This window comes from Salipiger bermudensis, from assembly GCF_019801965.1.
Taxonomy (GTDB): domain Bacteria; phylum Pseudomonadota; class Alphaproteobacteria; order Rhodobacterales; family Rhodobacteraceae; genus Salipiger; species Salipiger bermudensis_A.
Genome location: NZ_JAHVIA010000006.1, coordinates 1 through 57,671, shown reverse-complemented (window position 1 = coordinate 57,671; position 57,671 = coordinate 1). Strand labels below are relative to the sequence as shown.

Here is a 57,671-nt window from a genome sequence, read left to right as displayed (position 1 = left end):
TTGCCGCGGCGCTGCATCTGCACGCGCAGGATCCCGAGGCGACGATGCTCGTGGCGCCGGCCGACCACGAAATCCCTGACGCCGATGCCTTCCGCGCGGCGGTTGAAACCGGCATGGCCGCCGCCGAGAAAGGCAAGCTCGTGCTGTTCGGGATCCGCCCCGACCGGCCGGAAACCGGCTATGGCTATCTCGAGCTCGATGGCGCCGAAGGCGACACCGTCGCGCTGAAGCGCTTCGTCGAAAAGCCGGATGCCGCGACCGCCGCGCAGATGCTCGAGAGCGGCAACTATCTCTGGAATGCCGGAATCTTCCTGTTCCGCGTGAAGGATATTCTCGCCGCCTTCGATACTTACGCGAGCCAGCTCGTTGCTCCGGTGACGGCTGCGGTCAACGACGCGGAGTCGGATCTGGGCTTCCTGCGGCTCTCGCCCGAGCCGTGGTCGAAGGCAGAGGACATCTCGATCGATTACGCGGTCATGGAAAAGGCTGCCGACCTTGCGGTCGTGCCCTACGATGCCGGCTGGTCCGATCTCGGTGGCTGGGACGCGATCTGGCGCGAGGCTGGGCCGGACGAGAGCGGCAACGTGACCCACGGCACCGCGACGGCGATCGACTGCAAGGACTCGCTTCTGCGCTCCGATAGCGAGACCGTGGAAGTGGTCGGCATCGGGCTCGACGACATGATCGCCGTGGCGATGAACGACGCTGTTCTGGTGGCGCCCAAGGATCGGGCGCAGGACGTCAAGCTCGCGGTCAACGCCCTGAAGAAGAAGGGCGCCAAGCAGGCGGTCGAATTCCCGAAGGATCGGCGCCCCTGGGGATGGTTCGAGAGCCTTGTCGTCGGCTCGCGTTTCCAGGTGAAGCGCATCGTCGTGCATCCCGGGGCGTCGCTGTCGCTGCAGAGCCATTTCCACCGCTCCGAACACTGGATCGTGGTCGAGGGCACCGCGAAGGTCACCTGCGACGACACCGTCAAGCTGGTGACCGAGAACGAGTCGATCTACATCCCGCTCGGCGCCGTTCACCGGATGGAGAACCCGGGCAAGGTGCCGATGGTGCTGATCGAGGTTCAGACCGGGTCCTATGTCGGTGAAGACGACATCGTGCGCTACGAGGATGTCTATTCCCGCGGCCAGGGGGCGAAGGGCTGAGCGCCCTTCCTTCCCGCGCAACTGACTGAAGGACCAAGGAAAATGGCACCGAAATTCGGCACCAGCGGCCTGCGTGGTCTGGTGACAGAGCTGACGCCCGAGCTGGTCGCGGACCATGTCCGCGCTTTCATCGCGGCCTGTGACATCGGCAATGGCCTCTGCCTCGGGCGCGATCTGCGCCCGTCGAGCCCGCGCATCGCCGCCGACATCGCGGCGGCGGCGCGCGCCGAGGGCATCCGCGTCATCGATTGCGGCGAGCTGCCGACGCCGGCGTTGGCGCTGGCGGCGCAGGAGGTCGGCGCCGGGGCCATCATGGTGACCGGCAGCCACATCCCCGCCGATCGCAACGGGCTCAAGTTCTACTCCCGCACCGGCGAGATCACCAAGACCGACGAGGTCGCGATCAACTGCGCGCTCGGGCGTGAACCGGGCACGGCCGAAAGCGAGATGGCTGAGGACGAGGACGCCGCCGCGCGCTTCGTCGAGCGCTATATCAGCGCCTGCGGGGCGAGCGCCCTTCAGGGGCGGAAGATCGGGCTCTACGCGCATTCGGCCGTCGGGCGCGACGATCTCGCCGCGATCCTTCGGGGGCTCGGCGCCGACGTGGTCGAATATGGCCGCTCCGAGACCTTCATCCCCGTCGACACCGAGGCCGTCGATCCCGACACCCGCGCGCAGATCGCGGCCTGGGTGACGGCAGATGGGCTCGACGCGCTGGTCTCCACCGATGGTGACAGCGACAGGCCACTGCTGGCCGACGAGACCGGCACCATCGTGCCCGGCGACGTCATGGGCCAGATCACCGCCGAGATGCTCGGTGCCGAGACGGTGGTCACGCCGATCTCGTCGAATTCCGGCGTGCAGAAGAAGAGCTTCGGCGCGGTGCGCCTGACCCGCATCGGCTCGCCCTTCGTGATCGCCGGCATGGAAGAGGCCGGCGGCGAGGTGGTGGGCTACGAGGCCAATGGCGGCTTCCTGCTCGGTTTCGAGGCACAGGGGCCGGCGGGCGCGCTCGCGCCGCTGCCGACCCGCGATTGCATGCTGCCGCTGATCATGACGCTGATCGCCGCGGGCGACGGCTCGGTTTCGGCGCGGGTGGCAAAGGAGCCGCCCGTGGTCACCATGGCCGACCGTCTGCAGGAGGTTCCGCAGGAGCGCTCGCAGCCCTTCGTGGCGCAGCTCGCCGACGGCGCCGAGGCGCGGGCGGCGTTTCTCTCCAAACTCGGCGGATCGGAGGCTGCGACGGATCTGACCGACGGCGTCCGGATGACGCTTGAAGATGGCCGCATCGTGCATGTCCGCCCCTCCGGCAATGCGCCCGAGCTGCGGCTCTATGTCGAGGCCAGCGACAAGGCCGGGGCAGAGGCGCTGATGGGCGCGGGGCTCGCCGCATTGCGCGCGGCGGTCGCCTGAGCGTCGGAACAGCGTCGCGCGCTCTGCCCGTAGAGCCAACACGGGCAGAGCGTCGGCACTCCGGAGGGCAAGAGACCCGAAAGCTTGCCATTCTGCGCAAGAAACGGGCTTTGCGCCGCGCGGGGCCGCGCATTTGAACAGCACCTGACAGATTGCCGACCGGTGGCCGCTGCACGCGGAACCAAAGCGCTTCGCAGCGGTTTTCGGAATGGATCATCCGAAGGCCAGAATGGTCCGGCCACCTGCGTCGCCAAGCACTGAGAGTTCTGTCTTGCGGTATCGTCATCCTGACACGGTCCTGTCCCGCGCATGCGCCGCGCCCCGGCGGTGCTTTCGCTCTTCCGCACGATCACGCCCGCATAGGCTTCGATCCGCGTACCGCGCCGGCGGTCCCGGCGCCGCTGCCGAGACCCGGCAGGCCGCGATCCGATGAGCGATACACCGCGCTGGGGCGCGCATCCGATCGGCGAGGGCCGGTGGCGTTTCGGGCTCTGGGCCCCGACGGCAGAACAGGTGTCTGTACAGCTCGGGCAACAGGATATTCCCCTGCGCTCGGATTCCCGCGGGTTCTGGAGCGGCCAGGCGCTGGCGCAAGATGGCATGACCTACCGTTTCCGGGTCGACGGCGCCGAGATCCCGGACCCGGCATCGCGTGCCCAGCCCGAAGGTGTCGACGGCCCGTCCCGCCTCGTCGATCCGTCGCGCTATCGCTGGCAGGGCAGCTGGGCCGGACGCCCGCTCGAAGAGGCGGTGATCTTCGAGCTGCATGTCGGTGCCTTCACCCCCGAAGGCACCTTCGCGGCGGCCGCCCGCCGTCTCCCTGATCTCTCGGAGCTTGGCGTCACCGCGATCCAGCTCATGCCCCTGTCGCAGTTCTCCGGCCAGCGGGGCTGGGGCTATGACGGTGTCTTGATCCGCGCGCCCCATGCCGCCTACGGTACGCCCGACGATCTGCGCGATTTTGTGGCCCGGGCACAAAGCCTTGGAATGATGGTATTTCTCGATCTGGTTATGAACCATTTCGGCCCGTTCGGAAACCTGATCCCGAGCTACGCGCCCGACTTCTTCAACCAGCGCCCGACCCCTTGGGGCGACGGCATCGCCTTCGAGCGCCCCGAGGTTGCCGCGTTCTTCCGCGATGCGGCGCTTGGCTGGCTGCAGGACTACCGGCTCGACGGCTTCCGCTTCGATGCGGTGCACGAGATCCGCGACGGTCAGGATCAGCGCTTCATGCGTACTCTTGCCGCCGAGCTGCGCGCGCTCGAGCTTGGCCGCCCGATCCACCTGATCTGCGAGGATGAGCGCAACCTGCCCGACCTGCGCGAAGCCGGGTTCGATGCCGAGTGGAACGACGATTGGCACAATGCGATGCATGTCGCCGTGACCGGCGAGACCCACGGCTATTACAGCCGCTTCGCCGCCGATCCGTTTGCCGATGTCGCCCATGCCCTGAGCCACGGCCAGGTCGATGAGGGTCAGCCCCACGCCGAGGGGCCGCGCGGCGCGCCGGCGGCGCATCTGCCCTGGACCGCCTTCATCAACGCCAACCAGACCCATGACCAGATCGGCAACCGCGCGCTTGGCGAGCGGCTGATCGCGCTGATCGGCGAAGAGCCCGCGCGGGTGCTGCACGCGGCGCTGCTGCTCATGCCCTTCCTGCCGATGCTCTTCATGGGCGAGGAGGAGGGCAGCGATGCGCCCTTCCTGTTCTTCTGCGATCCGCCCGACGAGGCCGGTCGCGCTGCGGTGCGCGAGGGGCGCAGCGCCGAGCTGACCCGCATCGGCTATGATCTCTCCGGCATGCCCGACCCGACGGGCGAGGCGGCACTTGCGGTCTCTCGTCCCTATCCCTCAGCCGATGCCGCCCGCGCCGAAGGCTGGCGCGCGCTGACCCGCGAGCTCATTGCCCTGCGCCGCCGCAAGATCGTGCCACTGCTCAAATCCGGCAAGACCGGGCTCGGAGAGGTCCGGCGCCACGGCCCCAAGGCCTACGCGGTGAGCTGGCCCTTCGCGGCCGGCGAGATCCGCATGCTGCTGTCGCTCGGCGCGCCGGCCGCCGGTGCCGCCTCGCTCGCAGCGCCGGATGTCAGCCTCAACGATCCGACCCGCGATCCCTTTGCCATCGAAGTGGAGATCACCTCGTGAGACCTCTCATCGCGACCTACCGCCTGCAGCTCCGGCAAGGCGTCGATTTCGACCGGGCCATCGCGCTGCTGCCCTACATCGCGGGGCTCGGGGTCAGCCATGTCTACCTCTCGCCGATCTTCACCGCCGAGAGTGGGTCGACCCACGGCTATGACGTCGCCGATCCGGCCGAGATCGACCCGGTGCTGGGTGGCCGCGCGGGGTATGAGCGCTTCGCCCGGGTTGCGCATCGGCACCAGCTCGGCATCATCCTCGACCTGGTGCCAAACCACACGGTTCTCAGCGTCGAGAACCCGTGGCTTCTCGATGCGCTGACCCACGGCGCCGACAGCCGCTTCGCGCGCTATTTCGATATCGACTGGCAGCAGGGGCTGATCCTGCCGATCCTGCCGGAACCGCTCGACGAGATGCTCGCGGCCGGGTCCTTCGAGATCGACCCCGAGGCCGCTCGCGTGAGCTGGGAGGGCGGCTGGCTGCCGCTGGCGCCGGGCACAGCGGAGGCGGGCGAGGTCGCCGCGATCTTCGATCGCCAGCACTGGCACCTGCGCCACTGGGTGCGCGAGCGGCGGAGGCTCTCGCACCGGCGCTTCTTCAACATCACCAGCCTGATCGGCATGCGCGTCGAGGAGCGCGCGGTGTTCGACGCCATGATGGCGCTGCCGCTCGAGCTCGTGCGCGAGGGGCTCGCGGATGGGCTGCGCATCGATCATATCGACGGGCTCGCCGACCCGGCGGGTTACCTCGGCTGGCTGCGAGACGAGCTCGGGACCGATGTGCCGGTCTGGGTCGAGAAGATCCTGACCGGCGACGAGGCGATGCCGGCCTGGCCGATCGAGGGCACCACGGGCTACGAGGCCAATGACCGGATCACCCGGCTCTTGCTCGATGAAGACGGCATGGAGCGGCTCGACGGCATGTGGCGGGGCGCAACCGGCACGCATCACGATTACGAGGAAGCCTGCTGCGCGGCGCGGCACCAGATCCTGTCGGAGGATCTGGCCGCGGAACTCGGCGAGATGACCCGCCGTGGCGTCACGGCGCTCGAAGAGGCCGGTCGGCCCTCGGATCCCGACACCGTGCGCGAGGCCCTGCGCGCCATGCTCGTCGCCTTCCCGCGCTACCGCAGCTATATCGATGCGGACGGCCCGAGCGGCGAAGACGCGGCATTGCTCGACACCATGGTTTGCGACGCCGCCGCCGGTCTTTCCGACCGTACCGTGCTCGATCACCTTCACGCGGTGCTGCTCGAGCCGGCGGGCCCGGAGGGCAGGGGGCTGGTGCGGCGTTTCCAGCAGGTCACCGGCGCGGTCGTGGCGAAGGCGCAGGAAGATACGGCCTTTTATCGCCAGACCCGGTGTCTCGCCGAGGCCGAGGTCGGCTCCGAGCCGGATGCGCCGCCGCTGTCGCCGGAGGCGTTCGAGGCGTGGAGCGCCGAGCGGCTGACGCAGTGGCCCGACGCCATGACGCTGGGCTCGAGCCATGACACAAAGCGCGCCGAGGATGCGCGGGCGCGGCTGATCGCGCTCACCCATCTGCCGGACAGTGCCGCGGCGCTCTGGCAGCAGGCCGAGGCGCTCGATGCGCCGCACCCGCCGGATGACTCGTCACGCTGGTATATCCTGCAATCGGCGCTGGCCCTCTGGGAGCCGCAGCGCGACGATCTCGAGGAGCGGCTGTCCGCGCATCTGCAGAAGGCGCTGCGCGAGGCGAAGGAGCTCACAGACTGGCACGTGCCCGACGAGGAGGCGGAAGCGCAGGCGGCGGCGTTTGCGACGGCGCTTCTGGCCGATTGGCGCCGGGCCGAACCCGCCGCGCTGCGCGATCTAGTGGCGCTAGGCGAGCGGCTGTCGCTGGTCCAGCTGGCACTGCGCTGCATGGTGCCGGGCGTGCCCGACATCTACCAGGGCAGCGAGACGGGGACCTTCGCGCTCACCGATCCCGACAACCGTGCGCCGCTCGATCCCGCAGCGCCGGTGAGCGCCTTCGGGGCGCGCAAGATGGCGCTGCTCGACGATCTGCTGACGCTGCGCCGGCAGCACCGCGATGTCTTCGCGCGCGGCGAGTGCCGGATCGAGCGGGATGGGTCGGCGCTGCGCCTGGTGCGCAGCCTCTCTGGACGCGAGGTGGCGCTGCGCTTCACCACCGATGCGGCGACCCTGCCGAAGCTCGAGGCGCCTCGGATCTGAGGCCGGGTCGGGGCGCGGGCTGAGCGCCCCGACCGGCGCGCTCAGGCGCCGAAGATCATGCCGCCGTTGACGTGGATGGTCTGGCCGGTGATGAACGAGCCGTCACGCGAGGCGAGGAAGACATAGGCTGGCCCGAGCTCGCGCGGCTGTCCGACGCGCCCGATCGGTGCTGCCATGTTCTTCAGGATGTCCTCGTCGAAATCCTCGAACACCGACTGGATGTCGGTGGCCACCGGCCCCGGGGCGACCTCGTTGACGCGGATGCCGCGGTCCATCACCTGCTTGGCCAGCGACCGGGTGAAGGTGGTGATGGCGCCCTTGGTGGCGGAATAGGGCAGCAGCGCGTCATTGCCGACAAAGGCGTTGATCGAGGTGGTGTTCACGATCGCGCCGCCCTCCTGCATATGCGCCAGCGCGGCGCGCGAGAGGAAGAAGATGCCGCCCATGTTGACGTCGAAATGCGCCCGCCAGTCCTCGTCGCTGACCTCGTCGAGCGAGTGGTAGGGCTTCTGGAAACCGGCATTGTTGACCAGCACGTCGATGCCGCCCCAAGCCTCGACGAGCCGCGCCACCGCCGCGTCGCAGTCGGCGCTGGTGCCGGTGTCGCACTGGATCACCAGCGCCTCGGTCCCTTCGGCTTCGATCCCCTTGCGGGTCTCTTCCGCCTTGTCCTCGGCGGAGTGGTAGAGGATCGCGACCCTGGCGCCCTCGCGCGCCATGTGAAGCGCCACGGCGCGGCCGATGCCGCTGTCGCCGCCGGAGATCAGGACGCGCTTGCCGACGAGCTTGCCGGCGCCGGTATAGCCGTCATCGATGTATTCCGGTTCGGGCAGGTGGGAGATGTTTCCGTCTTTCATGGGATCGTCCTTTCGCGGGAGGATCGTGGGAAGATCAGGTGTTGATCGCGGCCACGGCGCCACCGTCGGCGCGCCAGGCCGAGCCGTTGGTGAAGCTGGCACGGTCGGAGCAGAGCAGGGCGGCCACGGCGGCAACCTCGTCGGCCTGTCCGCGGCGCTTGAGCGAGAGATAGGGGCGCTCTTCGTCGAGGAAGCTCTCCACCGCCTCGTTCATCGAGACGCCAAGCGCCTCGGCGCGCTTTTCCATCATGCCGTCGGTCATCGGGCTCTCAATGAAGGCCGGCATCACCGCGTTGACCAGGACGCCCTTCGGCCCGTAGGGCAGCGACAGCGCCTTGGTGTAGCTCAGCAGAGCCGCCTTCGAGGCGTTGTAGACCGCCTCGTCGGGATAGGGCTGCACGGCATTCTCGGAAACCGTGAAGACCACACGCCCCCAGCCCTTGGAGACCATGCCCGGCACCAGGGCCTTGGTCATCCGCACCGCAGACATGAAATTGGTGTTCCAGCACTCGAACCAGTCGTCATAGGCCATCTCGAGCGGATCGCCCTTGGCGCCGGTGATCCCGGCCATGTGCACGAGGATGTCGGCACTGCCGTGATCCGCGATCCGCGAGGCAAGCGCGGCCACCTCGCCGTCCTTGGTGAGATCGGCGGCGGAATGACCGACCACCGCATCCCCGAGCGCGTCGGCCGCCTGCGCGACCGCCTCCTCGGAGGTATCCGTCAGGAAGAGCCGCGCCCCGTCTTCGGCAAGCACCTTGGCGGTGGCCATGCCGATCCCGCCGGCTGCGCCGCTGATCACGGCCAACCGTCCATCAATGTTGAGTTTCATAGCAAGACCTCTTTGTTAGAGGTGCAACCGGCGACAGCCCAAAGGGTTCCGCAAAGACCCCCGCGCAGGGAGGTGCCGGGCGCGATGAGGCGCGGAACTGGTCACTCAATGAGCAGAGGGCGCCGATCCGCGCGCGGGCCGCGCCGGGAGACGCCGGACCCGGCGCGCAAGGGCGCCGCTCGGGGCGCGCGGGTCAGCCAGGAGGGGGCGCCTTGAGCCGTTGCACCTCGGCCACCATCTCGCGGAAGGCGTGCAGCGTCGCGATCTGGCCGTCGCTGAGCTTGGTGCGATCGAGATCGGCCTGCGTGATCAGCACCTCAAGCGCCTCCGACATCCACCCGATCTGGCGCCCGTAGCTGCCGACATCGTCGAGGATCCTGCGCTCTAGCTCCTCGACCGAGGTCGATGTTGATAATGCCGACCTGGCCCTGGTTCTGGAACCAGCCCGACCACATCTGGAAGAGCTGGCTCACCGCGCCCCCGAAGGGCGCCACAATTCGCATTGCCGTCGCATCTTTACTGGCCATCGCATCTCTCCTGCACTGCACCTGTCGCAGCGCAGCATCGGCAGGAAAACCAGTCCAGCGATCCGGCTGTCAGCGGCGGCGCCGTGCCATGCGCCGCCTCTCCTGCAAGCTGTATGACCGCGAGGTGCTCACGCCTCGATCTGGGAGATCATCCGCTCGAGCCGCTCCATCGCAAGCACGCCGTCGCCGATATCGGGCACGTCGCGGCTCTCGCCGCGCAGCACGGCCGCCACGTCCGACAGGAGCGCGGCGTAGCCCTTGTGATCCTCGTTGGCGGCGGCGGTGAAGTTGGGCGTCCAGCTCAGCGTGTCGCAGGCCGGGTCGAGCACCGCGCCGGGATCGTCGGCCTTGAACGGCGGGTCGCGGTAGAGCGCCACATTGATGATGTTGTCGACATGCAGCCGGGCGTGATCGCCCATGATGCGGATCTCCTCCATTGGGGTGCCGCGCGATTGCACCGTGCCCATGACGATATTGCCGATCTTGCCCTGCTCGGTGGTGAAGTTGAGATGCAGCAGCAGCTTGCCCGGCTGCGGCGAGACCGAGCGCACCTGCATGTCGCCGAAATCCTCGCCCGTGAACCACGGGATCAGGTCCATGTAATGCACGCAGTGATGCAGGTAGAAGCCGGTATAGTCGGGCTCGCCCTCGAAATAGGTCGGCGCGGTCATGTAGGCGCCGGTGACGCCCAGCACATCGCCGAACGTGCCGCCTTTGAGCACGTTCATCGCCATGCGGTTGCCGGTGGAATAGCGCTTCATGAAGCCGACCATCACCGGCTTGCCGGCCTTTTCCGACGCCTTGGCGATCTCGAGCGCACCGGCGGCGGTGGCGGCGGGCGGTTTCTCCATGAACACCGGCAGACCCGCCTCGAGCGCCGCCAGCGTTGCCATGCGGTGCAGCTCTGGGCCCACTGCCATGCCGATGGCGTCGAGCCCCGGCGTCTTGATCATCTCGCGGAAATCATCGTGCAGCGCGGTGACGCCGTATTCCGCCGCCGTTTTCTTCAGCGCCTCTCCGTCGCGGTCGCAAAGTGCGGCGATGCGGATGTCGTTGCGCCCGAGCTGCGGCAGCAGCATCTGGCGTGCGTGGCGGCCGCAGCCGATCCAGCCGATATTGATCATTGGTCAACCTCCGCGAGCGTGAGGGCGTTTCGGATGACACCGAGCCCGGCCATGAGCTTTTCGCTCTCGTCCTCGCGCGGCGCGCGCCAATGGGCGATGGGCAGCGCAACGCGGTCGTCGGCGCGGCGGAACGGCTCGAGCGAGATCGGCCCGGTGTAGCCCACCTGCGCCAGCGCGCGCATCACCGCCGTCCAGTCGATATGGCCGGTGCCGGGATGGCCGCGATGGTTCTCGTTGGCCTGGAAATGCACGATCCGGTCGCCCGCCATGCGTATGGCATCGGGGATCGAACGCTCCTCCATGTTCATGTGGAAGGTGTCGAGCATCAGCTTGAAGGCCGGGTTGTCGACCGCGTCGACAACCTCGCAGGCCTGCCTTGTGGTCGAGAGGATATCGGTCTCGAACCGGTTCAGCGCCTCGACCGCAAAGGTCACGCCGGCGGCCTCGGCCTGCGGCGCGATTGTCTGGAAGGCCGAAATCGTGCGCTCGGCCCGGGCGGCGATCTCGTCGTCGCTGCGCGGCACCGGCGGGCGCCCGGCGAACACCATGGGCTCGCCATAGAGCGGCCCGCCGACGATGCCACCACCGAGCTCGGCGGCGACGTCGATGCAGAGCTTGAGGTAGTCCATGCCGCCCTGCCGGTTGGCCGCGTCATCGGAGGCGATCGAGCGCTGCTGGTTCACGCGGGCGGCCAGCACGGTGAAGATGCCGGCGTCCTCTGCAGCCTTTTTCACGTCGGCAATGCTGAGGTCGTCCTCTGGTTCGGGCACCAGAAGCTCGACGAAGTCGAAGCCGAGATCGGCGGCCTTCTGGAAATAGTGCAGATCCTTGCCGGCGAAGGGCCGGATGAACTGCATGGAGATGATGCCGATGGGGTTTTTCACGGGTGTTGTCCTTTCCGTCAGCCCTTGACCGCGCCTTGCGTGAGGCCGGAGATCAGGCGTTTCTGCACCAGCAGGAAGAGCACGGTGGCGGGGAGCGCGCCGACGATGCCGCCGGCGGTGAGCAGGCCCCACTGCACCTCGTACTCGCCGATCAGCGTCTGCACGGCGACGGTGATGGTGCGCACGTTGCGGCCGCCGAGCGTGAGGGCGTAGAGATACTCGTTCCAGGAGGTGATGAAGATGTAGATGCCGGTGGCGATGATGCCGGGCAGGCAGAGCGGGAGCACCACCCGGCGCAGCGCCTGCATCCGCGTGCAGCCGTCGGTCATCGCCGCCTCGTCGAGCGAGCGCGGGATGCCGTTCATGTAGCTGACCATCATCCAGATCGAGAACGGGATCGCCACGGTCGAGTTGGCGATGATCAGCGCGATATGGGTGTCGAGCAGCCCCAGCACCCGCATCAGCACGAAGAGCGGCAGGATCAGCAGCACCAGCGGGAACATGTTGATGAGCAGGAATTGCAGCATCAGGATCCGCTTGCCCTTGAAGTTGAAGCGCGAGAACGAATAGGCCGCCGTGACGCTGAGCGAGAGGCCCACGATCACCGTGCCGCCGGCGACGATGAAGCTGTCGAGCAGGTTCTCGGCGAAGCCCACGGTGCGGAACAGGCGGGTGTAGTTCTCGATGGTGGCGTTGAGCAGCGACGGCCCTTCGGTGAAGAGCGTGCTCTCGTCGCTGATCGAGGTGATGAACATCCACAGGTAAGGCCCGAGCGTGAAGACCAGGATCGCCGCCATCGGCAGGTCGACCGTGAGGATGCGCTTGGCGGTGGAGGGCTTGTGCAGGGCCATCAGGACACCGCCTTTCCGGTGCGCTTGAGGTAGAAGACCACGACCACCATCAAGAGCAGGGTGAAGAGCACGGCGATGGCCGAGCCGTAGCCGAAATCGAGATTGGTCCGGGCCTTGATGAAGGCGTAGAGCGGCAGCGTGTGGGTGGCATAGCCGGGGCCGCCGCCGGTCATCACGAAGATGACGTCGAAGCTGTTGGCGACCCAGATCATCCGCAGCAGCACGGCGGTCATCATCACGCCGGAGATGCCGGGCAGGGTGATGTGCCAGAACTGCCGCCAGGCCGAGGCGCCGTCGATCGAGGCGGCCTCGTAGTAGCTCTGCGGGATCGACTGCAGGCCTGCGAGGATCATCACCGCGAAGAACGGGAAGCCCTGCCAGGTCAGCGTGAGGATGATCGAGGCCAGGGCCGTGTCGGGATCGGCGAGCCACGGGATCGCCTGCTGGATCAGCCCCATGCGCAGCAGGAACTCGTTGGCGATGCCGTAATTGCTGTCATAGATCCAAACCCACATCAGCGCGATCACCACCGAAGGCAGCGCCCACGGGATGATGATCAGCGCCCGGGCAACGGGGCGCCACGGGAAGTCCTGGTTGAGCAGCAGCGCGGTCACCAGCCCCAGCAGAAGCTGCGCCGGGATCGTGGTGCACATCCAGACGATGGTGTGCTTGAGCGAGATCCAGAACACCTCGTCATTGAGCGCCGCCTTGAAGTTGTCGAGCCCCACCCAGGTAAAATCGTTGGGGCGGAAGAGGACGTATTCGTGCAGGCTCATCCACGCGGTCTGCAGCATCGGGAAGAACACGATGGCAAGGGTGACGAGCACCGCCGGGGTGAGCATCGCGTAGGGCAGCACCTGGCGGCCCAGCGAGGCGCGTTGCTTAGGTGTCTCGGAGACATGGGTCATGGTCGCGTCCGTCATGGGGCACGGGGCTTTCGGCTTGGGGAGCAGGGGTCTCCGGGCGCCGCCTTGGGGCGCCCGGATCGGGGAGAGCGCGCTTACTCGGCGAAGAGCTCTTCGATCTTGGCGTTCATCTCGGCCGGCTCGATATCGCCGGTCAGAACGCGCTGCATGTTGGTGGGCCAGGCGGTGTTGACGAAGTCTGCCGTGGCCGAGCTGTTGGGCAGCATCTCGGCGAAGGGCAGGCTGTCGACCGTGGCCTGAACGAAGCGCTGCGGGTGCAGCGTCCAGCTCTCGCTGTCGGCCTTCACCACGGGCAGCTGGCCGGTGGCCTCGTTGAACATGGTGTTGTTGCCTTCCGACGACAGGAAGGTGATCCACTTCCACGCTGCTTCCGGATCTTCCGCCGAGGACAGCACCGCGGTGCTCTCGTCGCCGAAGGCCGTCCAGTGGCCGCCGCCGCATTCCGGCACCGGCGCCGCCGAGACGTTGTCGCCAAGCGCCTCGACCATGCCGTTGGCCGAGCCGATATGGTGGATGGTCATCGCGGTCTTGCCGGCCTTGAAGGCGCCGATGATCTCCTGGAAGCCGTCATTGGGGGCCGAGGGCGGGAAGACGCCGTCTTGCTGGAACAGGTCGGCGACGAACTGCGTGCCGGCAACGCCCGCCTCGGAGGTGAGCCCCTCGGTGAGGCTCACGCCCTCGGCGCCGAGCGTGAAGGTCGCCCAATGGTCATGGCCGCCCTTGGCGCCGCGGAAGCCGAAGCCGTAGACATCGGTCTGGCCGTCGCCATCGGTGTCGCGGGTCAGCGCCTTGGCGGTCTCGCGGAATTCCTCGCAGGTGGTCGGCACCGAGAGGCCCAGCTCCTCGAACATGTCGGGGCGGTAGTAGAGATACAGCACCACGTATTGCACCGGCAGGTAGTATTGCTTGCCATCCGGGCCCTTGGTGAGCTCGATCAGGTTGTCCTGCAGGCCGTCGGCGCCGTCCCAGCTGGCGAGCCAGTCATCGATCGGCTGCAGCGCGCCCATCTCGACAAGGCGGGGCTGGGCGAACATCTTTACCATCGCCGCGTCGGGCGCGTTGCCGCCGATCACCGCGGTGTAGAGCTGGTCGTAATAGCTGTTCCACGGGATGTTCTCGGCCTCGACAGTAATGCCGGGATTGGCCTCCTCGAAGGCCGCGACAAGCGCATCCATCGGGTTGTCGGCATTGTCGAAGTGGTACCAGAAGCGCACCGTGCTGTCGGCGCTGGCCATGCCCGCGCAGAGCGCCAGCGTCGAGGCGATCCCTGTCAATGTCTTGAATGTCATAACTTCCTCCCTGTGTGTCCGCCCCTACGGAGCGGTAATCTCGCGAAAGACCTCGCCTGCCCGCGTGAACGCGTCACGCGCCTCCGGCAGGGCGGAGCCCATCTGCATGAAGCCGTGCACGACGCCTTTCACGAGGTCGTAGGCGTCGGCGCGGCCAAGCGCGCGGAGCCGTGCGACCAGCGCCTCGGTGTCCGAGAGCAGCGGGTCGAGCTCGGCGGCATTCAGGTAGAGCGGCGGCAGCGTGCGCAGCTGCGCATCGCTGGCGGCAAGCGGCGCCACGGTGGGCGCGCCGCGCTCGGATGCGGGCGCGTACCAGTCCCAGTAGCGCATCATCTTGGCGCGGGTGAGCCCGGGGCCCTCGGCATTGCGGATGTAGCTCTCGCTCTCGAAATCCGCGCCGTAGACGCCGTAGAACAGCAGCGCGGAGGCCGGCAATTCGCTGCCCTCGTCGATCAGCCGCAGCATCGCCGCGAGCGCGAGGTTGGCGCCGGCGCTGTCGCCGCCGATGCTCCAGCGGCGGCTCGGGTCGCGGGCCTGCCAAGCGCGCAGGATGTCGTCGAGCCCGGCGGGATAACCTTGCTCCGGGGCGAGGCGGTAATCCACCGTGAGCACCGGGCAGGCGCAGGCTTCGGCAATGCGCCGCGCCGCGCCCTCATGGGTCATCGGCGAGCAGAGCGCCCAGCCTCCGCCATGCACGTGCAGGATCGCCTCGGTGCCGGTGTCGTTCGCGGGCACCACCCAGCGCGCCGGCATGCCGGCATGGATCACCGTGCGCGCCTCGGCCATCTCGGGCAGCTGGGCGTTCCAGCGCAAATTGGTCAACTCGGCCAGCGCGCGGGCGTGCTGCGGCGCCATCAGGGTCGGATCGGCAAGCCCGGCATCCTCCTGCGCCAGCCGCTCGAGCACGGCGCGCATGGTGGGGGACGGAGCACTCATTCCGGCGCCCCGGTGTCGCTGAGATCTGGGCCGAAATCGACGATTGTGGAGATGTGATGCGAGAGCAGCTCGCGCAGCGCCGCGACATCGCGCGCGGCCAGCGCGTCGAGGATCGGCACGTGGCGCTCGGCGGTGGCCTCCAACTCCCGGTTGGGCTGGGCGTTGAGGATCTTGAAGCGGTGGTTGTGGATCAGGCAGCGAGTCAGGATCGGCGCCACCAGCGGCAGCTCGGCAGCCTCGAAGAGGCGGCGGTGGAACGCGCGGTCGAACACCGAGAGCCGGTACTCGTCGCCATCCCGCGCGGCATTGCGCATGGTGTTGAGCAGGTCGTGCAGCTCCTGCTCGAGCACCGAGTCGGCGCGCGCCACCACGCGGTCGAGATAGGTGCATTCGACCTCGCGGCGCACATGCAGCAGCGCGCGGGCGTCATCGGCGTGGCAGGGGGCGACGGTGGTGCCACGGTTGGGCAGGCGGTTGACCAGCCCCTCCTCGTTGAGCCGCATCAGGGCCTCGCGCACCGTGCCCTGGCTGCAGCCGAAGCGCTGCGCGAGGTCCATCTCTGTCAGCGCCTGCTCGGGTTTGAGGGTTCCCAGCACGATCTCCTTCTCCAGCGCCTCGAAGAGCGCATGGCTGCGCTTGCTCGTGCGGCGCGGCGTGACATCGCTCACGGTCATGCTGGTGAAACTCTCCACGGCCATTCTGTGCCGGTCCTCCTCCCGTCGGGCGGTGCCTGGCGGCTTTGCCCTTGTCGTTCATTATCAATATCGATAACATCACTAATATCGATAATGCAACCCCACATTTCCGGGGCCGCAGGTCAGGGAGGACCACATGGCAGAGATCCAGCTGGAGGGCATCATCAAGAACTACGGCGCGCATCGCGCGATCCATGGTGTTGATTTGCATGTGAAAGATGGCGAGTTCGTCGCCTTTGTCGGCCCCTCGGGCTGCGGCAAGTCAACGATGCTGCGGATGATCGCCGGGCTCGAGGAGATCTCGGGCGGAACGCTGAGAATCGGCGGTCGCGTGGTCAACGAGGTCGAGCCCAAGGGCCGGGATGTGGCGATGGTGTTTCAGGATTACGCGCTCTACCCGCACATGACGATCCGCGAGAACATCGGCTTTGGTCTCAAGATGCGAGGCTGGAAGGCGGCCGACATCGGCCCAAAGGTCGAGGAGGCGGCGCGCATCCTGCAGATCGGCGACTATCTCGAGCGCAAGCCGGGCCAGCTCTCGGGCGGCCAGCGCCAGCGCGTCGCCATGGGGCGCGCCATCGTGCGGGAGCCGTCGGTGTTCCTCTTCGACGAGCCGCTGTCGAATCTCGACGCCAAGCTGCGGGTCGAGATGCGCACCCAGATCAAGCGGCTGCACGCGATGCTTGGCACCACGACGGTCTATGTCACCCACGACCAGACCGAGGCGATGACGCTGGCCGACAAGGTGGTGGTGCTGAAGGCCGGTCACATCGTGCAGGAGGGCCCGCCGATGGAGCTCTACGAGCGCCCGAACTGCCGCTTCGTCGGCGAGTTCATCGGCTCGCCGCAGATGAACATCTTCTCCGGTGTGCTCGATCGCAGCGCTGGTGCGCCGCGGCTGCAGACCGGCAACGAGACGCTGGAGCTCGGCGAGGTGGCGGCGCATGACGGCGCGAGGCTCGATGTCGGCATCCGTCCCGAACATCTGACATGGGCCGAAGGCGGGACGGAGCGGCTCTCGCCGGTGGTCGAAGTCTACGAGCCGCTGGGCTCCGACACGATGGCGATCTGCCGCTTCGGCGGTCAGGAGATGACCGCGCGGCTGGCGCCGACCATAGCGCTGCGTCGCGACGCGGCCATTCCGCTGGGCTACGACACCGCCGATCTGCATTATTTCGATGCAGAGAACGGCGCGCGGCTCGCCGCCGCTTGACACAGAGGGGTGCGGCGGCCGGGGCGCTCCCCGGACGCCCCACTTCGCTCAGTAGGCGCTTCGGGTCATCCGGTCCATCACGCGCCGGCCGAAGAGGCTCGCCGTCAGGTCGCACATCAGCTTCGCGGTCTTGCCACGTTCGTCGAGGAACGGGTTCAGCTCCACCAGGTCGAGCGAGGTCACCAGCTCGCTGTCGCAGAGCGTCTCCATGATCAGATGGGCCTCTCGGAACGTCGCCCCGCCGGGCACGGTGGTGCCGACCGCCGGCGCGATGGCAGGGTCGAGGAAATCGACGTCGAAGGAGACGTGCAGCATGGCGTCCGCCGCCCGCACCCGGGCCAGGAAGCGCCGCAGGGGCTCGAGCACGCCGGTCTCGTCGATGGCGCGCATGTCATGCACCTCGACGCCAAGCTCGCGGATGCGAAGCTGCTCGGCGGCGTCGACGGAGCGAATGCCCATCATGCAGATCTGCTTGGGGTCGACGCGGCCCGGCAGGGCGGGGTAGCTGTCGCAGCCCGGCTGGCCGGTGAAATAGGCCACCGGCGTGCCGTGAAGGTTGCCGCTCTCGCTGGTCTCGAGCGTGTGCAGATCAGGATGCGCGTCGAGCCAGAGCACGAACAGCGGCCGGCCCGCCTCCTGCGCCCGGCGCGCCATCGCCGGCACGGTTCCGGCCGCCATCGAGTGATCGCCGCCCATGAAGATCGGCAGATCGCAGGCCGCGCCCGCCTCGAGGGCAGCGGCCTGCAGCGCCGCGATCCAGGCCGATGTCTCGGCGAGGTGATGCAGCGCCGGATTGGCATGGGGCTGCGGCTGCTGCGCCGCGATGGTGACATCGCCCCGGTCCGAGACCTGCCAGCCCAGCCCGGTCAGCGCTTCGGCAAGGCCGGCGGTGCGCAGGCTGGCCGGGCCCATGATGCAGCCACGCTGCGAGGCGCCGGTTTCGATGGGGGCCCCGAGCAGGGCGCAGGTTCCGGGCATGTCGATCATCCTTTCCGCGAGCGATCCGGTGTTGGCGTCTTGTGTCACGTCCTGTCGGATGGTTCGACGCCAATGATGTGGGTAATCGTGGTGCCTCGGGCCGAAATGGAAAGCAAAACCTGCAAATTGACCGCCGCGCCGTGGCGGTGCCCGCTTGCGTCGCACCGGATCGGGCGCTGCCAAGATCCGGGCCTGCAGGGCATGGCGCGTCATCCCGGATTGGCCTCCGTAATGAGCGCTGCGCGCGGATGTTTGTGCGCGGCCGCCGAGAGGGAAGAGCCGGGCGCTGCCCCACCCAGCCTTCTGCCTCGTGTCAGAGAGCGCCGGGGGGCTGGCCCGAGAGGAAGCGGGTGTCTTCATCCCGCGTTGGCGCCTCGCTGAAATCGGCCTCGTCCGGGATCCGGCCGAAGGCGATCTTGGCGCCGACATAACCGCCGGGGATCTCGTCCTGAACGCCGAGGGAGAGTGCCTTGGCGCCGTGCAGCCGGCGCAGGCTGTCCATCACGTCGCTGACCTTCTCCCAGGTCTTGCGCGTCGCCTCGTCAGCCCCATCGTCGAGGCTGCCGGCAAACAGATCCCCGGTCAGCTCGCTGTCGGAGGCCAGCCCCTGCAGGGTCACGCTGACGGCGTGCGGCGAGAATTTCAGACCACGGCGGGCCTCGGCCAGAGCCTTGGACAGCGCCCGGGTGAAGGTGCGATCGTCGCGCGCCGCAGCGAAGCTCTCGCGCCATGTCCATTGCGCCTCGTCGGACCCGCGCCCGCTTCGGAAGCCCAGGCTAAGCTCGGTGGCGCGCAGCCCGTCGCGGCGCAACCTGCGCGCGGCGCTCAGCAGCAATTGCCGCGCGCAGGCCTCGACTTGTTGCGGCGCTCGGCCATCGCGCGGGAGGACGCGCCCGTGGCCATACATGCTTTTCTTGGTGTCTGGCCGCTCGGCATGGACGCCGTGGAATTCACTCCAGAACCGTTCACCCTCGACATTGCCCCAGATCCGCCGCGCCTGCTTCGGCGCGAGCCGCCACAGGCCCTCGATGTCGTGCACGCCGGCCGCCGCGAGCCGCGCGCCGATGCCCTTGGAGATGCCGGGAAGATCGCGCAGCTCGAGCTTCGAGAGGGCGGCGGGCAGATCCTGCGCAGCGATCAGGGCAAAGCCGTCGGGCTTGTTCATCTCGGCGCCGACCTTCGCCAGAAGCTCGGTCGGGGCCATCCCGATGGAACAGGTGAGCGCCGGGCTGAACGCCTGCGCGAGAGCCGCCTTGATGCGGTCGGACAGCGCCTTGCCCTCGCGCGCCTCGCTGGGCGACAGGTGGCAGGCCACCTCATCGATCGAGCGCACATTGGCGACCGGGAGGATCGAGCCGACCACGTCGAGGATGCGCTTGTGCAGCCGCACGTAGGCGTCGTGTCGTGCGATCACGAAGATCATGTCGGGGAGGATGCGGCGCGCCGCCTGGATCGAGGCGCCGGTCTTCACGCCGCGCGCCTTGGCCTCGCGGCTGACGGCGATGCAGCTGGAATGCGGCGAGTCGAGCGGCACGACCCCGAGCGGGCGCCCGCGCAGTTCGGCGTTGAAATGCTGCTCTGCCGAGGCGAAGAAACTGTCGAAATCCAGATACAGACGCTCGATCTTGGGCATGCTTCCCTGATCTTCGATCTCCGGCATCCGGCCAGCTCTCCATGATGTTTCCAGCAGGCAATTGGTGCGATGTATGTCGTGCTTTCGCGGCCGCTCTTCAATCCCCGACAGCAGGATGACGGCCCTACAGACACTTGGCAAACCGGAAGGGCAGGGGCCAGTCGGCCCCTGCCCATGTCTCAGCTCTAAGAAGGCATCAGCCCGGCAGGGTGATGGCCTTCGCATTGACGAATTCGGACATCCCAAAGCCGCCGTGCTCGCGCCCGTAGCCACTGTCCTTCACGCCGCCGAACGGCATCTCCGGCGTGGCGAGATTGAAGTGGTTGATGAACACCATGCCGGTGTCGAAGTGCTGCTTCGCCAGCTCGGTCGCCCGCGCCTCGTCGCGGCTGAAGATGCCGCCGCCGAGGCCGAACCGGCTGTCATTGGCGATGCGCATGGCGTCTTCGTCATCCTTGGCGCGGATCACCGAGGCGACCGGCCCGAAGAGTTCTTCGTCATAGGCGGGCTGCCCGGGCTCGACCTCCGTCAGAACGGTGGCGGGATAGTAGTAGCCCTTGCCCTCGGGCATCTCGCCGCCAACGGCGATCTTCGCGCCCTTGGCGACGGATTTCTCCACCTGCTCGTGCAGCGTCTCGCGCAGATCCTTGCGCGCCATCGGACCGAGGTCGGTCTCTTCCTTGGTGGGGTCGCCGAGCGAGACGTCGCCCATCGCTTTCACGTAGCCATCGACGAAGGCGTCGTAGACCTTGTCCACGATGACGAAGCGCTTGGCGTTCACGCAGGTCTGGCCGTTGTTGTAGATCCGGCCCGCGACGCAGGTCTTCACGGCGAGTTCGATGTCGGCGTCCTCGAGCACGAGATAGGCATCGTTGGAGCCGAGCTCCATCACCGTCTTCTTCAGGTGCTCACCGGCTTTGGCGGCGATGATGCTGCCCGACTTGGCGCTGCCGGTCATGGTGACGCCGCGCACCAGCTCGTGGCCCATCAGCGTATCCGATTGGTCGTGATCGATCAGCATGACGGTGAAGAGGTTCTTCGGCAGGCCCGCCTCTTCGAAGATGTCGCGCAGCTTCAGGCCCGAACCGGTGCAGATCTCGGCATGCTTCAGCAGCACGCCGTTGCCGGCCATGAGATTGGCGATGGCATAGCGCACCGCCTGGTAGGCCGGGAAGTTCCACGGCTGGATGCCGTAGATCACGCCGATCGGCGACTTGGTGATGAGGCCCTTGCGCCCGTCCTGCAGGCTGCGCTCCTCGTCGGCCAGCACCTTCGGCCCGGCCTCTGCCGTCCAGTCGCAGATCGCGGCGCAGAGATCGATCTCATCGCGGCTGTCCTGCAGGCGCTTGCCCATCTCCCGCGTCATCAGCGCGGCAAACTCCTCCTTGCGGTCCCGCAGCTTGGCGCCGATGGCCCGCAGGACCTCACCACGTTCCTCGTGCGATTTGAGCCGCCAGTCGCCGAACGCCGCGTGGCAGGCCTCGAGCGCCGAGACCATCTCCTCGTCGGTCATCAGCGGGTAGGTCTCGAGCACCTCCTCGGTGGCCGGGTTCGTCGTGGTCATGACGCGGTCGGGGGTGTGGGTGTCCTTCATGTCGTATCCTTTCGAATTTGACGATTGCCACCCAACGTCCACCGACGGGGCCCGTTCCTTGGCGCAGGTCACGACCCCTTGATACCGCGCGTGAGCTCTGGGCGGTGCTGTGATGCCATGAGCGCTGCGCGACGGCCCTGCTCTGGCTCTGGCACGGCGCCTGACTGAGCCATGCTGCATTGTCGGTTCGGGCGGCACGGGCAAGGCGACGCCCCTCCGGTAGAGGGGCGCCGACGGCTGTGCTCAGCTTAGAAGCGCGAGGACCTTCTCGGCCGCATGCCTGTCCAGCACCACCTACGCCGCCGCGCGTAAGTGTTGAGGGTCGGCCCCGGGAGGCGGCTGCGCACGATGCCACGGGCGCGCAGGTCATCCTCCCAGGCGGCACCTGTTCTGGTGAAGGGGCTTCGCACGTAGGTCATGCATACTTATACCCGCGGGCGCCGCGGTGTCGTGCGTGGAAGATGGGCTTGGGCAGCGAATGCCGCGGCTGAGCTTTCGAGCCGAGATCGCGCCGGGATGGTCGCGCCCTCTCCGCATGCTAGGTATGCGCCAAAGCCCGCGGTCAGGCGGGTCGCAAGGATTGAAGACGAAAGGTGATCCGATGAAACAGGTGGCAATCAAGGCGCCCGGCGGGCTCGACAATCTGGTGCTGAGCGACGTTGCCGACCCGGCGGCCCCCGGCCCTGGCGACATCACCGTGCGCCTGCATGCCAGCTCGCTCAACTACCATGATTACCGGGTCTGCGCCGTCGAGGGCGCGCTGCCCGACGGGCGCATTCCGATGGCCGACGGCGCGGGCGTCGTCGAGGCCGTGGGCGAAGGCGTCACGGAGTTCGCGGCGGGCGACCATGTGGTCTCGGGCTTCTTCCCGGATTGGCAGACCGGCGACGAGCGCCCCTGCGATTTCTCCACCACGCCCGGCGATGGCCGCGACGGCTATGCCCGCGAGCGGGTCAAGCTGCCGGCGCACTGGTTCACCCACGCGCCCGAGGGCTGGTCGCACGAGGAGGCGGCGACGATCACCACTGCGGGTCTGACCGCGTGGCGGGCGCTGGTGGTCGATGCCGGCATCAAGGCGGGCGACGTGGTGGCGGTTCTGGGCACCGGCGGCGTCTCGATCTACGCGCTGCAGCTGGCCAAGGCGATGGGCGCCACGGTGATCGCCACCTCGTCGTCGGATGCCAAGCTCGACCGGCTGCGCGAGCTCGGGGCTGATCATGTCATCAATTACCGGACCACGCCGGAATGGGGCGAGGAGATGCGCCGCCTGACCGGCGGGCGCGGGGTCGATATCATCGTCGAGGTCGGCGGCCCGGCGACGCTGGCGCAATCGATCGTCGCCGGCCGTCCCGGGGCCCATATCGCGCTGATCGGCGTGCTGACCGGCCGCTCGGGCGAGATCCCGACGGCGCTTCTGATGGCGCGGCAGCAGCGTCTGCAGGGGTTGATCGTCGGCTCGCGCGAACACCAGCAGGATTTCGTGAAGGCGCTCGAGGCGCTGAAACTGCGCCCGGTGATCGACCGCAGCTTCCCGCTGGAGGCGCTGTCCGACGCCTTCCGCTATCAGGAAAGCGGCGCCCATTTCGGCAAGATCTGCGTCAGCTTCTGAGGCGGCTTCAGCCCGCTCAAATATGCACCCGGGCGGCTTGCCGCTCAGGCGATGCTCGCCACCGCGCGGGCGATGAGATCGACATTGTCCTCGAGCAGGTCGCGCATGGTCTGTCGGTGCAGGATCTGCGCCCGGATGCCGAGATCCTCGATCGGTAGCCCGGCGCTCGCCCCGGTGCGGTAGGCGCGGCGCATCGAGATATTGAGATCGAAGCCCGAGGGCAGGGGCGCGGGGCCCGGGATCCCGAGAAAGCGGGTGTAGTTCACCAGCACCGACCAGGGCCAGACATTGGCCCCGCCGGCGCCGGTGCTGAAATCGATGCCGATCACCGGGCCGATCTCGTTGTCGGCGAAATCGGCGGCGAAGAAATCGGTGGTCGAATAGCACAGCGCGTCGATGACGATGGCCACCTTGCCGGGGAAGCGGTAGGGCGGCACGTTGTCGTAATAGGGCGCGATGGGGAAGGCCTGCGCCCAGACGTTCGAGGTCGCGCTTTGCAGCTCCAGCGAGCGGCGCCATTCCTGGAAGGCCGGGGCGGCGGCAAGGCCGAGCGTGGTGGGCGTGGCACGGAAGGCGATGGGCGCGGGGGTCAGGGGCTTCGCGGTCAGCATGCGGATCAGGCCTTGCCCGGCGGGGATCTGGCCGCCAGGATTGCCGCGCAGGTCGATCACCAACCGGTCCTGCGGCAGGTTTTCGAGAATGCCGGCGAGCTTCTTTAGGAAGGCGCCGGGGTCTTGCACCTCGAAGCTGAAGATCCGCAGATAGCCGCTGCGCCCGCTCGGGCTATGCACCACCCCGTAGCGCAGGATGCCGTCGGTGGTCAGCGCCTCGCGCTCTTTCTCTGGCGGCTTCTGCGCGATCGAGCGGAACTTGTTCGACAGCAGCGTCTGCTCGTCGAGCCCGACACTGAGCGCCGTGGCGGGCACCTCGCCCGCCTTCACCCCGCCATGGCTCTGCGCCCCGGCAGCGGTCGAGTAGAAGCGCCACGGCGTGGTGACGGCGCGGGCGGTGCCATCGGGCTCGATGTAATTGATCGTCACCCAGTCCTCACCCGGCATCAGCACGTAGGCCAGTGGCCGGATCGTCAGGTTGGCCATCGCCAGCCGCATTGCCGCGGCCCAGTTCGAGCCCTGCGTGTCGCGCGCCAGCGCGTTGACATGCAGGTGGATCGGCGTGCCGTTCCAGTGGGTGACGGTGGCGCCGACCGGGATCTCGTCGTAGCCGAAGAGCTGCTTGGTGACGACGTAATGCGGCCGGTCCTCGCAATAGACCCGTTCGATCACGAAGGGCACGTAGGCCACCAGCGCCGACCAGGGCGGTGGCATCCGCAGGGTGGTGTGGCGGTCCTTCAGGCCGTTGATGATGCGGAGCAGGCGTCGGGTGAAATTCGCCTGCCTGTTGGCCTTGAGCGCACGCAGCTGTGCGATCGGGTCGATGCCGAAGGCCGACATCTTCTGCGGCAGGTGGGTGTAGAGCTCGCGCATGCCGATCTCGAGCTGGTCGCATAGCGCCTCGCGGGCCTCGGCGGGAACGCCGGGCAGGCGGCCGCGAAGGGAGGACAGCAGCGGGCTCTGGGTGTAGGAAACCATGGTCGTCTTCTCCTTCGTGGCAGGCGGTGTCAGAGCGGGCGGCCGATCATGAACTCCCCGATCGAGCCTTCGGTCGCGTAGTCATGCCCGGTCATCCGGGCGAAGCGGTCGGCATTGCCGAGCCCCAGCCCGCAGCCGCCGAGCCCCATCGCCGTCGCGACGAGATACATGGTCTGGTAGATCGCACCGACATTCTTGAGCTGCGCCGCGTAGCACATGGCCGAGTACTTCCAGTTGAAGCCGCCGAAGCGGCTGGCGATGGTGAAGAGGATCTGTGGCCGACCCAGCCCTGCAGTGGCGCTCACCGCCTCCTCGACCAGCATGGCCATGTCGGCATCGGGCGGGCTGATCGGGCAGAGCGCGTGGGCCTTGGGGTCGTAGTGGTAGAAGCCGCGCGGCAGGTCGGCGCAGGCCTCGACGGTGACGTAGAGCTCCTGCTCATAGAGGCCGCCGCCGTTGGGATAGGGGCGCGAGGTGATCTCGTGCTCGCCGGTCTTGACGTGCGAGCGCACCCGCATGGTGCGGTAGAGGAACTCGCCGAGCTCCCACGCGGTGATCGGGGCGGGGCTGTAGGCGCGCACCGAGCGGCGGGTCTCCATCGCCTCGAAGAGCGGCATGTCGCGCGACAGCACCATCGGGCGGTAGAGCGGGATGGCGCCGTTGTCGCGCCACGGGCTGTCGCGCAGGAGCGGGGGCTGCGGGATCTCGTCGCGGAACTCCCAGGTGGCGCCGACGCGGAAGCCCGAGCGGCCAAGGCGGCTGCGGCTGTGATAGACCAGCTCGTGGAAATCCCACATCCGGCGCTGGTCGTCGGTCTCGTCGGCGGTGCGGCCCTCGCCATCGCAGGGCAAGAGGATGCCGGCGCAGGCCAGCAGCCCGAGGAACCCGGCGCCGCGATTGCCGAGATCGCCTTTCTCGAGCGCCTCGCCCGGGGCGCTGGCCACGGTGAAGCGGCCCATGAGTGCCAGCGCGGCGGGGTCGTGGATCTGCACCATCGCGAGCCCCAGCGCCGAGCGCGCCACCGGCTGGCCGCCCTCGCTCTGGACATACTGGAACTTCGACAGCTTCCAGCGCTCGGCCTCAACCAGCGGATCGTCGGGACCGAGCGCGAAGCTATCGGCGACGGGCAGCAGTGTCGCCACGTCCTCGCTGTCGCGAAAGGCCACGAGGCCGCCGCGGGCGAGCTGCTCGATGGCGGCGCGCTCGGGCGGTCTGGCATCGGCCAGCGACACGCCGCCATTGGCCAGCCCCTCGTGCAGCGCGTGGCTGGCGCGGTCGCCGAGCAGGCCGGTGGCGGCGAGGGCGCGGGGCGCGTTGGCCTCGAACCCCTCGCGGCGGAGCACGGCGCGCATCTCGGGCCCGCTCATATGAACATCGCGACCGGGTTGAGGCCGTCCTCCGTCAGCGGCGCCTTGCGCCAGCCCATCTTGACCGGCACGTCATAGAGCCGCCCCGGCGCGTGGCGCGCCCAGAAATGCCGCATCCCCGGCACGATGACCTTGGCCACAGGCAGGCCGATATCGGGGCGCGACTGGTCGAGGATCAGCACCTCGTGGCCGAGGTCCTCGAACTGGCCGAAAACCTTGCGTACGTTGTCGGAAACCGAACCCTCGGCCTTGAAGTCGAAATCCTCCGGTCTGCGTTTCTTCGCCCGCGAGGGCTTGAGATAGGGCTGGTTCTCCAGCGTCGCCGTGCGCCACCACTCCAGCGAGTCGGGGTCGTCATAGGCATAGAGCGTGCTGCCATCGGGGTTCACGCTCAGCACCGCCGGCATGAACTGGTTCATCTCCGTGAGGCAGCGCGACAGCGCGATGCGGGGGTCGAGATGGGCGCCGAAGCCCATGACGATATCCTCGCTCGCGCCCGAGAGCCGGCGGTTGATCGCCGCCATGCAGGGGATGCCCATGTCGTTGGTCAGGTCGAGCACCCAGAACTCGCGGTCGCAGGCGGCGTAGAAGGCCTTCAGCTCCTCGACATACGGATCGCCGAAGCTCTCGAGATCGACGCCGGGGCGCGACAGCCGGTTCATCCACCAGATCGCCACACCGTCACGCTCGATCACCTCGAGCGCGCCCTGAAGCAGCGCGTCCTCGAGATTGCCGCCGGCCGCGGCGCCGTTGCTGTCGCCCCAGCAGTAGAAGGCATTGTCGCCCTCGTTGACGTTGTAATAGGCCAGCGATGTCGGAATCAGCCGCCGCCGCTCCTGCGTCCAGGACCAGACCGGTGACCACGAGATCCGCGCGGTCTCGTCGAAGGGCTGCGGCACCACCTGGAAGCGCGCCCCCTTGGCGTTCCAGGTATCGCGCTCGGCATATTGGCGCTCGCTGTAGAGCATGACATCGCGGGGATCGACGGCCTCGTCGCCAAGCTCGGCAAAGCTTGCCTGAATGCACTCCTCCTCCTGCCGGAAGGTGCCGGAGTAGCGCTCGAGCGCCTCGCAGAGCGCCGAGGTGCGGGCCTGCGCATCGGTCTTGCCCTTGCCGGAGGAATGGGTGCGGAGCCCGTCCTTGAGGAAGAACAGGTGATCGTTCTTGAGCGCGAAGTTGTGCCCTGCCATGTAGGAGCGGATCGGTGTCGAGAACGAGGCCGGGATCGGGTAGACCGCCTTGATCACCCCGGTCAGCGGCGAGACCAGATGCTGGTAGCGCTGGTAGGTGATCTCTGGTGCCTCGGGGCGGAATCCGTTCTCGTTGGCGACCCGGCCAAGCCCCTCCGAGAGTACCACCGGACGGCCCGCGACCCGGGCGCAGGCGGGATCGCCGCAGTCCGGGCATTGCGGACGGCGGGTGACGGCGTGGTGGCTCTGTTCGCCGGTCAGCGTGTCGATCGCCACCAGCCGCCCGTCCATCACCGGGCTCTCGGCGCGGGCCAGCAGCCGTGCCATCTGCAACAGCGCCAGCGAGATCGCCTGCGTCTCGCCAAGCGGCACCTCGGCGCGCGAGGTGCTGTAGGGGGCCTCCTGCCCGGTGCGGCGGCGGACATAGGTCTCGACCTCGCGGTTGTGGCGCAGCCAGGTGGCGAGGCAGGCCCAGCAGCCGCCGGAGTTGGGGCGGAAGACCGGCCCGGCGAGCGGCAGCAGGCCGCGCGGCTTTACCAGCATCCACGGCGCGCCGGTGGCCAGCATGTGGCGGTTGATCTCGGCGAGCCTGGGGTTCTCGTAATCGTCGGTCAGCACCAGCGTGAACGAGGCCATGCGCTGCGGGTCGGCCTGCAGCCCGAGCGAGGCCAGCCCCTGCAGCGCCGCCTGCGCGGAGACCTCGCCGAGCGGCACGACATGCACGTTGGTGCGCGCCAGGAGCTCGGCGGTGGCCTGCGGGCTGAGGCCGAGCTCGGTCCAGAAGATCTGGAAGCGGCGCCGGTCATCGGGTTGCGCCTCCTCCACATGGGCGTTGGCAAGCAGCACCTCGATGCCCTGGCCAACCGCGTCGGGCCCGAGCGCGGGGGCGAGCGTGGCGTGGATCTCCGGCCAGCCGCGCTGCCCGTCGAGCAGCGGCACGAGCTGCATCATGGTCTCGCCCTCGAGCACGTGTTTCTCGTTCTCGCTAAGCAGATAGATGCCCTCGCCCGAGACCGGAACGACGACGTATTTCGACTTGATGACAGGGCGTTGGATCGGGTGCATGGAGCTCACTCGGCGGCGTGGGACTGGGAATGTGGGAAAGCGCGCCCCCCGCCGGGCGAGGGGCGCTGGAGGAGCGGCCTGCAGGAGATGCGGGCCGCTCCGAGGAGAGCTCAGCTCTTGGAGCCGGCGGTACCGGCGCTGCCGATCGAGCCGGCGGTGCCGCAGAAGGTGCCGACGCAGCCCGCGGTGGCGGCGCTGCCCCAGGTGGCGCCCGATTGCGTTGAGCTGTCGGCGCCGAGCGGTGTCGAGGCCGCACCGGCGGAGCCCACGGTGCCGCCGCAGGCGAAGGTGCCGGCGGTGCCACAGAAGCATCCGACGCTGCCGACGCTTCCGGCGGTGCCCGCCGTGCCGCCTGCCTGGGTCGAGCTGTCACCCATGCCGCTGCCGCCAAGTGGCGTCGAGGCGGCGCCTGCCGATCCGACGCTGCCCACGGTGAAGGCCGAGCCCGCGGTGCCGCAGACCGAGCCGAGGCAGCCCGCGGTGCCGGCGCTGCCGGCGGTGCCGCCGGCCTGGGTCGCGTCGCCGCTTTGCGCCGACGGCGCCATGATGCTGGCGACCGAGCCGCAGGGCAGGCAGGGCGGCGGCGGCGGTGGCATGGTTGCGATCGTGGCGCAGGGCGGCGGAGGCGGCGGCGTGGTCGCGATCGTCCCGCAGGGCAGGCAGGGCGGCGGGGGAGGAGGCGGCAGGGTCGCGATGGTGCCGCAGGGCAGGCAGGGCGGCGGCGGCCGCAGGCTCGCGATCGTTACCGAGGTCGCTGCCGCGCCCTGTGGCGCACCGCTGCCGAGCGGTGTCGAGGCGGCCCCGGCCGTGCCGGCGCTGCCGGCGGTCGCGAAGGTTGCCGCGGTGCCGCAGACGCTTCCCACCGAGCCTACGGTGCCGACCGAGGCGGCGGTGCCACCGGCCTGTGTCGAGGATCCCATCGTCGCCGCCGACGTTCCAGCTTGCTGCATGGCCATCTCTAATGCTCCTATCTGATCGATGGTTGAGGAAAGGCGTTTTCTGAACTCCGCGAGGGTCAGATCCGAGAGCCCAAGCTCCTTCAGATCTGCCGCCTTGGCGGCTTTGAGCTCGTCATAATATTTGGGGTCTTGTCGGGCGCGGAGCGCGAGATCGGCGAGAATGAGCGCGGTCTCGTCCGGGCCCTCCGGCGTGTCGGCGGACTCGTCTTGTGCATTATCGGCCAAAAGAAACTCCTCCCAAAGTTGCAATTAGCGAATCAAATCATCGTATAGTTGTTATACCGCTAACAGGATCAATTTGAAACTGTAGAGTGCGGTCGGATCACCTCTAAGATGAGCGCAATTGCAGCAGCTGCGGGGCGCGATGGGTGTCGTAGAGGCGCTGGATGAAGCGTCCCGTTGGGCGCTGGCGCAGGGGCTTGTAGATCTCCTGCATGAAGACCGGACAGCGCGCCTCGAGCGGCAGCATGCCGTGATAGCCCTGCGCCAGCACCATCGGCGCAAGCGAGGCAGCAGTGGCGAGATCGGCGAAGGTCAGGCTGTCGCCCAGCAGGTAGCGGCGCCCGTCCGAGAGCCGCGCATCGAGCCTGTCGAACCCGGCATGGATGGTCTCGAGCGCGGCGTCGGCGACGCCCTGATCGAGCTTGAGCCCCTTGTACATCAGCGCCCGGATCACCGGGAAGGCGACGCGCAGGGTCAGCGTCTCGTACCACGGCACGCCCGTGGTCAGCGAGGGCCAGACCACCGACTTGTATTTCAGCAGGTTCCAGTAGGACCATTCGACCACCGCGCCGCCGATGCCGAACCGGGCGTCGTGCTGCAGGCTGTCGACCTCTTTCCAGCGTTCGGGCTCGGTGCTCTCGTCGGGCCAGAGCCGCGTGCCGGGCGCGGCTTGCGGCTCGAGCACGTCGCGGATCGCCTCGATGCCCGCCGATTTGGTCTTGCGGTCGGCCGAGACCAGCAGCGGGTAGCCCTCCGCGCTGACGCCCCAGCTCTTCAGCGCCAGCACGTGGAAGATCGGCGCGTGCGGCCGCTCCTGATAGGCGACGCCGTAATGGCTCAGCAGCCAGCGCCCGAGATCGACATCGGTGGAGGGCAGCAGGGTCACGAGGAGCGGCAGGGACATGGCGGGCCTTCAGTCGTAGAGCAGATGAAAATGCTGCGGGTGTGGCGTGCCGCCGGTGTCGATCTGGCCGGCGGGCCCCTCGGCGCGGCGCAGGTTGGGCTGGGCGATGAGCGGCCGCAGGATCGCCGGGATCACCGCCTTGTTGATCGCGGCCCCGAAGCAGGTGTGCATGCCGTAGCCCCAGATGATGTAATCCTCCCAGGCGCGGTCGGTGCGGAAGGCGGTGGGATCGGCGATGCGGTAGCGGTCGAACATTGCCGAGAGCGTGGCGGCGAAGACGATCTGGCCCTTGCGGATCTTCGCCTCGCGCAGGGTCGAGCGCGCCACCACGGTGTCGTGCAGCGCGCGGCGGTAGATCACCGGGTTGTGCGGGTTGAAGCGCAAAGCCTCCCAGACATATTGCTCGAAGACCGGGTCATGGCTGAGCGCCGCCCGGTGCGCCGCCGCCAGCTCCTCGGGCCGGTTCAGCAGCTCGTCGAGGGCGAGGCAGCAGGCCTTGGAGATCGTGGGAATGGCCCCGATCAGCAGGCCCAGCAGGTTGTTGCGGATGCCGAGATCGCTCATCCCCGGCGTGCCCGCGCCCTGCAGCGCGAGGCAGCGGTTGAGGATCTGCGGGCGGTCGTTCGGGGCCGCCTTGCGCGCCGCGATGGCGCCGTCGAGATAGTCGCGCAGCCCGGCGGCGCAGCGCACGGCGCGGGCGTCGAGCTCGGGATCGGCGGGCAGGTCCTCGAAGAGATACCAGAACAGCACCGTGGTCCAGTCCTGCATGGTCTCGCGCTCTCCGCCAACGCCGAAATAGCTGTCGGTCATGTCCCACGGCACCTGCAGGAACAGCTCGGGCACGGCGTCGATGCGGCCGCCGGTATTGGCGACGATCTCGTCGGCGAGCTTGGTGGCGCGCGGCAGGATGATCTCGGCCACGTCGGGGCGACGGGCGGCGAGGCGCATCGCCGAGGTGTCGCGGGTGTAGTCCCAGCCGGGCTGCATCCCGAGGAAGAAGTTTTCGCCCCCGGTCAGCTTGCGCATGCGCGGGCCATAGACGACCTCGAAATCCGCGTTGCGGTTCAATACGTCGATGCAATCCTCGTGGCGGGTGACGACGGCGGTGCCGGTATTGTCATAGGCCTTCATCAGAACCGCCTTGAGCGACAGGTTGGGCCAGAAGGCGCGCAGCACCGCGAAGACCTTCTCCTGCGTCCCGGCGGCGGTGAAGAACGGTGTCAGCGCTGCCTTGCCGCCCTTGGCGAAGACGGCGGCCCCCTTGGCGATCAGCCAGACCAGCGCCGCCAGCCCCTCGACCAACACCATGACGAAGCGGGCGAGGGTAATGAGGCATCCTGTCAGCCTTGCCAGCATCAAAGCGCCCTCACGTCGGATCGACGATGCCCATCGCGATCATCCGCAGGGCGATCATCGAGGGCACGAAGAAATAGTCGCCGCCGCGGCATTCCACGAAGGTCTTGAGCCGCGTCATCATGTAGGGCGGCTTACCGCTCTTGGGGTCGGACGGGATCATGTGGCGGGTGTGGTGATCGTGGCGGCCGAGCATCGGGCAGGTGTTGTTGCCCTGGTGGAAATCGAGCCCGTACTGGATCCATTGCTGCTGCACGAACTCGAACTGCCGGAACAGGTCGACCCCCATCACCATCATGATCACCCCCTGTTCGGAGGCATCGTCGCGCGGCTCGAAATTCGGCGGGCCGTAGGGCAGGCCACGGCGCAGCACCCGGCGGCGCTTGTTGAGGGCATGGGTGGCCTTGGGATTCTCGAACTGCTTGCCGGTCTCGGGATCGATGCCGAACTGGTTCAGCGGGTCGAGATAATCGCGGGTGTTCATCCGCCGCATATGCGCGCCGCCGGGGCATTTGAACCCCGCCATGTCGTCGGCATAGCGGAAATCCGAGGCCGCGGGGCTGCGGATATAGGCGAGGTTCTTCTCCCAGGCGATCGGGGTCATCAGCATCGAACCGCTCTCGTCGCGCCAGCCGCCCTGCTGCCCGAAGGCGATCCACTCGGCGTAGCCCGGGACAACCGCCAGCGGCACCCCGTCGGACCAGCGCCCGCACATCTTTGCAAGGATGGTCTCGCGCGCCTCCGGCAGGTCGACCCCCATGCACTCGGCGTATTGCGCGGCCTCGGCATCGACCACCTCGTGGAAGCTCGCGACGTTCTCGTGGAGCTTGCGGTAGGCCATGAAGGTGCCGTTCTGCATGAACTCGGGCGGCATCGCGGTGGGCGGCAGCTCCTGGCTCTCGCCGGGATGGCCGAGGATGAACTCGCCCGGCTCCAGCGGCTCCCAGTCACCGCCCATGCGCTTGCCGCGGCCGATGAGGGCGGTCTTCTCCGTCTCTTTCGGATACTGGCCCTTGAACACCGGGTCGCCAATGCCGTCGGTGAAGCCGAAATGCTCGCGCGCGGTCGGCAGGGTGAGGCCGCCGAAATCGTCGAACACCGCCGAGGCCGCCTGGTAGGGCTGGTCGCCCGCCTTGCCGTTGGCCTCGATCAACTCGACGCCGCTGCCGGTGAGCGAGCGCAGCCACGCGGTCTTCTCCTCGAGCTCGGGATGCGGCAGCTTCAGCCGGGCAAGACCCTCAGGGGTCTCGGGGTCGGCGCCGCCGAGATCGGGCTGGGCGTTGAGGGTGATGAGGATATGCACGTCCTCCGCGCCGCCCTTGCCCTCCTTTCGGTTGCCCTGCCAGATCGGATCCCAGTCGCGATCCCAGTCGGGATCGTCATCGGCGGTCTTGGTCGGGTCGCGGTCACCGAGCATCGAGGCGCGGCTGCGCATGCCGGAGATGAACACGTCGGGCATGCCCTGCAGCGTCCGGTCGGGCACCTCGAGCCAGTAGAGCCCCATGAAAGTGAAGGCGATGTTGACGGTGCATTCGGGCTTGTCGGCCTCCTCGGGCCAGCGCGCCGAGGTGGTGACCTTCTTGCGCACCGCATCGACGAAGGCGCGCCCGCCCGCGGGGTTGGTGATGCGGAAGAACAGGTAGCGCGCGAATGGGAAGGAGAAGCGCCCGTAGGCGCGGGTGACGTTGCCCTGGATATCGTGCAGGTTCAGCTGGTCGACCATCGCTCTCCCTCCCTCACAGACCGGCGCGCGGCTGCGGCGCCGCGTCCGAGATCACGCCCGGCTGCTGCGTCGGGCCGGAGACATCGCCCGGCGCGTGCCGTTTCAGGAAATCGCCGAAGGCCGCGTGCAGCGCGTCGGGCCGGGCGTGCTGGTTGGTGGCGATGAAATCGGCAAAGGCCTGCTGGGTGTAGAGCGCCTTGAGCACGGTGGGCAGGTCGTCATGCTGGGCCGGGGCCAGCGGCTTGGCGCCGTTCGCGAGTGCGAAGCGCACCGAGAGCAGGAAGGCCAGCACCGTCAGCACCAGCGCCACCAGCGCGAGCCCCAGCGTGTTCATGCCAAGAACGTGGATCACCCCGAGGATCCGCAGCACCAGCGCCGCCAGCGCCACCACCGCCGGAATGCCCACGGCGGCGATCAGACCCTTGAGCGGCAGCGTGTTGAAGGCCGGCAGCGAGAGGTAATAATCGTGGTAGGGCATCGTCGTCTCGACGTGGCAGCGTTCGAGATAGGCGCCGAAGGCGGCGCCGTCCTTGATGCCGTCGAAGCCGTGGCAGCTGTCGAAGATCGCCTCGATCTCCTCGCCCATCGTGTCCCAGAGCGTCTGGGCATAGGCCAGCCGCACCTTGCGCTGCTCCTCGGCGCTGAGCGTCGCGGGAAGGGGATCGCCATCCTTCACGATGGCGTCGATATCGGCGGTGAAGACCAGGTAGGCCGAGCGCAGCCGGTCGACCTGGCCGGGAACGATGGTGTTCACGCCCTTCACCGTCGCCACCAGCGCATCCTGCGCGCTGCGGCCGTTGTAGACCACGTCATCGAGCACGAACATTCGGGCGAAGTGGTTGCGGGTGTTGCGGGCGAAGGGCGCGGCGAACTTGGTCTTCTGGGTTGCCGGGGTCTGGTGTGCCGGCGGCAGGCGGGCGAGCTCGATGCGCACCTTCTGCTTGTAGGAGACATCGCCATGCGGCCCGCCGCGCTTGATCGGAACGAGGTAGGTCAGGAACAGGTGTCCGGTGTCGAGATCGGCCATGTCACGCCTCCCGCTTGGCGGTGAAGCAGGCCTGCGCCGCCTCGACATAGGCCAGCCGGTTGACGTCGGCGCGCTCGGTGTCGAGGCTGGCGACCGGCCCGAAGCCGGGATCGCCGAGATCGCTCTGGATCTCGAGATAGGCCTCGCGGAAGGCCTTGGAGAAGGCCTCTGGCGTGCCGTTGCCATGCGCCTCGGCCAGCTTCAGCACCTGGTCATAGACCTTCAGCGCCGACTTGATGTCGCGCTGCGCCGAGCCGGGGGTGGCGTTGTAATAGTAATCGGTGCCGATCTGGTTGTAGGTGATGTAGTTCTTGAACGGGGTGATCGGGATCGACAGCGGATACTTGCTGGCCGAGTACCAGAACAGGTTCAGACCGTTCGGGATGCCGTCGGAGAAGGCATCGATATACTGGTCCCAGGTGCCGTTGAAATTCGAGCAGAACAGCATGTAGTCGTTGTCGAGCGTCTCCTTGCCCTGGCCGAGATCGGGCCACTGGTCGCGCTTGATGATGACCCATCTGGCGAAGTGGATGAGCGACAGCCCGAGCAGCCCCATCAGGTTCGACGGCAGGCCGCGCGCCGCCATGAAAAGCAATCGGTTGATCCAGGTGACGCTGGGGCGACTGGGGGTCACCACGTTCATCGCATAGGCTTTTCCCGCGACGTTCGACATGGGTGCCCTCCAATGGTCCGCTAAAGATTACGTAAGGTAAAATCACCTTAAGGATGCATAAAGCCGCAACGGATCGCGTTGAGTCAAAGGATATTTTTTTAGCGATGCGGGCCATACAGGCTGAAAGTTTCGCCTGATCGCCATACCAGCTTGGGATTTTGACGCAGATCTGCCGCTTCCGGCGGGCCGGATTTTCGCAGCTACGGCGCCGCGTGGCGGGGGTGGTAAAGCGGGGAGAAGGTGGGCGGCTTGTCGAGGGGCCGGGGCGGGCACCTCTTGCGCTCAGTGCCGCGGCGGCGGGCCGGTCAGGGACCGCTCGCCGAAAGGCTCAGAACGTGGCGCGCCGTCGTCGGGCGTGACGGCGCGCCACGGTATCAGCGGATGGTCCAGCCGCCATCGACCACCAGCGTCGAGCCAGTGCAGAAGGTCGCGTCGTCGCTGGCGAGGAAGAAGATCGCATTCGCAATCTCTTCAGGGCGGCCCATCCGGCCCATGACCTGCCGGTCCTCGAGCCCCTTGCGCAGCGCCGCCGCGTCCGGAGACTTAGCGAAGATCTCGGTGAAATACGGTGTCTCGATGGTGCCGGGCGCCACGCAGTTGACACGGATATTGGCGTCGGCGTGGTCGATGGCCATGGCGCGGGTCAGCGCCGAGACCGCGCCCTTCGAGGCGGTGTAGGCGGCGCGGTTGGCGATGCCAACGATGGCCCCGCCCGAGGCGGTGCTGACGATGATGCCGCCGCCCTGCGCGGTGAAGATCGGCACCGCGTGCTTGCAGCCGAGATAGACCCCGCGCACGTTGACCGCGAAGAGCGCGTCCCAATCTTCGACGCTGGTGTCGGCGACGGTGCCCGCGATGCCGTAGCCTGCGTTGTTGACGAGGATGTCGAGCCGGCCATGCCGCGCGACGACGCCATCGAGCAGCGCCTTGACCTCGGTCTCGACGGAGACGTCGAAGGCCACGGCTTCGGCCACCGCGCCGCTGCCCCGCAGCTCCCCCGCGACCGCCTCTGCGGCCTCCGCATTGCGGTCGGCGACGATCACCACCGCGCCCTCACGGGCGAAGCGCCTGGCGGTTTCGTGGCCGATCCCCGACGCGGCGCCGGTGATCACGGCAATCTTGTCTTGCAGTCTCATACTGTCCTCTCAGCTTGTCATGGTGTCGGCGCGGCCGGCGAGCCAGTCCGCGACCAGCGGCGCGAAGGTCTCGGTCCGCGAGCCGGGGTAGAAGTGGCCGCCATCGTCCAGAAGCCGCAGCTCGGCACCCGGCAGGTGCTCCGCGAGCTCGGCTTGCAGGAAGGCCGGCACGATCATGTCGTCGCGCGCACCCAGCACCAGGGTCCGGGCCGCGATGGCGCCGATCTGGTCGGTGCCGTCATAGGCCAGCAGGGCGCGGATGCGCTCGGCGACGATGGCCTGCTTGGTGGGATCGGCGGGTGGGTTGGCGGTGGCGCGCTCGTATTTCGCCCAGTTCGCCTCGAGCCACTCGGGCGCATAGGAGAGCAGCGCCGCGCTCTCGGCATAGGCGGCGGGATCGCTGGCGAGCAGGCGCAGGCGGAACTCGAACAGCGCCTTCAGGTAATGGCCGGGGCGCAGCCACGCGGCGCTGAGCACGAGATTGCCCACCCGCTCCGGCGCGGTGGCGGCGATGGTCTGCACGATGGCGCCGCCGGTGGAATGGCCGAGGAAATCCGCCTCCGCGATGCCCATCGCGTCGCAGACCGTCAGCACGTCGGTCGCGAGCTGCGCGATGTCGACCGGCGCGCCGCCGCGGCTCGATCCGGCGATGCCGCGCTGGTCGAAGGTGATGAGCTCGAACTCCGAGCCCAGCAGCGCGATCGCGGGATCCCAGAACCCAGCGGTGCCGCCAAGCCCGCTGACCAGCACCAGGGGCCGGCCCTGGCCGTGCCGACGGGCCTTGAGCGTGGCGCCGTCCTGGGTGGTGACGAGGCGCTCGGTCATTGCAGCGGCGAGAAATCGACGGGGGTCAGGATGCGGCTGTTCTGGCTCTGGATCAGCCCGTCGACCATGCCGAGATAGGCGGACCATTCCGGGTCCGCCAGCATCCGCGCGCGCATCTCGGCGCGCTGGTCGAGGCTCTCGTAGCCCCAGAGCGCGACGACATGGTTCAGCTCGCCGATCTCGGTGGTGAAGTAGGAGATGAAGGTGCCGAGATGCTTCTTCTGCAGCTCGACGCCGTGATCGCGGTAGAGGCCGACGAAGGTCTGCAGCTTGCCGGGTTTGATGTGGTAGTCGCGTTCTTCGTAGATCATGCGGGTGTCGGTCCTGTGTGTGAGGGGCGCTTGCGAGCGGTGGCCGGCGAGGGCACGGATCAGCCGTAGATCAGCTTTGGCATCCAGGTCGCCAGCTCGGGGAAGGTGATGACCAGCGCCAGCACGATGAGCTGGCAGAGGATGAAGGGAATGACCCCCCAATACATCTGCTTGAGCGTCATCGTCGGCGGGGCGATGGCCCTGAGATAGAAGATCGACGGCGCCATCGGCGGGGTCAGGTAGCTGGTCTGCAGGGTGATCAGGAACACGATGGAGAACCACAGCAGATCAACATCGTAGAGCTTCAGGATCGGCACCGAGATCGAGGTCATGATCAGCACGATCGAGGTCAGCTCGACGGCGAAGCCGAGGATGAAGGTGATGATCAGGATCAGCGCGATCACGCCAGCGGTGCCGAACCCGAAGCTGTCGAGGAAGCCGCGGATCGCCATCATCCCGCCCGAGGCGAAAAGCACGCCCGAGAACATCACCCCGGCCAGCACGATGGCGAGGATCATCGCGGTCAGCGAGACGGTCTGCAGCGAGGCGTCGAGCACCATCTTGAAGTTCAGCTTGCCGTAGCAGAGCGCCAGGAACAGGACCCCGGCAGAGCCGCAGGCGGCGGCTTCGGTGGGCGTCGCGAGGCCGCTGAACAGGGTGCCAAGCACCAGCGCGATGAGCACCACCGGCGGCACCAGCGCCTTGAGGGTGAAACGGATCTTCTCGCCCATGGTGAACGGGTCGGGATCGGTGTCGCGCGGCGCGAGCGAGGGTTTCAGCGTGGCCGAGATGATGATGTAGAGCGAGAACATCCCCGCCATCATCAGGCCGGGCACCAGGATGCCGGCCATGAGATCGCCCACCGGGAGGGTCATGATCGGCGCCAAGACGATCACCGGGATCGAGGGCGGGATCACCGTGCCCAGCGAGCCGCCGGCGCAGATCGTGCCCGCGATCAGGGAATTGTCATACTTGCGCTTGAGCATCGCCGGGATCGCCAGCATCCCCACCAGCGTCTCGGTGGCGCCGACCACACCCGAGGCGGCGGCAAAGATGGTGCACATGACGAGCGCCGCGATGGCAAGACCGCCGGGCAGGCGCCGGGTCCACATGTAGATCGCGTCGAACAGGCGTTCGGCGATGCCGGCGCGCTCGAGGATCGCGCCCATGAAGATGAAGAGGGGGATCGCGCCGAGCACGTAGTTGGAGGCAACCTCGTCGACCCGCTGTGCGAACTGGCGGAAGACGATCTCCTCGAAGCGGATGAAGCCGAAGACGCTGGCCACCAGCACCATCGAGAAGGCGATCGGGATGCCGAGCGCGATCAGGACGATCAGCGCCGGGAACATCAGAAGGACTGCATCACCCATTACGCCGCCCCCGCCTGCTCGTCGGTTGTCGCTTCCGGGTGCTTGGGCGGGGTGCCGCCGAACAGCACAAGCAGCGCCTCCAGAAGCCGCCCGAAGACCTGCAGCGTGAACAGTGCGAAGCCGATGGTGTAGACCAGCCGGAACGGCCAGACCTGCGGGTTCCAGGCCGACAGGCCCGAGCCCTCACCGGTGCGGTAGGTGCGGGCCACGCCCTCGCCCAGCGTGATCGTAAGCCAGACCAGAACGACGGTCATGCCGCCATAGGCCAGCACCTCGATCACCGCGTTGGCGCGGCGGGGCAGGATCGAGGGAAGGATGTCGACATTCACATGCGCGTCGTTGCGCAGGCAGTAGGACAGCCCCAGCGTGAAGATCGTGCCCATGAGCATGTAGCTGATCTCGAAGGCCCACTGGGTCGGCGCGGCAAAGACGTAGCGGCTGACCACTTCGTAGACCATGGCAAAGACCAAGGGCACCAGCAGCAACGCGGCGAGCCGCCCGGTCCAGAGCGAGATGGTTTCGATGAGTGAGATCAGGGTCCTCAAGGTGGAACTCCCCTGGGCATGGCTCGGCGCCTGGGGCACGCCGCGGCGCGCCGCCCGCGCCGATACGCGGATGGAAGCGCCAGCGGTCGGGCCGCCAGCGCCGGTCGTGTCATGAAATTGCGGTGTCCGGCGCGCCGCGACGGGGCGCGCCTGGACGGCTTGAAGGCTTAGCGCGAGCCGGGCGCGAAGCGGAACTCGGAGAGGCCCGACAGACCTTCGAGGAAGGCGGACTGGTCTTCGAAGACGCGCTTGAACCACTCGTTCTCGGCGGATTGCTCGCTCGCCCATTCGTTGGACGCCTCGGTGGCCGCCTCGACGAGGCTCTGGTCGATCTGCACCATCTCGACCGGCGACTCCTCCTTCAGCTTCTCAAAGGCAACGAGGTCGTTCTCGGCATAGCCGAGATAGGTGTCGAGCATGGTCAGGCGGCCGGCGATTTCCATCAGCGCCTTATCGCCATCCGAGATCTTGTCCCAGGCGGCTTCGTTGAAGATGCAGTCATGCACGGCAGCGCGCGAGTGCACGCCCGGCATCATCATGTAGGGTGCGATCTTGTCGAAGCCTTCCTGCATGTTGCCGCCCGGGCCGCCCCATTCGATCGCGTCGACGACCTGGCGCTCCAGCGCCGAGAACACCTCGGAGCCCGGCAGGGTGACGGTCGACACGCCCAGCTTGGGGGCAATCTCGGCCCAGGCCGAGGAGGTGCGCAGCTTCAGCCCCTGCAGATCCTCGGGCGTCTGCACCTTCTTGTGCGAGTGCATGAAGACCTCGGTCTCGGTCACGCCGCAGGGGATGGCGACGACGTCGAACACGTCGGCGCGCCACTCCTTCCAGAGCTCCAGGCCGTTGCCGTTGTAGAGCCACATCATGTATTCCTCGGGGGTCGGACCACCCGGCCAGCCGCCGAAGAGCGCGCTGGTGCGGTCGACCGACCAATCGTAGCCGCCCCAGGCATGGCCCATGTCGGCGATGCCCATCTGCACGGTCTCGGTGACGTCGAGCGCCGGCCCGAGCGCGCCGGCGGGGAAGACGTTGATGGTGACACGGCCTTCGGTCAGCGCGGCGACGTTCTCGGCGTAGCTGTTTGCACCGATCTCGAGCCAGTGCCCGCCGGCCCAGGGCGTGGCCATGCTCAGCTCGACGGTATCCTGCGCCGCGGCGCCGGTGGCGGCGAGGCCGATGGCAAGGGCCGCGGCGGCGGTGGTGTTCGCCAGTGTCTTCATGGTTGGGGTCTCCTGTTGGATCTGTTGGTTATGGTATGAGTTCTGGTTGCGGCGGGCCGCTGAAAGGGCGGCCCAGCCGAAGGCGTCATTGCAACGCTCCGAACCGCCGCAGCGTGGCCGCGACGAGGCTGTAGGCGGTGATCGCGGAAGTCTTTGGATTGGCCGGGTCGGGCGTGTTGCAGAAGCTCATGGTGCTGGTGCCGAGCGGGCCGGAGATGAGGATCTCGTGGGTGTTGCGCGCCACGCCCGGGTCGGCGACGACACGCACGCGGACGCGGTCAAACCCGGCGGCGAGCGCGATGGTGAGCCCGGCATTGAGGTTGCGCGGGTAGCGGGCCGCCGCCTCGCGGGCATCGCCCTCGTAGAGGCTGACCTCGCCGCGGCTCGCGGCCTCGGTCTGGCCCATCGCGTCGAGTTCGGCGGTCCATGCGGCGGGCGGCTTGCGCGAGACATAGGTCACGGTGGTCCCGGGATGCAGCGCCGCGGCGGCGATATGGTCGAGCCCGCCAACAGCGCCCGCGGGCACCACCAGCCGGCTGCCGGCCTTGTCGCAGGTCGCGACGATGCGCTCGAGAAGAGCGCTGTCCTGCAGCGCCCCGACCGACGCCGCGACGACATCGATGCCGCGCGCGAGGCAGGCCGGCGCGGCGTTTGCGAAGGCCTCGGCCGAGGCCGCCTCGATGACCACGTCCGGGCCCCAGCCCAGCAGCGCCTCAAGGTCGGCAAGCGCCTCGGCACCGGCTGGCAGCGCGTCGGGGCGGTGGCGCGTCAGCACGCCGAGCGCGGCGCCCGCGGGCAGCAGCGTGGCGACCGAGCGGCCGATGGCGCCGAAGCCGATCAGCCCGACCCGCAGCGGCGTATTCCCGGCTGGCAAGCTCATGCCCTGTCCACGCTGCCGCGCTCGGCCTTGAGCGCCCGGAGGGCGAGGATCGATTCATCGCGCCACGCCACCTTCTCCGGCAGCGCCTCGAGCGGGATGCGGCTGCGGGCGTATTCGTGTAGCGTGTCGATGGTTTCGGGCGGCAGCACGTCGCCGAGCCCGTATTCGCGGCCGCGATCGCGCGACAGGAAGCCGTAGCGTTCGAGATACTGGCGGATGCCGCCGGGGGCGTTCAGGTCGACCCCCTCGAACGGTCCGAGGAAGGCCCAGCGGAGGCCGAACCCCTCGCTGATGATGGCGTCGATGTCGCGCGCGTCGATCAGGTCCTCGCGCAGCAGGGTCAGCATCTCCACCAGCAGCGCCGCCTGCATGCGGTTCAGCACGAAGCCCTCGACCTCCTTCTTGATGCGCACCGGGATCTGGCCGCACGCGCGCATGAAGGCGGTGGTCCGGTCGCTCACCTCCGCGGAGGTGAAGGGGGCGGGGCAGATCTCGGTCACCGGCAGCAGGTGCGGCGGGGTCGCCGGGTGGACGATGATGCAGCGGTCGCGGCAGGCGAGATCCGAGGCGAAATGCGACACCGGGAAGCTCGACGTGGTGCTGGCGAGGATCGCATCCGGCGCGGCGGCCTCATCAAGCGCCGCGAAGATCTGGATCTTGCTCTCGAGCTTCTCCTCGATGCACTCGTGCACGAACCCGGCCCCCGAGACCGCCGCCTCGAGCGGCTCGTGCAGGCTGATGCGGGCAAGCACGTCGTCGATGCTCTCCCCCTCGCGCAGCAGCGAGGCCGAACTTTCGAGGCTGGCTTTCAGGCGCGCCATCGCGCTGTCGCGGAATGCGTCACTGCGCTCGTAGATCGCGACGTCGCAGCCGGAGCGGGCGTATACAATCGCCCAGGACGCGCCGATGACGCCCGAGCCGAGGATCGCGATTTTGCGGAAGGTCATCTGGTCCGGCCTCTGATCGCCCTTGCTCACCGTTCAGGCTTTCGGCGAATAGCGGCGCGACAGTTCGGCGCGGTCGTCGTAGCTGGCCTCGAAGACCGCCGCGGCGAGCGTGGCGCGAACGTGCAGGATATCGTCGCCGATATTCTTGAAGCCGTGCATTGCGCCGCGCGGGATCAGCACCGACTGGTTCGCGGTGACGATCATGGTCTCGTCGTCGAGCCAGATTTCCGCAGTTCCGCCAATCACTTCCAGCACCTCTTCAACCGCGTGCTCATGGATCGGAGCGCCGAGCCCGTGGTCGCACCACTGCTCGAAGATGCAGAGCTGGTAGGCCCCGTTCAGCGCCGAGACCCGCATCTCGGTCTTGACGCCATCGCGCCAGAGCTCGGTGTCGGTCGGGTCGTGCTTGAGGACGGTCATGATGTCTCTTCCTTGGATGTATCCGCCGTAGTCCGGCGCGACAGGTCTGTGTGCGAGGGTCGGATGCTGCGCTGGCCCGCGTTGATCACCGGGGCACGACAGCGGTCCGACCGTTGGGCCGACACTACATTTTATACAATCTGCCGGAAGAGATTCGCGGAGCTCGGCCGAAAAGAATGCGGAAGATGCAGGTTTTGGCACGAATATTGGGCAGTTAGCGAGGTTCGTGCTGGATCCAGCGCCTAAATACACTGTTCAAATCCACATCTTCGCCCGCTCCACGCGCCGGGTGCAAGGATTCCACCGCGCGGAGGCGCTGGTCGTGACGCGTTCTTCGCAGGAGCTTTCGCCTAAAGGCAATGCGGACCGAGATCCGGGCGCGTCGTTTAGCGCCGGTTGCCGAGCACCACGAGCAGTTCGTCCCGCGCCAGCAGGATATGCTCGGCCATCACCCGGCGCGCCTCGTGCACGTCGCGCTCGGCGCAGGCCCGCAGGAGCTTGCGGTGTTCGCGGTCCGCGCCTTCCTTGGTGCGATCCGTGAGGCTCATGTGCATGCGCACGTAGCGCCCGCCGCTGCGGTGCAGGTTGTGGATGATGCGCAAGGTGCGCTCGCGCCCCGCCGGCTCGAGCAGCAGCCGGTGGAACAGCCAATTCTGCTCGCCCCACTCGCGGGCGTCCACGATCTTCCCGCCTTTTCCTTCCAACCTATCAAGCACTTCGCGTGCATCTGCCAGGTGCTGCCGCTTCATGAAGGGAATGGCGCGCATGATGAGATCGGATTCCAGCATCGCCCGCAGGTCGAATTCCTCGCTGATTTCGGCAAGGGAGAGCTTCGAGACGGTATAGCCGCGATTGGCCTGCTGGCGCACCAGCCCCTCGCCTTCGAGCTGCAGAAGCGCCTCGCGCACCGGGATGCGGCTGGCGCCGTATCGGCTGGCGAGTTGGTCCTGCCGCAGGGCGGTGCCCTCGATCAGCGCGCCGGAGAGGATGTCTTCGCGCAGGCTGTCGAGAATGCGGGCGTGCAGCGTCGGGTAGCTGTCGCGCTGCGGGGCGGTGCTGGCCTCGAGGACAGGAGCCCCGTGAGGGGCGGCGGTCTTGGGTTGCTTCATCCCCGTGGTGCTCCCGGATCATCCTGCGGCCGACATGGCGGCAGAATTATTTTATACAATATTCAGCACGCGGGTCCAATCTTCATTCCGCAAGCCACGCCGGTCCCACGGCATCGCGGCCCTCCTCGGCGCGGCGGGCGGTGCCCCGGAAGCCGGCGACGCTGGCCGCCGCCAAGCTGGGCGCAGATGCAGGACAGGCTTTTGTTTGCGTCATAAGTTGCACATACTCGCGCGATACGAGTGCGATCGCGCCGCCGCCCTTGCCCTTGCCGATTGGGACCCATGTTACAGACCCCGAAAGCCCGTTACCGCAAAGGCAGCGGATCCACAGCCCGGCCCGGGATGGCCCGCCGCGCTCTGCGGGCCTGGATCTCGGCATGGCTCGTCCTGATCGCCGCCCCCGCCATCGGGCAGGAGTATCTTGGATCGGAGCGCTGCATCGCCTGCCACACCGACGCCGGCGCGGCCTGGGCGGGCTCCCACCACCAGCTCGCCTGGACCCCTGCAACGCCCGAGACCATCGCGGCGGATTTCGATGGCACCGCGTTCACGCTTGGCGACATGCAGGCGCGGTTTCGGCTCTCCCCCGACGGCAAGCCGCAGGTCAGCGTCACCGAGCGCGATCAGGTGACCACCGAATACGAGGTGCATTCGGTGATCGGGGTTGAGCCGCTGCAGCAATATCTCCTCGAGACGGAGCCCGGCCGACTTCAGAGCTTCGACGTGGTCTGGGATACGGAGAAGGGCGGCTGGTTTCATCTCTACCCCGATCAGAACGTCGGCCCGGAGGACGGGCTGCACTGGACCGGGCCCTACAAGACCTGGAACAGCCGCTGCGCCGCCTGCCACGCCACCGGCTTCGAGGCCAATTACGATCCCCGGACCCGGAGCTTCGCCTCGACGCAGGTGGAGATCGGTGTCGGCTGCGAAGCCTGCCACGGCCCCGGCAGCGCGCATGCGGACTGGGCCGAGCGCCTCGCGACGACCCGGGAGCCTCCGCCGGAGGCCTATGGCTTCACGATCGACCTCTCTCAGCCGGAGCAGTTGGTCGAGCAATGCGCCAGCTGTCATTCGCGGCGCGAGCCCTATCTCGACGGCAACCCGGTGCCCGGAACCCCCTATCACGACACCTACAATCTCTCGCTGCTGCGCGAGGGTGCCTACGAGGCGGACGGGCAGATCCTCGACGAGGTCTATGTCTACGGCTCGTTCCTGCAGTCGAAGATGCACGAGAAGGGCGTCACCTGCTCGAATTGCCACCTGCCGCACGAGGCGGAGCTTGTCGCGGAGGGCAACGCGGTCTGCACCCAGTGCCACAGCCCGGCTGGCAATCCGGAGTTTCCCTCGCTGCCGCTGCAGGTCTTCGACGGGCCCGGGCACAGCCGTCACCCGCAAGGCTCGGCAGGGGCCGAATGCAAGGCCTGCCACATGACCGAACGGGTCTACATGGGCAATGACTGGCGGGCGGATCATTCCTTCCGCATCCCGCGTCCGGACCTGGCCGCCGAGACCGGCGCGCCCGATGCCTGCACCACCTGCCACGAAGATCAGAGCGCGTCCTGGGCCGCCGAAATACTCGAAGACTGGTTCCCCGAGAGCCGCCATCGCGGCCCGCATTACGGCGAGGTGCTTGCGCAGGGCCGTCGCGATCCGCAGCGCGCCGCACCGCAGCTGCGCAGCCTGTCGCAGGATGGCGAGATGTCCGGCATCGTGCGCGCGACGGCGCTCTACCTGCTCGAGCAGGCGGGCGACCCGTCCGACGCGGCGGCGCTGGAGGCGCTGTTGCACGATCCCGATCCGCTGGTGCGCACCGCCGCCGTGAAGCTTCAGCGCACAGCCCCGGCGATGGAACGGACGCCGCGTCTCATGAAATCGCTGTCGGACCCCTCGCGCTCGGTCCGCATGGCCGCCGCCCAGTCGATGCTCGACGCGCCGATCGCCCACATGCCCGGCCGCTACGAGCGCGCGCTGCGCAATGCCTTCGCGGAGTGGCAGGCGGCGATGGCCAGCCGGCTCGACTATCCCGAGACCCATCTCCAGCTGGGCGGCATGGCGCTCACCATGCGCAACATGTCCGCCGCCAGTCGGGCCTTCGCAGAGGCGACGCGGCTCGACCCGCAGCTCCGCGATGCCTGGATCATGCAGATCCGCATTGCCGCGGCGAGCGGCGACGCGCCCGGCGCCCGCGCGCTTGTCGAGCAGGCGCTGGCGAAGAACCCGGGCGATATGAACCTGCAGATCATGCGCCGCGAGCTGACCGGCGAGGCGCTCGACCTGCTGCCGCCTCCCTCGGAAGAGTGAGCGGCGGGGGCCGGGCTCGGGAGAAACTGGGATGCCGCTCTCTGGATAGCGGTCTCGCGCGCGGACTCCTCGGCTATTTCGCGGTGGGCGAGGTCAGAGATATGGCGCCGGCGTTTCGGTTTCTCGCCCGGCGCCTTGCATTTGCAATCGTGACATTGTTCCGGCGCATGAATGCGGGTCTCTCATGGACCGCCGTTCTTTGATTTCGGCCCCCGAGCATCTACACGCATCTCCCGATGGTCAGCAGGGGGGGGGCCTGATACGCGGCGCACTGCGTTATTGCTGCGCGGAGCGGCGTATACCCTACCAAGCTCCAACCCTGAGCGTGTTGTGCGGCCCCGCGCAGCGGCAGTCGCCCGACGGGTGCCCATTCACTCTTGAAGCGCCACCCGCGCTCGAGCACGTTCGCCAATTGCGTCGGCAAGCTCGGAGCGGGGAATAACGCGGCGGCTCGGGCGGCATTGTCAGGCGCAATCACCCGGCCATCCGCCTGCGATATCGCTCGAGAGATCGTTTCTTTCGCAAAACCGTTTCGATTGTGGCAAGAATGTGGTGCTACCTTCATGGCGCGGAATTCTACCGCCCAAACTTTGTTTGCCGAATCCTTTTCCGAGAGGTCGATATGACCCCGTTCGTTCTTTTCATGCTGCTTTTCGGGGGGCTCCTCGCCAGCGCGGGCGGCTCTGGCAATGGTGAGGCGTTCGAGCCGGAGGATGACGGCGAGGGCGAGCTCATGCGGGGCGGCGAAGAGAGCGATACGCTCGAGGGCGGTGACGGCGATGACACGGTCAGCGGCGGCGGCGGCAACGATGCGCTTGGCGGCGGGGCCGGGGATGACCTGATCGATGGTGGCCCCGGCAACGATCTCATCATCGACGCGCTCGGCTCGGACAGCGCCACCGGGGGGATGGGCGTCGACGTGATGATCTTCTCCGACACCGATCTCGGCGCGCCCGACCTCGTCGAGGGCGGCGACGGCAACGATGTGCTCTGGGGCGATGACGGTGACACCCTGACTGGCGGCGCCAATGCCGATATCTTCATCGTGCCGATCGGGCAGGAGGGGGCTGCGCCGGTCACCATCACCGATCTCGACTTCACGCGCTTCACCGATCAGCAGGTCGCCGACCGGGTGGTGTTTGTCACCCCCGAGGGCGAGCTGATCCCGCGCGCCGCCTTCTTCGACGGCAGCTATGCCGTCGGCATCGGCGATCTGCAGGATGGCAGCGGTGCCTACATCGTCAACGGCAGCGACACCGTCGCGATCATCGAGGGCTACACCGCCGACGAGCTGTTCTACGAGACGATCTGGATCGGAAATTTCTCCCCGGCGCTGACCGGCTTCTACGATGGCGACGACGCGCTGACCGGCACCGAAGGGCGCGACGAGCTGTTTGCTGGCCTCGGCACGGACACGATCACCGGCCTCGGCGGGGGCGATTACCTCGATGGTCAGGCGGGTGATGATGTCGTCATTGGCGTCGATGGCGCGGGCGCCGAGGCGGTGGGCGATTCGCTGGTCGGCAATGGCGGCGACGATACGCTGCGCGGCGATGCGGGCGACCTGCTCGCCGGCGGGCCGGGCAATGACAGCTATGAGCTGGTGGTCCCCGCGGGCGAGGCGGCGGGCGCGCCGATGCGCCTTTATACTTACGATCTCGCCGGCAGTGGCGGCGCCCCGGAGCGCATCACGCTCACCGATGCGGCGGGCACGCCGCTCTCGGCGCGCGAGGCGGCCGCGGGTCTCTCGGTGCGCCTCGCCAACGATGGCAGCGGCGCGGCGCTGGTCTTTGGCGGGGCAGAGCTGGCGGTGATCGACGGCGTCGCCCCCGAAAATCTCGACGCGCCCGAGCTTTGGCTCGGCAATCTCGCCTCCGATATGCCGCTGCCGCCCGCAGCGCCGCCGGTGCCGTTCTCGGCGGCGACCGGGATTACCGTGCTGTCGGCCACCGGCACCGGCGAGATCATCGACGAGGCCTATTTCGGCGGCAACATGGTGTTCAGCGTCAACACCGTCGACGGCGTCCCGAAGCCGACCTTCGGCCCCGCCGCCGAGGCCCTCGACATCAGCCATCTGCGCTTCCCCGCCGGGCAGGGGGATGCGGGCGATCTCGAGGTGGATGGCGAGGGCTTCCTCAACATCCTCGTCATGGAGCAGGGGCCCGATGGCGACTGGGAGCTGCGCGACGAACTCGTCGCGGCGCTCGACTGGGCGCGCGAGAACGATGCGCAGCTGACGCTGGTGCTGCCCACAAAGAATTACACCGTCGCCGAATACGAGGCGCTCGACCGCGAGATCGCGCGCTTCGCAGAGGCGGTGATGCGCGATCACGCCGATGTCGTCGAAGCCTTCGAGATCGGCAACGAATACTGGAGCATGGGCGAGACGGCCTATGGCTCCAAGGCCGACGTCGCCGCCGTCGCGCTGGCCCGCGGCATGGAGGCGGCGGGTTTCGAGGCAGACGATCAGCCGGCGATCCTGGTGCAGATGGCCTCGCCCTTCGCGGGCTCGGAATTTCACGTCTCCGTCGATGACCGGCCATTCGCACAGCGCGTCGACCTGGCCAACCAGACCATCATCGACCAGCTCGGCGACGCGGCGCGCGACGCCATCGATGGCGTGGTCGAGCACTACTATTTCGACAAGCAGGTGCTGGCGTTCGAGGGCACCACCGGCGAGGTCAACTTCATCAACCGCGATTTCTCGACCTGGGATGACGCCTTCGACAAGGAGCTCGACCTCTACATAACCGAGTGGAACGTGCGCACCTCGACCACTTCCGAGACCGGGCTGCGCTCGGCCTCGGTGATGCTCGAGATGACCGCCAACATGAGCGATCTCGGCGTCGATGCGGCGCATGTCTGGCCGGTGCAGCACAACACCCCGACCGATCTTGCCGGCAAGCAGCAGGAAGACGTGATCACCGATGCCGAGGGCCGGGTGATCAACACCATCAACGGCGCCGCCTTTGACCTGATGTCCTCGAGCCTCGTCGGGCTCGAGGCGCTCGAGACCGAGCTTTCGAGTGACGATGGCAGCTTCACCTTCCATGCCTGGCAGGGCGAGGACAGCACCGTGGTCTACGTTGCCTCGCGCGCCACCGATACGCTGGAGCTGGCGCTCGACCTGTCGGAGCTGGTGCCCGAGTATGTGCAAGCGTCCGCGGTCCGGATCTCGGCGGATTTCTCCGCCAATTCCAGCGACGGTGTGCATTTCGTGCCGGGGGCGGGCTTCCAGGAGGCCGAGAGCCTGCTGATCGACGGCCAGCGCTACTACATCAATGAAAATGACGTACGGGCGGAGCTCACCGATTTCGAGATCGACGGCACCACGGTGCCGGTCACGCTGCGCCCCTTCGAGGTGATCGAGATCACCTTCGACACGACGGGCGTGGAAGCCCCGCCATCTGAGCTCGTGCCAGAGGGCCGTGTGCTGACCGGCAGCGCCGGGCCCGACATACTCGACGGAGGCGACGGGGACGACACCATCCAGGGCCTCGCCGGGGATGACACCTTGACCGGCGGCAAGGGCGATGATCGCGGGCTTGGCGGCGCCGGGAATGACCGGCTGCGCGGCTGGGGCGGCGATGATTACCTCAAGGGCGGCGATGGCGATGACCAGATCTCAGGCAACCAGGGCGATGACACGCTGGTCGGCAGCCTCGGCAACGACACGCTGAACGGCGCCGAGGATGATGACGAGCTCAATGGCATGGTGGGCGATGACCGGCTCGCCGGAGGCGCCGGGGCCGACACGGTGACCGGTTGGGCCGGTCGGGACATCTTCGCGCTGGCCGCGGGCGACCTGACCCCGGGCGACGTGGTAACCGATTTCACCCCGGGAGAAGACGTGATCGAGGTCGATCTGCCTGGCATCAGGAGCCTGTCGGATGTCACCTTCGTCGCCGGGAATGACGGCATCACTCTGCGCTTCGGATCGGAGGGCAGCCTGCTATTGCAGGGCGACCTGCGCCTCGCCGAGGTCAACGTGGCGCGGAATTTCGTCTTCCTCTAGGCGGCTCCGGGCGGGCCGCGCGCAGACGGCGCTCGGTCTCCGGAGAGATATCTCGTATCGGTTGCGGGGCAGGGCTCCGGCGCAGCTTCGGCCTTCGCTTGATCCTGCAAGCTTTGTCAGCGACTCTGCGACTCTGCGACTCTGCGACTCTGCGACTCTGCGGCAGACGCGGCGGGCAGAGGCATTTCGAGGGCTGGCTTGCCGCGGCGTTCAATCCTCCGGCGCTTCGCGAGAACGGCGTCCGTCGCGCGCCGGGATCGGCCCGGAACGCGCAGGGGCCGCGGATCTGACCGAGCAGCGCCGCAGGTTTGGCGCCGACTATTCGCGCTTTACGCGAATCACCTGGGCTAGTTCGCTCGAAAAATGCGGAAAATTAGGACGCGACAGCGCCTCCAAGCGGCTCTTTCAGCGGCAATACGCGGGAATGCAGGAAATTGATCGGACCTAAGCGACACGTTTCGGATTGTCTCTTGGCGATCCGGATTGCTGCAGTCCGCAAGTTTTCAAGGATCATGAAGTCTTCATAAGTGTTTATTTTTAATCAATAGATAGCGATATCTCTGCCAGTCGGCCCGAGGCTCTAGCGATTGGAAAGTATCGCTTTGGCCCTTCTCGTGCTGTCCATTTTCCTTGGTGTGGCACGTCGGGCGCGCCAAGATGCTCGGGAGGGGCCGGAATTGGTCCGCCCCGAGAGAAAGGACGACCCATCCATGAAGAGCAACGCAATGCTTGTCGCCAGCCTCGCCGGCCTCACGATCCTCGCCGGCTGTGTCGAGACGACCGAGGAGAGCAGCGCGCCAAGCGCCCCCGCAGTCGGAAGCTCTTCCGACCTGAGCTCTTTCGAAGGCGCCCGCGCCGGGCAGGCGGAGATGGGAATTCGCAACCTCGGCTACGAGCCGGTGCGCTCTGACGGACTTACGACCTGGTATTTCAACCGAGAGACCGGGGCCTGCGCCGAGATCACCACCTCCGACGGACGCTACTCGTCCGTCACCATGCTGCCAGCGGAGGATTGCTGAGCGGCGAGCAAGCCCCCGGCCGTGGCCGCGGCCCTCTGCAGCAGGCATGTATAGCGTAAGTCATGCCTGCAGCACTCATCTTCTGATTGTAGTTGAAATGAGCCCGGCAATATCTTCTCATGGAAGACCAATCCCTCCGCGCCAGCCCGTTGCCGGCTTCGCGGGGGCGCCGGAAACGAGGCCGAATTTATGACGCGCGTCTGGACCTTCACCCTGAGCGTTGCCATCAACCTACTGGCATTGGCCGTCCCGCTGGCCCTGCTGCACGTCTATGACCGGATCCTGCCGAACCAGTCGATCGGCACGGCCTACGTGATCTTCTCGGTGGCGGCGGTCAGCGTCGCGGTAGCGGCCTTCCTGCGCTACGTGCGGTCGGCAATCCTCGCCCGGGCCGGCGCAGAGGCGGAGTATCGTCTCTGGACACAGGTGGTGCAGGCGGCCTTCGCCGATCGCGATGACGGCCGGCTCAGCCCCGAACAGCGTGAGATCCTCTTCACCTCGCCGGGCCGCGCGCAGGATGCGCTTGTCGGGCAATCGATGCTGCCGATCTTCGATGCGCCGTTCGGGCTGGTCTTCATCTGGCTCGTCTGGTTCCTCGGCGGCCCGCTGGTGCTCGCGCCGCTGGCGGTGGCGGGGCTGGCGATCGGGCTCATCGCGCTGGCCGCAGCGGCGCATCCGGAGGCGCTCAGGACCGAGCTGCAGCGCGAAGGCCGGGTCAGCGCGGTGTTTGCGGCGCTGGCGCGGACCGGCGGCGGCGCGCTGATCAAGGGCGTCAGCGCCCGGCTCTACGCGGCGCTCTGCCGCGAGCGCGGCATCATGGCGGCGGCGCAATCCCGGCTCGACCGCATGGACGGGCTGCTCAGCGACGTGACGCAGAGCGCCAGCCTCTTCGTCATGCTCCTGCTGCTCGGCTTCGGCGCGTCACAGGTGCTGTCGGGCGATCTGACATCCGGCGGGCTCGCGGCCTGCACGCTTCTCGGCTCGCGCGGGACGCTGCAGATCGTCGGGCTGGCCGCAGCGCTGGTGCGGCGGCAACGGGCGAAGGTCGCCCATGCCGAGCTCGAGCGGCTGATCGCCAGTGCGCCGGCCGGCAGCCACGCGGCGCCCGCGATGCCCTCCGCCGCGCTTGGCGTCGAACTCGAGCTCGACGGTTACACCGCCTCTGTCGCCCCCGGCGAGATCGCGGCGGTGCAGGGCGGTGGCGCCGTGGCCAACGGGCGCGCCCTCACCCATATGGTCGACAGCCTTTGGAAAGGGCGCGCGTCGGTTTCGCTGCGCCTCGACGGGCGGCCGGTGCGCTTTGCCAAGGTCGATCGCGGCGTGCGCTTCCTTGCGGCGCGGCCGCAGCTCATCGACGGCACCCTGCTCGACAACATCACCCGCTTCGATCCCGCGCTCACCGAGGAGGCGATGGAGCTGTCGCGGATGATCGGCCTCGATGCCGGTGTCGCGCGGCTGCCGCATGGCTACCAGACCCTGTGCGGACCCAGCCAGACGACGGTGACCCCGGGCATGGCGACCCGCGCGGCGATCGTGCAGGTGCTGGTGGGAGGGCCCGGGCTGGTGCTGCTGCAGCGCCCGGCCATCGGGCTCGACATCGCCGGTGTGCAGGCGCTGGCCGAGACGCTCTCGGCGCAGACCGGGCGCATGACGATCATCATGGCCACCGAGCGGCCCGAGCTTCTGGCGATCGCGGGGCACACGCTGAGCTTCGCCGATCCCGAGCGGATCCCCGAGGCGGAGGGCGTGGCATGAGCCCGCACGATCAATCGATGGCGCAAGCCGCCGCCGGCGCCGAAGCGCTCGACACCCTGACGGGCGCCAGCCCCGACGCCCGGCTGCTGGCCGGCGCGATGGCCGGTCTCGGCGCGCGCCGGACGGACGCGGTGATCGCCGAGGTGATCCCGGAGGGCGGGCGGCTGCCGCTGCAGGATCTGGCCGAAGCGGCGCGGCTGGCCGGGCTCTACGCCGATCTGCGCCACGCGGCGCCGGTGGACTGGTCCGCCGGCATCGACGGGGTGCTGATCGCCGATGTCGAGGGCCGGCGCTATGCGGTGGTGCGGCGCGACGGCGTCGGCCGGGTGCTCTCCGATGACGGCGAGGAAGACGTCGCGCTGGGAGTGCGGGTCGCGGCGGCGCATCCGGTGCTGCACCTGCGGGCGCTTCCGGAGGAGGAAAGCGGGCGGGCGATGTACGCCGCCCTGCGCAACCGCGCGCGACGCAACATGCGGGTGCTGTTCTTCCTCTCGCTGATGATCAACGCCGCCGCCCTGACGGTGCCGTTCTTCTCGATGGCGGTCTACGGGCAGGTGCTCGGGGCGGGCGCCGTCTCGAGCCTGCCCACCTTGATGTCGGGCGCCGCAATCGTGCTCGTGACCATGATGATCCTGCGCCACATCCGCTCGCGCTACATGGCCGACGAGCACGCCCGCGTCTCGGTCTCGATTGACCGGATGCTGATGAGCCGCCTGTTGCGCAAGCCGGCGGGCACGACGCCGCAGCAGCTTCCCGAGGCGCTGCGGGCGCAGGCAAGGCAGGCCTCGGCCTCCGCCGACCTGTTCGCGCCGGCCAATGCGATGGCGATCTATGACGGTCCCTTCGTTTTGCTCACCTTGATCGCGCTGGTCTTCGTTGGCGGTGCGCTGGCGCTGGTGCCGATGATCGTGCTGGGGCTCTTCGTCCTCGCCGCCCATCTGGCGAGCGGGTCGTCGCACCCGGCGGATGTCGAGGTCACCCGCGCCGGGAACGACCGGCGCAAGGCGCTGGCGACCCTGAAGGATCAGGCGACGAGCATCCGCCGGCGCGGGCTGCAGGACGTCTGGATCGCGCGCTTCGACCAGCTGTCGCGGCTCGCCGCGCGCGACGCGCTGCGGGTGCGTCGGCGCAGCGGCGGGCTTCAGGCCATCGGCTCCGCGGTCGGCACCGCGGCGGCGCTGGCAACGCTGGTGGTCGGGCTCATGCTGGCGCTCGAAGGGCGGATCGCCCCGGGCGTGCTGATCGGCACGATGCTCCTGACCTGGCGCCTCACCGGACCGGCGCAGGCCTTCTATATCGGCCTGCCGCGGATGCGGGCGCTGCGGGCATCGTGGCAGCGGCTCGAGCGCCTGCTGCTGCAGCCCACCGTCGCGCAGGAGAGCGTCGCGGCCCTGTCGGTTCCGCGCGAGGCAGTCGGCGTCGAGGCCTCGGGCCTTTACCTGCGCTACGACAAGTCGCCGTTCGCGGCGCTTTCAGGCATCTCTTTCAAGGTTGCGCCCGGTCAGGTCGTGGCGGTGATCGGACCCAACGGCGCCGGCAAGTCGACGCTGATGCAGGTGCTTGCGGGCCGGCTGAAGCCGCAGTCCGGGACGTTGTTTCTCGGTGACCGCCTGAGCTCGCAATACGATCCCGACGATCTCTCGCTCGCCATCGCCACGAGCGGTCTCTACCGCAGCGATTTCGGCGAGGGCCCCGACCAGACCAGCGAGGCCGAGCGCGAGCTCGAGGAATGGCGCGCCCTGACGGTGCGCCCGGCGCCGCTTTACGTGCTCGACAACCCGCTGGCGATCGGCGGCAGCGAGGCGCGGCAGGAGATCCTGCGCTTCCTGCGCGAAACGCGCGGCAAGGCCACCGTGTTCTTTGCCACCCACGACACCGAGCTCGTGCCCGAGGCCGATCTTGCCATCGTCCTCGACAAGGGCGGGCTGGTCTATTTCGGGCCGGTGCAGGCCCCCGAGCCCGCGCCGCAACCTATGGCGACTGTCACCACCGGAGATGCGACATGAACCGCAAGACCCTCGATTTCGTGCTGCATGACGGGCCTTCCGTGCGGCTTGCCCGGCTCGCGGCGCTGGTCATCGTCCTCGCCATCGCGGCGGTCGTGGCGTGGAGCGTCTTCGCCGAGGTCGACGAGGTCGCCAAGGCGCATGGCGTGGTCGAGCCGGTCGACCAGACCCGGCCGGTGGAGAGCCGGCAGGGCGGCCGCGTCGCGCTCGTCGCGGTCGAGCTTGGCGAATACGTCGAAGAAGGGGAGCTGCTGGTCTCGCTGTCGCGCTCCGAGGTCGTCTCGCGCCGCGATGAGCTGCGGGCCCAGATCGCCGGGCTCGAGATCGAGACAGAGATGCTCGACGCCCAGGTTTCGCGGCGGCCGGCGGATTTCTCCCGCTGGGAGGACGCGTTCCCGACCCTCGTGGCGCGCGAGGAGGCCTCGCTTCAGGCCGCGCTGGCGCTGCTCGAGGTCCAGCGTCTCGAGATCCAGGCCCGGATCGCGCAGCGCAATTCAGACATCGCCGCGGTCGGAGAGCAGCTGCCGCTGATCGCCGAGGAACTGGCGATGCTGGAGCGCTCGCAGGCGGTCACCGAGGATCTGCGCGCCCGCAACCTCGCGACGCAGCAGCAGGCCGACGAGCAGGTTCAGCGGCTCGATGCCCTCCGGCTGCGGCAGCAGGAGCTGCGCGGCGAGCGCGCGCGGGCCACGCAGAACATCGAGGAGCTAGAGGCCTCGCTGCGCCGCATCGATCTCGATGCGGTGGCCGAGGCGCGGGCCCGGATCGCCGAGGCGCAGGCGCAGCTGCGCGGGCTGAAGGCGCGCGAGGCGGCGCTCGAGCAGGAGGTCGTCGAGGTCGACATCCGCGCCCCGGTCGCGGGCTTCGTCCAGAGCCTGCCCGACGAGACCACCGGCGACGTGATCGACCCGGGCGGCGTCGTGGCGACCATCGTGCCGGGCAATGGCGATCTGCGCTTCTCCGGGCGGCTGGCGCCGCGCGACATCGGCTTCGTGCGTCAGGGCCAGCCGGTGCGGCTGAAGATCGACAGCTACGATTTCAGCCGCTACGGCGCGCTGGAGGGCAGGGTGGCCGAGATCTCGCCCACCTCGACCGTCGATCAGAACGGCGAGAGCTTCTACGAGGTGCTGGTCGGCATCGATCAGACCTATTTCCGCGCGCCCGGCGACGGGCTCGACCTGATGCCGGGGATGACCGGCGAGGCCGATATCGTCACCGGCGCCAAGACGGTGTTCCAGTATGTCTGGAAGCCGGTCTACACCAATCTCGACCTTGCTCTGAGCGAACGCTGACGAGGACACCATGGCTGGATCCGACCCCGAGACACCGATTGGCGCAACCACGGGCGTGGCCGCGGAGCGGCAGGTCCGAGAGGAGATCTTCGGCTGGTATTACCAGACCCCCGAGGGGCTGGTGCCGGTGCCCGAGGCGACAGGCGAGGCGGCCTCCGAGAGCGACACCGGCGCGGCGCAGGCACCGGCCCGCTGTTTCGTCCTGCCCCATGCCGCGCTCGGCTCGGCGGCAGGGCAGGGGTCCGATGCGGCGCCATCGCTCTCGAGCGTGCCCCTGTCGCCGCCGCTGTCGCCAAGTCTGCACCGGCTGCTCACCGGCATCGGTGCAGAGGTGACGCAGAACCATGTCGTGGTGCCGGAGCATGTCGTGCCGCGGCTCCCGGCGGTGCTGCCCGATCTGCCGCCCGCCGTCGCGGCCCAGATTGCGGGTGCCGTGCCGGGTGGCGTGCCGGACCGTCCGGACCACGGCACGCCACCCGGCGGGACCGCCACCACCGGGCCGGGCACTGGCACCGGGATCGGGACGAGCACCGGGACGGGCACTGGCCCCGGCCTTACGACCGGAACCACGCCGACTACCGGCCCCGCGACGGGCCCCGGACCAAACACGGGGACCGTTACCGGAACCGGCACCACGCCGAGCACCGGCGCCGGGACGGGCCCGACCCCAGTCACCACAACGACGCCGCCGGACGTCAAGATCCCGCCTCTGAAACCGGACCCCGTCCTGGCCCACCCGCACACGGGCCCGGACATCCCGCCACCGACGCTTGGCAACGACAAGACCCCACCACTGACGCCGGATCCACTGAAGGCACCGCCACTGAAGGGCCCGGACGTCGTGCCGCCAACCCTTGGCAACGACAAGACCCCGCCGCTGTCCCCCGCCCATCCTGCGCAGGTCACCGGTACCCCGGTCGGCACGGTCACCGAAGACACCCGTCTCACCACCTCCGGCAAGCTCGACGTCACGGATGCCGACGCGGGCGAGGCGTCCTTCGTGCCGATGCCATCCGCCGCAGGTGCACACGGCACCTTCAGCATCGATGCCGATGGCCACTGGACCTACCAGCTCGACAATTCCCAACCGGCGGTGCAGGCGCTGACCTCCGGCGGCGGCCAGCTCACCGATACGGTGACGGTCTCGACGCTCGACGGCACGACGCAGCAGATCACCGTGACGATCAACGGCACCGATGACGGCGCGCAGGTCACCGGTACCCCGGTCGGCACGGTCACCGAGGACACCCGCCTCACCACCTCCGGCAAGCTCGACGTCACCGATCCCGATGCAGGCGAGGCGTCCTTCGTGCCGATGCCATCCGCCGCAGGTGCACACGGCACCTTCAGCATCGATGCCGATGGCCACTGGACCTACCAGCTCGACAATTCCCAACCGGCGGTGCAGGCGCTGACCTCCGGCGGCGGCCAGCTCACCGATACGGTGACGGTCTCGACGCTCGACGGCACGACGCAGCAGATCACCGTGACGATCAACGGCACCGACGACGGCGCGCAGGTCACCGGTACCCCGGTCGGCACGGTCACCGAAGACACCCGCCTCACCACCTCCGGCAAGCTCGACGTCACCGATCCCGATGC

Annotated in this window: 45 protein-coding genes (1 of these 45 running past the window's edge); 13 read left to right on the top strand and 32 right to left on the bottom strand. The window is 68.0% G+C overall.

The features are described 5' to 3' along the window. The 4 genes from KUV62_RS14210 to treY form a co-directional block, all read left to right on the top strand. Positions 1-1,151 carry the 3' portion of a mannose-1-phosphate guanylyltransferase/mannose-6-phosphate isomerase gene (locus tag KUV62_RS14210; RefSeq protein ID WP_222604385.1) on the top strand. It extends 283 nt beyond the left edge of the window, so 1,151 of the gene's 1,434 nt are visible here — the last part of the coding sequence; its start codon lies off the left edge, out of view; the stop codon is at positions 1,149-1,151. A 42-nt stretch (positions 1,152-1,193) separates the two neighbouring features. Further along, positions 1,194-2,564: a phosphomannomutase gene (locus KUV62_RS14205; RefSeq protein WP_222604384.1), complete on the top strand. Its 1,371-nt coding sequence runs from the start codon at positions 1,194-1,196 to the stop codon at positions 2,562-2,564. 429 nt (positions 2,565-2,993) lie between these two features. After that, on the top strand, positions 2,994-4,709 hold the full coding sequence (treZ, locus tag KUV62_RS14200) for a malto-oligosyltrehalose trehalohydrolase (protein WP_222604383.1): 1,716 nt from the start codon (positions 2,994-2,996) through the stop codon (positions 4,707-4,709). Further along, entirely contained in the window at positions 4,706-6,895 is a 2,190-nt protein-coding gene (treY, locus tag KUV62_RS14195; protein ID WP_222604382.1) for a malto-oligosyltrehalose synthase, read from the top strand. Before treZ ends, treY begins: the two co-directional genes overlap by 4 nt. Before the next feature lie 41 nt (positions 6,896-6,936). Here the strand turns inward: treY and KUV62_RS14190 are convergent, their stop codons facing one another. The 10 genes from KUV62_RS14190 to KUV62_RS14145 form a co-directional block, all read right to left on the bottom strand. Beyond that, a complete protein-coding gene (locus KUV62_RS14190; RefSeq protein WP_222604381.1) occupies positions 6,937-7,752 on the bottom strand; it encodes an SDR family oxidoreductase in 816 nt (271 codons plus the stop codon). A 34-nt stretch (positions 7,753-7,786) separates the two neighbouring features. Then, positions 7,787-8,584, bottom strand: a complete 798-nt coding sequence (locus tag KUV62_RS14185) for an SDR family NAD(P)-dependent oxidoreductase (protein WP_222604380.1) — start codon at positions 8,582-8,584, stop codon at positions 7,787-7,789. A 193-nt stretch (positions 8,585-8,777) separates the two neighbouring features. Beyond that, positions 8,778-8,918, bottom strand: coding sequence for a hypothetical protein (locus KUV62_RS14180; RefSeq protein WP_222604379.1), 141 nt, complete (start codon positions 8,916-8,918; stop codon positions 8,778-8,780). Between the two features lie 321 nt (positions 8,919-9,239). Continuing rightward, complete coding sequence (locus KUV62_RS14175) at positions 9,240-10,235, bottom strand: Gfo/Idh/MocA family protein (RefSeq protein ID WP_222604378.1); 996 nt, start codon at positions 10,233-10,235, stop codon at positions 9,240-9,242. Beyond that, the gene (locus tag KUV62_RS14170; RefSeq protein ID WP_222604377.1) at positions 10,232-11,119 is read right to left on the bottom strand and encodes a sugar phosphate isomerase/epimerase family protein; all 888 of its coding nucleotides are present in this window, start codon (positions 11,117-11,119) and stop codon (positions 10,232-10,234) included. The genes KUV62_RS14175 and KUV62_RS14170 overlap by 4 nt, the downstream gene beginning before the upstream one ends. Before the next feature lie 17 nt (positions 11,120-11,136). After that, complete coding sequence (locus tag KUV62_RS14165; RefSeq protein WP_222604376.1) at positions 11,137-11,970, bottom strand: carbohydrate ABC transporter permease; 834 nt, start codon at positions 11,968-11,970, stop codon at positions 11,137-11,139. Further along, positions 11,970-12,893 (bottom strand): carbohydrate ABC transporter permease, encoded by a 924-nt coding sequence (locus KUV62_RS14160; protein ID WP_222604375.1) that lies wholly within the window; start codon positions 12,891-12,893, stop codon positions 11,970-11,972. Before KUV62_RS14160 ends, KUV62_RS14165 begins: the two co-directional genes overlap by 1 nt. A 77-nt stretch (positions 12,894-12,970) precedes the next feature. Continuing rightward, on the bottom strand, positions 12,971-14,185 hold the full coding sequence (locus tag KUV62_RS14155) for an ABC transporter substrate-binding protein (protein ID WP_222604374.1): 1,215 nt from the start codon (positions 14,183-14,185) through the stop codon (positions 12,971-12,973). A 24-nt stretch (positions 14,186-14,209) separates the two neighbouring features. Beyond that, the gene (locus tag KUV62_RS14150; protein WP_222604373.1) at positions 14,210-15,121 is read right to left on the bottom strand and encodes an alpha/beta hydrolase; all 912 of its coding nucleotides are present in this window, start codon (positions 15,119-15,121) and stop codon (positions 14,210-14,212) included. Next, positions 15,118-15,819, bottom strand: a complete 702-nt coding sequence (locus tag KUV62_RS14145) for a GntR family transcriptional regulator (RefSeq protein WP_222604372.1) — start codon at positions 15,817-15,819, stop codon at positions 15,118-15,120. Before KUV62_RS14145 ends, KUV62_RS14150 begins: the two co-directional genes overlap by 4 nt. 133 nt (positions 15,820-15,952) lie before the next feature. On the opposite strand from KUV62_RS14145, the gene KUV62_RS14140 reads away from it, so the two are divergent. Continuing rightward, positions 15,953-17,029, top strand: coding sequence for an ABC transporter ATP-binding protein (locus tag KUV62_RS14140; protein ID WP_222604371.1), 1,077 nt, complete (start codon positions 15,953-15,955; stop codon positions 17,027-17,029). Between the two features lie 48 nt (positions 17,030-17,077). Here the strand turns inward: KUV62_RS14140 and rocF are convergent, their stop codons facing one another. From rocF to KUV62_RS14125, 3 genes are all read right to left on the bottom strand, one after another. Continuing rightward, entirely contained in the window at positions 17,078-18,007 is a 930-nt protein-coding gene (rocF, locus tag KUV62_RS14135; protein WP_222604370.1) for an arginase, read from the bottom strand. A 313-nt stretch (positions 18,008-18,320) separates the two neighbouring features. After that, entirely contained in the window at positions 18,321-19,640 is a 1,320-nt protein-coding gene (locus tag KUV62_RS14130) for a Y-family DNA polymerase (protein ID WP_222604369.1), read from the bottom strand. Between the two features lie 196 nt (positions 19,641-19,836). Further along, positions 19,837-21,234 (bottom strand): NAD-dependent succinate-semialdehyde dehydrogenase, encoded by a 1,398-nt coding sequence (locus KUV62_RS14125; protein ID WP_222604368.1) that lies wholly within the window; start codon positions 21,232-21,234, stop codon positions 19,837-19,839. A gap of 601 nt (positions 21,235-21,835) precedes the next feature. Between KUV62_RS14125 and KUV62_RS14120 the strand changes: the two genes are divergently transcribed. After that, entirely contained in the window at positions 21,836-22,843 is a 1,008-nt protein-coding gene (locus KUV62_RS14120; RefSeq protein ID WP_222604367.1) for a zinc-dependent alcohol dehydrogenase family protein, read from the top strand. A gap of 44 nt (positions 22,844-22,887) precedes the next feature. Here KUV62_RS14120 and KUV62_RS14115 read toward each other — a convergent pair whose 3' ends face one another. The 19 genes from KUV62_RS14115 to KUV62_RS14025 form a co-directional block, all read right to left on the bottom strand. Continuing rightward, a complete protein-coding gene (locus KUV62_RS14115) occupies positions 22,888-24,432 on the bottom strand; it encodes a S41 family peptidase (protein ID WP_222604366.1) in 1,545 nt (514 codons plus the stop codon). 29 nt (positions 24,433-24,461) lie between these two features. After that, complete coding sequence (locus KUV62_RS14110) at positions 24,462-25,784, bottom strand: SagB family peptide dehydrogenase (protein ID WP_222604365.1); 1,323 nt, start codon at positions 25,782-25,784, stop codon at positions 24,462-24,464. Between the two features lie 11 nt (positions 25,785-25,795). Next, complete coding sequence (locus tag KUV62_RS14105) at positions 25,796-28,054, bottom strand: TOMM precursor leader peptide-binding protein (protein WP_222604364.1); 2,259 nt, start codon at positions 28,052-28,054, stop codon at positions 25,796-25,798. 110 nt (positions 28,055-28,164) lie between these two features. Then, positions 28,165-29,010 carry a hypothetical protein gene (locus tag KUV62_RS14100; RefSeq protein ID WP_222604363.1) on the bottom strand — a complete coding sequence of 282 codons (846 nt, stop codon included), beginning with the start codon at positions 29,008-29,010 and terminating at the stop codon, positions 28,165-28,167. A 331-nt stretch (positions 29,011-29,341) separates the two neighbouring features. Next, complete coding sequence (locus KUV62_RS14095; protein WP_222604362.1) at positions 29,342-30,139, bottom strand: glutathione S-transferase C-terminal domain-containing protein; 798 nt, start codon at positions 30,137-30,139, stop codon at positions 29,342-29,344. Between the two features lie 9 nt (positions 30,140-30,148). After that, complete coding sequence (locus KUV62_RS14090) at positions 30,149-31,495, bottom strand: cytochrome P450 (RefSeq protein ID WP_261395669.1); 1,347 nt, start codon at positions 31,493-31,495, stop codon at positions 30,149-30,151. Positions 31,496-31,505: 10 nt separating this feature from the next. Then, positions 31,506-33,215, bottom strand: coding sequence for a Dyp-type peroxidase (locus KUV62_RS14085; protein ID WP_222604361.1), 1,710 nt, complete (start codon positions 33,213-33,215; stop codon positions 31,506-31,508). 13 nt (positions 33,216-33,228) lie between these two features. Beyond that, on the bottom strand, positions 33,229-34,242 hold the full coding sequence (locus KUV62_RS14080; protein ID WP_222604360.1) for a hypothetical protein: 1,014 nt from the start codon (positions 34,240-34,242) through the stop codon (positions 33,229-33,231). 1 nt (position 34,243) lies between these two features. Beyond that, positions 34,244-34,915 (bottom strand): hypothetical protein, encoded by a 672-nt coding sequence (locus KUV62_RS14075; protein WP_222604359.1) that lies wholly within the window; start codon positions 34,913-34,915, stop codon positions 34,244-34,246. Positions 34,916-35,289: 374 nt separating this feature from the next. Further along, positions 35,290-36,051: an SDR family oxidoreductase gene (locus KUV62_RS14070; protein ID WP_222604358.1), complete on the bottom strand. Its 762-nt coding sequence runs from the start codon at positions 36,049-36,051 to the stop codon at positions 35,290-35,292. A gap of 9 nt (positions 36,052-36,060) precedes the next feature. Further along, entirely contained in the window at positions 36,061-36,876 is an 816-nt protein-coding gene (locus KUV62_RS14065; protein WP_222604357.1) for an alpha/beta fold hydrolase, read from the bottom strand. Next, positions 36,873-37,187: an NIPSNAP family protein gene (locus tag KUV62_RS14060; protein ID WP_222604356.1), complete on the bottom strand. Its 315-nt coding sequence runs from the start codon at positions 37,185-37,187 to the stop codon at positions 36,873-36,875. Before KUV62_RS14060 ends, KUV62_RS14065 begins: the two co-directional genes overlap by 4 nt. A 59-nt stretch (positions 37,188-37,246) precedes the next feature. Then, on the bottom strand, positions 37,247-38,557 hold the full coding sequence (locus KUV62_RS14055) for a TRAP transporter large permease subunit (protein ID WP_222604355.1): 1,311 nt from the start codon (positions 38,555-38,557) through the stop codon (positions 37,247-37,249). Continuing rightward, on the bottom strand, positions 38,557-39,102 hold the full coding sequence (locus KUV62_RS14050) for a TRAP transporter small permease subunit (protein WP_222604354.1): 546 nt from the start codon (positions 39,100-39,102) through the stop codon (positions 38,557-38,559). Before KUV62_RS14050 ends, KUV62_RS14055 begins: the two co-directional genes overlap by 1 nt. A gap of 167 nt (positions 39,103-39,269) precedes the next feature. After that, positions 39,270-40,325, bottom strand: a complete 1,056-nt coding sequence (locus tag KUV62_RS14045; protein WP_222604353.1) for a C4-dicarboxylate ABC transporter substrate-binding protein — start codon at positions 40,323-40,325, stop codon at positions 39,270-39,272. An 85-nt stretch (positions 40,326-40,410) separates the two neighbouring features. After that, the gene (locus tag KUV62_RS14040) at positions 40,411-41,205 is read right to left on the bottom strand and encodes an aspartate dehydrogenase (RefSeq protein ID WP_222604352.1); all 795 of its coding nucleotides are present in this window, start codon (positions 41,203-41,205) and stop codon (positions 40,411-40,413) included. After that, a complete protein-coding gene (locus KUV62_RS14035; protein WP_222604351.1) occupies positions 41,202-42,152 on the bottom strand; it encodes a 3-hydroxyacyl-CoA dehydrogenase in 951 nt (316 codons plus the stop codon). The genes KUV62_RS14040 and KUV62_RS14035 overlap by 4 nt, the downstream gene beginning before the upstream one ends. Before the next feature lie 33 nt (positions 42,153-42,185). Next, positions 42,186-42,572: a cupin domain-containing protein gene (locus tag KUV62_RS14030; RefSeq protein WP_222604350.1), complete on the bottom strand. Its 387-nt coding sequence runs from the start codon at positions 42,570-42,572 to the stop codon at positions 42,186-42,188. Positions 42,573-42,958: 386 nt separating this feature from the next. Beyond that, positions 42,959-43,681, bottom strand: coding sequence for a GntR family transcriptional regulator (locus KUV62_RS14025; RefSeq protein WP_222604349.1), 723 nt, complete (start codon positions 43,679-43,681; stop codon positions 42,959-42,961). 342 nt (positions 43,682-44,023) lie between these two features. Between KUV62_RS14025 and KUV62_RS14020 the strand changes: the two genes are divergently transcribed. From KUV62_RS14020 to KUV62_RS13990, 7 genes are all read left to right on the top strand, one after another. Then, positions 44,024-45,982: a HEAT repeat domain-containing protein gene (locus tag KUV62_RS14020; RefSeq protein WP_222604348.1), complete on the top strand. Its 1,959-nt coding sequence runs from the start codon at positions 44,024-44,026 to the stop codon at positions 45,980-45,982. 622 nt (positions 45,983-46,604) lie between these two features. Beyond that, positions 46,605-49,997, top strand: a complete 3,393-nt coding sequence (locus KUV62_RS14015; RefSeq protein ID WP_222604347.1) for a calcium-binding protein — start codon at positions 46,605-46,607, stop codon at positions 49,995-49,997. Positions 49,998-50,707: 710 nt separating this feature from the next. Further along, positions 50,708-51,016, top strand: coding sequence for a hypothetical protein (locus tag KUV62_RS14010; RefSeq protein ID WP_222604346.1), 309 nt, complete (start codon positions 50,708-50,710; stop codon positions 51,014-51,016). 189 nt (positions 51,017-51,205) lie between these two features. Further along, positions 51,206-52,771: a hypothetical protein gene (locus tag KUV62_RS14005; protein WP_222604345.1), complete on the top strand. Its 1,566-nt coding sequence runs from the start codon at positions 51,206-51,208 to the stop codon at positions 52,769-52,771. Then, complete coding sequence (locus KUV62_RS14000; protein WP_222604344.1) at positions 52,768-54,777, top strand: ATP-binding cassette domain-containing protein; 2,010 nt, start codon at positions 52,768-52,770, stop codon at positions 54,775-54,777. The genes KUV62_RS14005 and KUV62_RS14000 overlap by 4 nt, the downstream gene beginning before the upstream one ends. Beyond that, positions 54,774-56,069, top strand: coding sequence for an HlyD family type I secretion periplasmic adaptor subunit (locus KUV62_RS13995; protein ID WP_222604343.1), 1,296 nt, complete (start codon positions 54,774-54,776; stop codon positions 56,067-56,069). The genes KUV62_RS14000 and KUV62_RS13995 overlap by 4 nt, the downstream gene beginning before the upstream one ends. 10 nt (positions 56,070-56,079) lie before the next feature. Further along, positions 56,080-57,671 (top strand): VCBS domain-containing protein (locus KUV62_RS13990; RefSeq protein ID WP_222604342.1); only part of this gene is annotated, 1,592 nt, incomplete at its 3' end.

What these genes read in the sequence shown, in the direction of transcription:
- KUV62_RS14205 (WP_222604384.1), top strand. Translation starts at nt 1,194, where the DNA reads ATGGCACCGAAATTCGGCACCAGCGGCCTGCGTGGTCTGGTGACAGAG.
- treZ (WP_222604383.1), top strand. Translation starts at nt 2,994, where the DNA reads ATGAGCGATACACCGCGCTGGGGCGCGCATCCGATCGGCGAGGGCCGG.
- KUV62_RS14190 (WP_222604381.1), bottom strand. Translation starts at nt 7,752, where the DNA reads ATGAAAGACGGAAACATCTCCCACCTGCCCGAACCGGAATACATCGAT.
- KUV62_RS14185 (WP_222604380.1), bottom strand. Translation starts at nt 8,584, where the DNA reads ATGAAACTCAACATTGATGGACGGTTGGCCGTGATCAGCGGCGCAGCC.
- KUV62_RS14180 (WP_222604379.1), bottom strand. Translation starts at nt 8,918, where the DNA reads ATGTCGGAGGCGCTTGAGGTGCTGATCACGCAGGCCGATCTCGATCGC.
- KUV62_RS14175 (WP_222604378.1), bottom strand. Translation starts at nt 10,235, where the DNA reads ATGATCAATATCGGCTGGATCGGCTGCGGCCGCCACGCACGCCAGATG.
- KUV62_RS14165 (WP_222604376.1), bottom strand. Translation starts at nt 11,970, where the DNA reads ATGGCCCTGCACAAGCCCTCCACCGCCAAGCGCATCCTCACGGTCGAC.
- KUV62_RS14160 (WP_222604375.1), bottom strand. Translation starts at nt 12,893, where the DNA reads ATGACGGACGCGACCATGACCCATGTCTCCGAGACACCTAAGCAACGC.
- KUV62_RS14155 (WP_222604374.1), bottom strand. Translation starts at nt 14,185, where the DNA reads ATGACATTCAAGACATTGACAGGGATCGCCTCGACGCTGGCGCTCTGC.
- KUV62_RS14150 (WP_222604373.1), bottom strand. Translation starts at nt 15,121, where the DNA reads ATGAGTGCTCCGTCCCCCACCATGCGCGCCGTGCTCGAGCGGCTGGCG.
- KUV62_RS14145 (WP_222604372.1), bottom strand. Translation starts at nt 15,819, where the DNA reads ATGGCCGTGGAGAGTTTCACCAGCATGACCGTGAGCGATGTCACGCCG.
- KUV62_RS14140 (WP_222604371.1), top strand. Translation starts at nt 15,953, where the DNA reads ATGGCAGAGATCCAGCTGGAGGGCATCATCAAGAACTACGGCGCGCAT.
- rocF (WP_222604370.1), bottom strand. Translation starts at nt 18,007, where the DNA reads ATGCCCGGAACCTGCGCCCTGCTCGGGGCCCCCATCGAAACCGGCGCC.
- KUV62_RS14130 (WP_222604369.1), bottom strand. Translation starts at nt 19,640, where the DNA reads ATGCCCAAGATCGAGCGTCTGTATCTGGATTTCGACAGTTTCTTCGCC.
- KUV62_RS14125 (WP_222604368.1), bottom strand. Translation starts at nt 21,234, where the DNA reads ATGAAGGACACCCACACCCCCGACCGCGTCATGACCACGACGAACCCG.
- KUV62_RS14120 (WP_222604367.1), top strand. Translation starts at nt 21,836, where the DNA reads ATGAAACAGGTGGCAATCAAGGCGCCCGGCGGGCTCGACAATCTGGTG.
- KUV62_RS14115 (WP_222604366.1), bottom strand. Translation starts at nt 24,432, where the DNA reads ATGGTTTCCTACACCCAGAGCCCGCTGCTGTCCTCCCTTCGCGGCCGC.
- KUV62_RS14110 (WP_222604365.1), bottom strand. Translation starts at nt 25,784, where the DNA reads ATGCGCGCCGTGCTCCGCCGCGAGGGGTTCGAGGCCAACGCGCCCCGC.
- KUV62_RS14105 (WP_222604364.1), bottom strand. Translation starts at nt 28,054, where the DNA reads ATGCACCCGATCCAACGCCCTGTCATCAAGTCGAAATACGTCGTCGTT.
- KUV62_RS14100 (WP_222604363.1), bottom strand. Translation starts at nt 29,010, where the DNA reads ATGGCCATGCAGCAAGCTGGAACGTCGGCGGCGACGATGGGATCCTCG.
- KUV62_RS14095 (WP_222604362.1), bottom strand. Translation starts at nt 30,139, where the DNA reads ATGTCCCTGCCGCTCCTCGTGACCCTGCTGCCCTCCACCGATGTCGAT.
- KUV62_RS14090 (WP_261395669.1), bottom strand. Translation starts at nt 31,495, where the DNA reads ATGCTGGCAAGGCTGACAGGATGCCTCATTACCCTCGCCCGCTTCGTC.
- KUV62_RS14085 (WP_222604361.1), bottom strand. Translation starts at nt 33,215, where the DNA reads ATGGTCGACCAGCTGAACCTGCACGATATCCAGGGCAACGTCACCCGC.
- KUV62_RS14080 (WP_222604360.1), bottom strand. Translation starts at nt 34,242, where the DNA reads ATGGCCGATCTCGACACCGGACACCTGTTCCTGACCTACCTCGTTCCG.
- KUV62_RS14075 (WP_222604359.1), bottom strand. Translation starts at nt 34,915, where the DNA reads ATGTCGAACGTCGCGGGAAAAGCCTATGCGATGAACGTGGTGACCCCC.
- KUV62_RS14070 (WP_222604358.1), bottom strand. Translation starts at nt 36,051, where the DNA reads ATGAGACTGCAAGACAAGATTGCCGTGATCACCGGCGCCGCGTCGGGG.
- KUV62_RS14065 (WP_222604357.1), bottom strand. Translation starts at nt 36,876, where the DNA reads ATGACCGAGCGCCTCGTCACCACCCAGGACGGCGCCACGCTCAAGGCC.
- KUV62_RS14060 (WP_222604356.1), bottom strand. Translation starts at nt 37,187, where the DNA reads ATGATCTACGAAGAACGCGACTACCACATCAAACCCGGCAAGCTGCAG.
- KUV62_RS14055 (WP_222604355.1), bottom strand. Translation starts at nt 38,557, where the DNA reads ATGGGTGATGCAGTCCTTCTGATGTTCCCGGCGCTGATCGTCCTGATC.
- KUV62_RS14045 (WP_222604353.1), bottom strand. Translation starts at nt 40,325, where the DNA reads ATGAAGACACTGGCGAACACCACCGCCGCCGCGGCCCTTGCCATCGGC.
- KUV62_RS14040 (WP_222604352.1), bottom strand. Translation starts at nt 41,205, where the DNA reads ATGAGCTTGCCAGCCGGGAATACGCCGCTGCGGGTCGGGCTGATCGGC.
- KUV62_RS14035 (WP_222604351.1), bottom strand. Translation starts at nt 42,152, where the DNA reads ATGACCTTCCGCAAAATCGCGATCCTCGGCTCGGGCGTCATCGGCGCG.
- KUV62_RS14030 (WP_222604350.1), bottom strand. Translation starts at nt 42,572, where the DNA reads ATGACCGTCCTCAAGCACGACCCGACCGACACCGAGCTCTGGCGCGAT.
- KUV62_RS14025 (WP_222604349.1), bottom strand. Translation starts at nt 43,681, where the DNA reads ATGAAGCAACCCAAGACCGCCGCCCCTCACGGGGCTCCTGTCCTCGAG.
- KUV62_RS14020 (WP_222604348.1), top strand. Translation starts at nt 44,024, where the DNA reads ATGGCCCGCCGCGCTCTGCGGGCCTGGATCTCGGCATGGCTCGTCCTG.
- KUV62_RS14015 (WP_222604347.1), top strand. Translation starts at nt 46,605, where the DNA reads ATGACCCCGTTCGTTCTTTTCATGCTGCTTTTCGGGGGGCTCCTCGCC.
- KUV62_RS14010 (WP_222604346.1), top strand. Translation starts at nt 50,708, where the DNA reads ATGAAGAGCAACGCAATGCTTGTCGCCAGCCTCGCCGGCCTCACGATC.
- KUV62_RS14005 (WP_222604345.1), top strand. Translation starts at nt 51,206, where the DNA reads ATGACGCGCGTCTGGACCTTCACCCTGAGCGTTGCCATCAACCTACTG.
- KUV62_RS14000 (WP_222604344.1), top strand. Translation starts at nt 52,768, where the DNA reads ATGAGCCCGCACGATCAATCGATGGCGCAAGCCGCCGCCGGCGCCGAA.
- KUV62_RS13995 (WP_222604343.1), top strand. Translation starts at nt 54,774, where the DNA reads ATGAACCGCAAGACCCTCGATTTCGTGCTGCATGACGGGCCTTCCGTG.